This window comes from Stenotrophomonas sp. Br8 (assembly GCF_014763005.1).
GTDB classification, from domain to species: domain Bacteria; phylum Pseudomonadota; class Gammaproteobacteria; order Xanthomonadales; family Xanthomonadaceae; genus Stenotrophomonas; species Stenotrophomonas lactitubi.
This window is the reverse complement of the sequence record NZ_JACGTN010000001.1, coordinates 57,024-111,010: the sequence shown is the minus strand read 5'-3', so window position 1 is coordinate 111,010 and position 53,987 is coordinate 57,024. Positions and strand designations below refer to the sequence as shown.

At 62.5% G+C, this 53,987-nt stretch carries 62 protein-coding genes and 2 tRNA genes (2 of these 64 cut by a window edge); 22 read left to right on the top strand and 42 right to left on the bottom strand.

Annotated features, from left to right (window positions below):
• The 4 genes from H3005_RS21090 to H3005_RS00540 form a co-directional block, all read right to left on the bottom strand.
• On the bottom strand, positions 1–101 hold the start of the coding sequence (locus H3005_RS21090; RefSeq protein WP_191077390.1) for a methyl-accepting chemotaxis protein. It extends 2,434 nt beyond the left edge of the window; the window shows 101 of its 2,535 coding nt (coding positions 1–101); its start codon is at positions 99–101; the stop codon falls past the left edge of the window.
• Positions 102–318: 217 nt separating this feature from the next.
• A complete protein-coding gene (locus tag H3005_RS00550) occupies positions 319–1,212 on the bottom strand; it encodes an NAD(P)-dependent oxidoreductase (protein ID WP_191077389.1) in 894 nt (297 codons plus the stop codon).
• 142 nt (positions 1,213–1,354) lie between these two features.
• A complete protein-coding gene (locus H3005_RS00545) occupies positions 1,355–2,128 on the bottom strand; it encodes a response regulator (RefSeq protein WP_191077388.1) in 774 nt (257 codons plus the stop codon).
• On the bottom strand, positions 2,125–3,246 hold the full coding sequence (locus H3005_RS00540; protein ID WP_191077387.1) for a histidine kinase: 1,122 nt from the start codon (positions 3,244–3,246) through the stop codon (positions 2,125–2,127). Before H3005_RS00540 ends, H3005_RS00545 begins: the two co-directional genes overlap by 4 nt.
• A 177-nt stretch (positions 3,247–3,423) precedes the next feature.
• On the opposite strand from H3005_RS00540, the gene H3005_RS00535 reads away from it, so the two are divergent.
• Positions 3,424–3,756 carry a hypothetical protein gene (locus tag H3005_RS00535; RefSeq protein WP_191077386.1) on the top strand — a complete coding sequence of 111 codons (333 nt, stop codon included), beginning with the start codon at positions 3,424–3,426 and terminating at the stop codon, positions 3,754–3,756.
• Between the two features lie 129 nt (positions 3,757–3,885).
• The gene (locus H3005_RS00530) at positions 3,886–4,188 is read left to right on the top strand and encodes a KGG domain-containing protein (protein ID WP_100553644.1); all 303 of its coding nucleotides are present in this window, start codon (positions 3,886–3,888) and stop codon (positions 4,186–4,188) included.
• 9 nt (positions 4,189–4,197) lie between these two features.
• Here the strand turns inward: H3005_RS00530 and H3005_RS00525 are convergent, their stop codons facing one another.
• A complete protein-coding gene (locus H3005_RS00525) occupies positions 4,198–5,670 on the bottom strand; it encodes an MFS transporter (RefSeq protein WP_191077385.1) in 1,473 nt (490 codons plus the stop codon).
• 198 nt (positions 5,671–5,868) lie between these two features.
• On the opposite strand from H3005_RS00525, the gene H3005_RS00520 reads away from it, so the two are divergent.
• A complete protein-coding gene (locus tag H3005_RS00520) occupies positions 5,869–6,429 on the top strand; it encodes a TetR/AcrR family transcriptional regulator (protein ID WP_223879985.1) in 561 nt (186 codons plus the stop codon).
• A gap of 16 nt (positions 6,430–6,445) precedes the next feature.
• Here the strand turns inward: H3005_RS00520 and H3005_RS00515 are convergent, their stop codons facing one another.
• The 3 genes from H3005_RS00515 to H3005_RS00510 form a co-directional block, all read right to left on the bottom strand.
• On the bottom strand, positions 6,446–6,796 hold the full coding sequence (locus H3005_RS00515; protein ID WP_191077383.1) for a VOC family protein: 351 nt from the start codon (positions 6,794–6,796) through the stop codon (positions 6,446–6,448).
• Between the two features lie 98 nt (positions 6,797–6,894).
• Positions 6,895–7,095 (bottom strand): hypothetical protein, encoded by a 201-nt coding sequence (locus H3005_RS21105; protein ID WP_331273719.1) that lies wholly within the window; start codon positions 7,093–7,095, stop codon positions 6,895–6,897.
• Positions 7,096–7,182: 87 nt separating this feature from the next.
• On the bottom strand, positions 7,183–8,091 hold the full coding sequence (locus H3005_RS00510; RefSeq protein WP_191077382.1) for a LysR substrate-binding domain-containing protein: 909 nt from the start codon (positions 8,089–8,091) through the stop codon (positions 7,183–7,185).
• A 76-nt stretch (positions 8,092–8,167) separates the two neighbouring features.
• Here H3005_RS00510 and H3005_RS00505 point away from each other — a divergent pair, with 76 nt between their 5' ends.
• Positions 8,168–9,667: an MFS transporter gene (locus tag H3005_RS00505; protein ID WP_223879984.1), complete on the top strand. Its 1,500-nt coding sequence runs from the start codon at positions 8,168–8,170 to the stop codon at positions 9,665–9,667.
• Positions 9,668–9,751: 84 nt separating this feature from the next.
• Here the strand turns inward: H3005_RS00505 and H3005_RS00500 are convergent, their stop codons facing one another.
• The 5 genes from H3005_RS00500 to H3005_RS00480 form a co-directional block, all read right to left on the bottom strand.
• A complete protein-coding gene (locus tag H3005_RS00500) occupies positions 9,752–10,204 on the bottom strand; it encodes a PA2169 family four-helix-bundle protein (RefSeq protein ID WP_089237109.1) in 453 nt (150 codons plus the stop codon).
• Positions 10,205–10,411: 207 nt separating this feature from the next.
• Complete coding sequence (locus H3005_RS00495) at positions 10,412–10,909, bottom strand: Ohr family peroxiredoxin (protein WP_191077381.1); 498 nt, start codon at positions 10,907–10,909, stop codon at positions 10,412–10,414.
• Positions 10,910–10,959: 50 nt separating this feature from the next.
• Positions 10,960–11,727 (bottom strand): SDR family oxidoreductase, encoded by a 768-nt coding sequence (locus tag H3005_RS00490; RefSeq protein WP_100553652.1) that lies wholly within the window; start codon positions 11,725–11,727, stop codon positions 10,960–10,962.
• Between the two features lie 115 nt (positions 11,728–11,842).
• Positions 11,843–12,871, bottom strand: a complete 1,029-nt coding sequence (locus H3005_RS00485; RefSeq protein WP_223879983.1) for a LysR family transcriptional regulator — start codon at positions 12,869–12,871, stop codon at positions 11,843–11,845.
• On the bottom strand, positions 12,868–13,146 hold the full coding sequence (locus H3005_RS00480; RefSeq protein WP_100553653.1) for a sigma factor-like helix-turn-helix DNA-binding protein: 279 nt from the start codon (positions 13,144–13,146) through the stop codon (positions 12,868–12,870). The genes H3005_RS00485 and H3005_RS00480 overlap by 4 nt, the downstream gene beginning before the upstream one ends.
• A gap of 123 nt (positions 13,147–13,269) precedes the next feature.
• Here H3005_RS00480 and H3005_RS00475 point away from each other — a divergent pair, with 123 nt between their 5' ends.
• The 3 genes from H3005_RS00475 (at position 13,270) to H3005_RS00465 (ending at position 15,156) form a co-directional block, all read left to right on the top strand.
• Positions 13,270–13,749, top strand: coding sequence for a carboxymuconolactone decarboxylase family protein (locus H3005_RS00475; protein WP_100553654.1), 480 nt, complete (start codon positions 13,270–13,272; stop codon positions 13,747–13,749).
• Between the two features lie 35 nt (positions 13,750–13,784).
• On the top strand, positions 13,785–14,192 hold the full coding sequence (locus tag H3005_RS00470) for a cupin domain-containing protein (protein WP_191077380.1): 408 nt from the start codon (positions 13,785–13,787) through the stop codon (positions 14,190–14,192).
• Positions 14,193–14,274: 82 nt separating this feature from the next.
• Positions 14,275–15,156: an RNA polymerase sigma-70 factor gene (locus H3005_RS00465; RefSeq protein WP_100553656.1), complete on the top strand. Its 882-nt coding sequence runs from the start codon at positions 14,275–14,277 to the stop codon at positions 15,154–15,156.
• A 177-nt stretch (positions 15,157–15,333) separates the two neighbouring features.
• Here H3005_RS00465 and H3005_RS00460 read toward each other — a convergent pair whose 3' ends face one another.
• From H3005_RS00460 to H3005_RS00430, 7 genes are all read right to left on the bottom strand, one after another.
• A complete protein-coding gene (locus tag H3005_RS00460; protein ID WP_191077379.1) occupies positions 15,334–16,287 on the bottom strand; it encodes an alpha/beta hydrolase in 954 nt (317 codons plus the stop codon).
• 93 nt (positions 16,288–16,380) lie between these two features.
• The gene (locus H3005_RS00455; RefSeq protein ID WP_100553658.1) at positions 16,381–17,301 is read right to left on the bottom strand and encodes an MBL fold metallo-hydrolase; all 921 of its coding nucleotides are present in this window, start codon (positions 17,299–17,301) and stop codon (positions 16,381–16,383) included.
• Between the two features lie 314 nt (positions 17,302–17,615).
• Positions 17,616–18,032 carry a hypothetical protein gene (locus H3005_RS00450; protein ID WP_100553659.1) on the bottom strand — a complete coding sequence of 139 codons (417 nt, stop codon included), beginning with the start codon at positions 18,030–18,032 and terminating at the stop codon, positions 17,616–17,618.
• A 14-nt stretch (positions 18,033–18,046) separates the two neighbouring features.
• Positions 18,047–19,111 carry an alpha/beta hydrolase-fold protein gene (locus H3005_RS00445; protein WP_191077378.1) on the bottom strand — a complete coding sequence of 355 codons (1,065 nt, stop codon included), beginning with the start codon at positions 19,109–19,111 and terminating at the stop codon, positions 18,047–18,049.
• A gap of 76 nt (positions 19,112–19,187) precedes the next feature.
• Positions 19,188–19,487: a hypothetical protein gene (locus tag H3005_RS00440; protein WP_025879032.1), complete on the bottom strand. Its 300-nt coding sequence runs from the start codon at positions 19,485–19,487 to the stop codon at positions 19,188–19,190.
• 102 nt (positions 19,488–19,589) lie between these two features.
• Entirely contained in the window at positions 19,590–19,802 is a 213-nt protein-coding gene (locus H3005_RS00435; RefSeq protein ID WP_223879982.1) for a hypothetical protein, read from the bottom strand.
• A gap of 142 nt (positions 19,803–19,944) precedes the next feature.
• The gene (locus tag H3005_RS00430; RefSeq protein ID WP_133120099.1) at positions 19,945–20,166 is read right to left on the bottom strand and encodes a hypothetical protein; all 222 of its coding nucleotides are present in this window, start codon (positions 20,164–20,166) and stop codon (positions 19,945–19,947) included.
• A 170-nt stretch (positions 20,167–20,336) separates the two neighbouring features.
• Between H3005_RS00430 and H3005_RS00425 the strand changes: the two genes are divergently transcribed.
• Positions 20,337–20,639 carry a hypothetical protein gene (locus H3005_RS00425; protein ID WP_100553663.1) on the top strand — a complete coding sequence of 101 codons (303 nt, stop codon included), beginning with the start codon at positions 20,337–20,339 and terminating at the stop codon, positions 20,637–20,639.
• Between the two features lie 17 nt (positions 20,640–20,656).
• Here the strand turns inward: H3005_RS00425 and H3005_RS00420 are convergent, their stop codons facing one another.
• Complete coding sequence (locus H3005_RS00420) at positions 20,657–20,977, bottom strand: hypothetical protein (RefSeq protein WP_191077377.1); 321 nt, start codon at positions 20,975–20,977, stop codon at positions 20,657–20,659.
• Positions 20,978–21,172: 195 nt separating this feature from the next.
• Between H3005_RS00420 and H3005_RS00415 the strand changes: the two genes are divergently transcribed.
• Positions 21,173–21,814, top strand: coding sequence for a glutathione S-transferase family protein (locus tag H3005_RS00415; RefSeq protein ID WP_191077376.1), 642 nt, complete (start codon positions 21,173–21,175; stop codon positions 21,812–21,814).
• Between the two features lie 149 nt (positions 21,815–21,963).
• Positions 21,964–22,284, top strand: a complete 321-nt coding sequence (locus H3005_RS00410) for a hypothetical protein (protein ID WP_100553664.1) — start codon at positions 21,964–21,966, stop codon at positions 22,282–22,284.
• Between the two features lie 37 nt (positions 22,285–22,321).
• Here the strand turns inward: H3005_RS00410 and H3005_RS00405 are convergent, their stop codons facing one another.
• The gene (locus tag H3005_RS00405; protein ID WP_100553665.1) at positions 22,322–22,699 is read right to left on the bottom strand and encodes a nuclear transport factor 2 family protein; all 378 of its coding nucleotides are present in this window, start codon (positions 22,697–22,699) and stop codon (positions 22,322–22,324) included.
• A 124-nt stretch (positions 22,700–22,823) separates the two neighbouring features.
• On the opposite strand from H3005_RS00405, the gene H3005_RS00400 reads away from it, so the two are divergent.
• Together H3005_RS00400 and H3005_RS00395 are read left to right on the top strand one after the other, a co-directional pair.
• Positions 22,824–23,738 (top strand): LysR family transcriptional regulator, encoded by a 915-nt coding sequence (locus H3005_RS00400; protein ID WP_100553666.1) that lies wholly within the window; start codon positions 22,824–22,826, stop codon positions 23,736–23,738.
• A gap of 171 nt (positions 23,739–23,909) precedes the next feature.
• A complete protein-coding gene (locus tag H3005_RS00395) occupies positions 23,910–24,980 on the top strand; it encodes an acyltransferase (protein ID WP_100553667.1) in 1,071 nt (356 codons plus the stop codon).
• Positions 24,981–25,044: 64 nt separating this feature from the next.
• Here the strand turns inward: H3005_RS00395 and H3005_RS00390 are convergent, their stop codons facing one another.
• The 4 genes from H3005_RS00390 to H3005_RS00375 all read right to left on the bottom strand — a co-directional run bounded on the left by H3005_RS00390 (position 25,045) and on the right by H3005_RS00375 (position 29,099).
• Entirely contained in the window at positions 25,045–25,290 is a 246-nt protein-coding gene (locus H3005_RS00390; protein WP_165781004.1) for a hypothetical protein, read from the bottom strand.
• Positions 25,291–25,708: 418 nt separating this feature from the next.
• The gene (locus tag H3005_RS00385; RefSeq protein ID WP_191077375.1) at positions 25,709–26,248 is read right to left on the bottom strand and encodes a fimbrial protein; all 540 of its coding nucleotides are present in this window, start codon (positions 26,246–26,248) and stop codon (positions 25,709–25,711) included.
• A gap of 806 nt (positions 26,249–27,054) precedes the next feature.
• On the bottom strand, positions 27,055–28,362 hold the full coding sequence (locus H3005_RS00380) for a HAMP domain-containing sensor histidine kinase (RefSeq protein WP_191077374.1): 1,308 nt from the start codon (positions 28,360–28,362) through the stop codon (positions 27,055–27,057).
• Positions 28,363–28,394: 32 nt separating this feature from the next.
• Positions 28,395–29,099, bottom strand: coding sequence for a response regulator transcription factor (locus tag H3005_RS00375; RefSeq protein ID WP_191077373.1), 705 nt, complete (start codon positions 29,097–29,099; stop codon positions 28,395–28,397).
• A gap of 108 nt (positions 29,100–29,207) precedes the next feature.
• Here H3005_RS00375 and H3005_RS00370 point away from each other — a divergent pair, with 108 nt between their 5' ends.
• From H3005_RS00370 to H3005_RS00350, 5 genes are all read left to right on the top strand, one after another.
• Positions 29,208–30,149, top strand: a complete 942-nt coding sequence (locus H3005_RS00370; protein ID WP_191077372.1) for a retropepsin-like aspartic protease — start codon at positions 29,208–29,210, stop codon at positions 30,147–30,149.
• A gap of 344 nt (positions 30,150–30,493) precedes the next feature.
• A complete protein-coding gene (locus tag H3005_RS00365; RefSeq protein WP_191077371.1) occupies positions 30,494–33,865 on the top strand; it encodes an autotransporter serine protease in 3,372 nt (1,123 codons plus the stop codon).
• 167 nt (positions 33,866–34,032) lie between these two features.
• Complete coding sequence (locus H3005_RS00360) at positions 34,033–34,938, top strand: hypothetical protein (RefSeq protein WP_191077370.1); 906 nt, start codon at positions 34,033–34,035, stop codon at positions 34,936–34,938.
• A gap of 22 nt (positions 34,939–34,960) precedes the next feature.
• A complete protein-coding gene (locus H3005_RS00355) occupies positions 34,961–35,440 on the top strand; it encodes a hypothetical protein (protein WP_191077369.1) in 480 nt (159 codons plus the stop codon).
• 166 nt (positions 35,441–35,606) lie between these two features.
• The gene (locus tag H3005_RS00350) at positions 35,607–35,879 is read left to right on the top strand and encodes a hypothetical protein (RefSeq protein ID WP_191077368.1); all 273 of its coding nucleotides are present in this window, start codon (positions 35,607–35,609) and stop codon (positions 35,877–35,879) included.
• An 810-nt stretch (positions 35,880–36,689) separates the two neighbouring features.
• Here H3005_RS00350 and H3005_RS00345 read toward each other — a convergent pair.
• Together H3005_RS00345 and H3005_RS00340 are read right to left on the bottom strand one after the other, a co-directional pair.
• The gene (locus H3005_RS00345; RefSeq protein ID WP_191077367.1) at positions 36,690–37,634 is read right to left on the bottom strand and encodes an inovirus-type Gp2 protein; all 945 of its coding nucleotides are present in this window, start codon (positions 37,632–37,634) and stop codon (positions 36,690–36,692) included.
• Positions 37,635–37,901: 267 nt separating this feature from the next.
• On the bottom strand, positions 37,902–38,138 hold the full coding sequence (locus tag H3005_RS00340) for an AlpA family phage regulatory protein (RefSeq protein WP_191077366.1): 237 nt from the start codon (positions 38,136–38,138) through the stop codon (positions 37,902–37,904).
• Positions 38,139–38,601: 463 nt separating this feature from the next.
• On the opposite strand from H3005_RS00340, the gene H3005_RS00335 reads away from it, so the two are divergent.
• Both H3005_RS00335 and H3005_RS00330 read left to right on the top strand, forming a co-directional pair.
• Positions 38,602–38,970 (top strand): hypothetical protein, encoded by a 369-nt coding sequence (locus H3005_RS00335; protein ID WP_191077365.1) that lies wholly within the window; start codon positions 38,602–38,604, stop codon positions 38,968–38,970.
• On the top strand, positions 38,970–39,299 hold the full coding sequence (locus H3005_RS00330) for a helix-turn-helix domain-containing protein (RefSeq protein ID WP_223879981.1): 330 nt from the start codon (positions 38,970–38,972) through the stop codon (positions 39,297–39,299). Before H3005_RS00335 ends, H3005_RS00330 begins: the two co-directional genes overlap by 1 nt.
• 103 nt (positions 39,300–39,402) lie before the next feature.
• Here H3005_RS00330 and H3005_RS20870 read toward each other — a convergent pair whose 3' ends face one another.
• Together H3005_RS20870 and H3005_RS00325 are read right to left on the bottom strand one after the other, a co-directional pair.
• Complete coding sequence (locus tag H3005_RS20870; RefSeq protein ID WP_223879980.1) at positions 39,403–39,954, bottom strand: hypothetical protein; 552 nt, start codon at positions 39,952–39,954, stop codon at positions 39,403–39,405.
• A 461-nt stretch (positions 39,955–40,415) separates the two neighbouring features.
• On the bottom strand, positions 40,416–41,030 hold the full coding sequence (locus H3005_RS00325; protein WP_191077364.1) for a hypothetical protein: 615 nt from the start codon (positions 41,028–41,030) through the stop codon (positions 40,416–40,418).
• A gap of 63 nt (positions 41,031–41,093) precedes the next feature.
• On the opposite strand from H3005_RS00325, the gene H3005_RS00320 reads away from it, so the two are divergent.
• Positions 41,094–41,360 carry a hypothetical protein gene (locus tag H3005_RS00320; protein WP_191077363.1) on the top strand — a complete coding sequence of 89 codons (267 nt, stop codon included), beginning with the start codon at positions 41,094–41,096 and terminating at the stop codon, positions 41,358–41,360.
• Positions 41,361–42,298: 938 nt separating this feature from the next.
• Here the strand turns inward: H3005_RS00320 and H3005_RS00315 are convergent.
• The 12 genes from H3005_RS00315 to dtd form a co-directional block, all read right to left on the bottom strand.
• Positions 42,299–42,859: a hypothetical protein gene (locus H3005_RS00315; RefSeq protein ID WP_141134220.1), complete on the bottom strand. Its 561-nt coding sequence runs from the start codon at positions 42,857–42,859 to the stop codon at positions 42,299–42,301.
• Entirely contained in the window at positions 42,831–43,400 is a 570-nt protein-coding gene (locus H3005_RS00310; RefSeq protein ID WP_141134221.1) for a hypothetical protein, read from the bottom strand. The genes H3005_RS00315 and H3005_RS00310 overlap by 29 nt, the downstream gene beginning before the upstream one ends.
• A gap of 193 nt (positions 43,401–43,593) precedes the next feature.
• The gene (locus H3005_RS00305) at positions 43,594–44,355 is read right to left on the bottom strand and encodes a hypothetical protein (RefSeq protein ID WP_191077362.1); all 762 of its coding nucleotides are present in this window, start codon (positions 44,353–44,355) and stop codon (positions 43,594–43,596) included.
• Between the two features lie 153 nt (positions 44,356–44,508).
• A tRNA-Arg gene (locus H3005_RS00300) sits at positions 44,509–44,586 on the bottom strand.
• A 1,219-nt stretch (positions 44,587–45,805) separates the two neighbouring features.
• Entirely contained in the window at positions 45,806–46,015 is a 210-nt protein-coding gene (locus H3005_RS00295; protein ID WP_191077361.1) for a hypothetical protein, read from the bottom strand.
• Positions 46,016–46,107: 92 nt separating this feature from the next.
• The gene (locus H3005_RS00290; RefSeq protein WP_191077360.1) at positions 46,108–46,359 is read right to left on the bottom strand and encodes a hypothetical protein; all 252 of its coding nucleotides are present in this window, start codon (positions 46,357–46,359) and stop codon (positions 46,108–46,110) included.
• A 246-nt stretch (positions 46,360–46,605) separates the two neighbouring features.
• Entirely contained in the window at positions 46,606–47,295 is a 690-nt protein-coding gene (locus H3005_RS00285) for a phage antirepressor N-terminal domain-containing protein (protein WP_191077359.1), read from the bottom strand.
• 57 nt (positions 47,296–47,352) lie between these two features.
• Complete coding sequence (locus H3005_RS00280) at positions 47,353–48,567, bottom strand: integrase arm-type DNA-binding domain-containing protein (RefSeq protein WP_191077358.1); 1,215 nt, start codon at positions 48,565–48,567, stop codon at positions 47,353–47,355.
• Between the two features lie 176 nt (positions 48,568–48,743).
• Positions 48,744–48,819 (bottom strand) — tRNA-Ile (locus tag H3005_RS00275).
• Between the two features lie 44 nt (positions 48,820–48,863).
• Positions 48,864–49,100 (bottom strand): hypothetical protein, encoded by a 237-nt coding sequence (locus tag H3005_RS00270; RefSeq protein ID WP_223879979.1) that lies wholly within the window; start codon positions 49,098–49,100, stop codon positions 48,864–48,866.
• A 703-nt stretch (positions 49,101–49,803) separates the two neighbouring features.
• Entirely contained in the window at positions 49,804–51,654 is a 1,851-nt protein-coding gene (rpoD, locus tag H3005_RS00265) for an RNA polymerase sigma factor RpoD (protein WP_100553731.1), read from the bottom strand.
• A 90-nt stretch (positions 51,655–51,744) separates the two neighbouring features.
• On the bottom strand, positions 51,745–52,185 hold the full coding sequence (dtd, locus tag H3005_RS00260; RefSeq protein ID WP_089237155.1) for a D-aminoacyl-tRNA deacylase: 441 nt from the start codon (positions 52,183–52,185) through the stop codon (positions 51,745–51,747).
• A gap of 60 nt (positions 52,186–52,245) precedes the next feature.
• Here dtd and H3005_RS00255 point away from each other — a divergent pair, with 60 nt between their 5' ends.
• Together H3005_RS00255 and ribA are read left to right on the top strand one after the other, a co-directional pair.
• Positions 52,246–53,166 carry a lauroyl acyltransferase gene (locus H3005_RS00255; RefSeq protein ID WP_100553732.1) on the top strand — a complete coding sequence of 307 codons (921 nt, stop codon included), beginning with the start codon at positions 52,246–52,248 and terminating at the stop codon, positions 53,164–53,166.
• Positions 53,167–53,241: 75 nt separating this feature from the next.
• Positions 53,242–53,987, top strand: partial view of a GTP cyclohydrolase II RibA gene (gene ribA, locus H3005_RS00250; RefSeq protein ID WP_191077357.1) — the 5' portion only. It continues 388 nt past the right edge of the window; only the first 746 of its 1,134 coding nucleotides appear in the window; the start codon lies at positions 53,242–53,244; its stop codon lies off the right edge, out of view.

The following is a 53,987-nucleotide window of genomic DNA, read 5'->3' as shown; positions in this document are numbered from 1 at the left end:
GTCGCGCCGAAGCACAGCAACGCGATCACCGCGGTGCCCAGCATCAGCTTGTGGGCGATGCTGCCGGGGCGACGGGCAGCGACGGAACGGGAAGAAGACATGGGAGGATCCGCAGGCAGTTCAGGTCGACCGGTGCCACCAGGGCACCGCGCAGATGCGCGATCCATCGCGCGGGCCGCCTGCCCTGCCGGATCGGAACCCGGCGCAGGAAAGCGCGCACCGGGTTAGCGGCCATGGCCGGGCGAGGTTGAGGCCCACCGCACGCACAAACCTGAACCTGCTCAGCTGCGGCCGTCGACAGCGGGCCGTGCTACTCGGCTACTCGGCCACGCGGTCGCGGATCCACTCCGCACGGGGCAGGACCTCGATGCTGCCCGCGGCGTACTGCTGCAGAACGTCCTCGGGACCGAAACGCGGCTGCCAGCCCAGCGCTGCGCGCATCCGGCTGCTGTCATAGACCCGGTCGATGCTGAGCGGCAACGGCCAGCCACGGCGCTCGAACTCGGCCAGCAGCTGCGGTGCGCGGCGCGCCAGCACCTGGCGCGGATCGGCCGCCAGCTGCAGGCAGTCCTCGCGCCGGAAAGGCGTCGGCGCACAGGCGAGGTAGCGCTGGAAGGCCGCGCCTTCATCGTGAAGCAGCGCGGCATGCGCGCTGGCCACGTCGCGCGCGTCGATACCGCGGTGCAGGCGGAACATCGCCATGCGATCAGGCGGCTCGGGGAAGCAGCGTGCCATCCGCAGCACGCGCACGGTGAATGTTGCACTGGCCGCCGCTTCGGCAGCGGCCTCGGCCTGCAGCTTGGTGCGGTGGTAGATCGTGCGTGGCAGCGGCTCGGTGTCCTCGTCGATCCAACGGCAGCCGCCGGATACCACGGCATGGCCGTACAACGCCGTGGTGCTGGTCAGCACAAAGCGTTGCACGCCAGCCTCGCGCGCCAGCTGCAGCAGGTTCGCGGTGGCCTCCACGTTGATCTGCTGGAACACCGCGTCGGGTACCAGGCCCACGTGGGGTGCGTGCAGTGCCGCGGTGTGGATCACGGCATCGACCCCCTGCACGGCGCGTTCCAGCGCTCGGCGATCGGTGACATCGGCAATCACGCGCGTGGTGGCGAAGGGACTGCGATCCAGCCCCACCACTTCATTGGTACCCGCCAGCGCACCGAAGATCGCGCGCCCTATCCGCCCGGAACTTCCGGTCAACAGAATCTTCATTGAATCCATTCACTCGACAGCGCCCGGGACCTACCGGGATATCCCGATTCTAGGCAAGCCCGATGGCATCGGCGATAGGAACCGATGACATTCTGCATGCCATCGTCGGCGGGTCGGCGGCGCTTGACCCGGCAACAGGCACTCACGCCTCCGAGCGGGCCGACACCAGCCGCAGGAAGGCTTCGTTCTGGTAGCGGCTCATGCGCAGCTGCTGGCCGTTCTCCAGGGTGAGTACGTGATGGCCGTTGAACCAGGGGTGGATCGTCCTGACCCGCGCTATGTTGACGATGGCCGAGCGATGCACCCGGGCGAAATGCCGGGGATCAAGCCGTTCAGCCAGGCTGTTCATGGTTTCGCGAAGCTCATGCACGCGATCGGCCAGATGCAGCTGCACCGTATTGCGATTGGCGCGGATCCAGAGGATGTCCTGCACCGCCACCAGCAGCACTGCCTCGCCATCACGTACGGCGATACGCTGCAGATGATCCTCGCGCCTGCGCAGCACATCCAGCGCCTGCAGCAGGCGCGTGTTGTCGGCCGCATTGGCGGCCTGGGCCAGCCGGGATTTCGCGCGCAGCAGCGTGGCCGCGAAACGCTCGCGACTGAAGGGTTTGACGAGGTAATCCAGCGCGTTGGCTTCGAATGCACGAACCGCATACTGCTCGTAGGCAGTGACAAATACCGTGGCCGGCATCCGCGCGGCGCCGATGGTGGCCAGCACGTCCAGGCCGGTGATGCCAGGCATCTGCACATCCAGGAACACCAGGTCCGGCGACTGCGCGCGGATGGCTGCCACAGCAGACACTCCGTCACCGCACTCGGCCACGCTGTCGATGTCTGCATCGCCGTGCAGCAGGCGCGTCACCGCGCGCCGGGCGATCGGCTCATCGTCCACCACCAGCACGCTCAAGCTCATGCGGCGCTGCCGTGCACGACAAACTCGGGAGCGTCATCGGCATCGTCCAGTATGCGCAGTGGCAACCGGACCCGGCAGGCCACACCCTGCGGCCAGAGCAGGTCCAGGCGCACCTCGGCCGCATCGCCATACAGCTCGCGCAGGCGCAGCCGCGTGTTGGACAGGCCGATACCATGGCCACCTGGCGCCCCGGGCTGCTGCAGCGTGCTGTTCTGGTTGCGCACCTCGATGCACAGCATGTCACCGTCGCGGCGGCCCTCGATCTCGATGGTGTCTTCGCCAAGGTTGCGGCCGATGCCATGGCGCAGCGCATTTTCCACCAGCGGCTGCAGGATCAGGCTTGGAACCGCGCCATCCAGCAGTTCCGGTGCGACGTAGATGCGGCTGTGCAGGCGATCCTTGAAGCGCGTGCGCTGGATGCCCAGGTACAGCTCGATCAACTCCAGTTCCTGGCGCAGGCTGATTTCCTGGCCGTCGTAGTCTTCCAGAAAGGCACGCAGCAGCTCGCTCAGGCGCAGCAGCATGTCTTCGGCACTGGCCTTGTCTTCATCCAGCAGGGTGATGATGGCGTGCAGCGTATTGAACAGGAAATGCGGCTGCAGCTGCGACTTCAACGCCAGCAACCGCGACTGCGCCAGCTCGGTCGCCAACCTGCTTGCCTCGACCTCGCGGCGCACCTTTTCCTGCTGGAAATGCAGCGCCTGCTGGATCGCGAACAGGGCCCAGTAGGTCAGCAGGCCCATCGCGAAATGCTGGGCAATGAAGTACCACAGCTGCTCGCCAAAGCTGCTGGGCTCGAACCAGGTGGACACCAGGGCTCCCACCACCATCGCCAGCCCGGTTACTCCCGCGCTGGCCAGCAGCTGCATGCCCATACCGGCCAGCCTTCGCTCGGGCCGCAGCGGATAGCGTTCGCCCAGGGCGAACACCAGCGGCGCCAGCGCCGCCCAGGTGAACCACTGGATCATCGACCAGCGCAGGTAGACCTCGAACGGAAATGACTGGCCCTGCAGGCTGTGGCTCAACACCCTCTGCAGGGTGAAGGCGAACGCAACCGCCAGCCACAGCAGCAGGTAACGCAGCACGTCGATCTGGGTATGGCCAAGGCGGATCTTCATTGCATGCGTCCCGGTGCCCGGAGCGGGCCAGCGCCATCTTAGGCACAGCATGGCCGGCAATGAAGCGCGGCGATGACCGATTGCGATTGGTCCTGCTGTCGCGACGATTCGTCCCGGATCGATTGCAGGCGCGTGGCCTCCACCGCCAGATGGCGATGTCCCCAACGGAGATCCCTCATGCACCTGCCCCGCACCCTGCTCGCTGCCAGCCTGTTGTGCATTGCCGCCAGCGCGCCTGCTGCGCCACTGCACTACCTGACCCTGATCAACCGCGCCCATGCAGCTGCCACGTCGGTGGAAGTCGCGGCGAGTGAAACCAACGCATTCCATGCCCTGGCATTGGCCGGGCCCATCGCGGGAGGTGGCGGCCAGGCGACCGTGGCACTGCGCGGAACCGGTTGCCGCGTCGATCTGCGCATCTCCTTCAACGATGGGCGCCGCATCCTGTACAGCAACACCGATGTCTGCCGCGGTGACCGGCTGCTGATCTCGGCGCTCCCTGCGCGATAACCGGTTGTCAAACGCATGCGCAGGACATGTGAGTCCAATGGGGCCGACGTCCACCTGCCGTTAGCCCGCGATGTGGAGCATGAAGCCGTCGCTGATGGCGGCATCCCATTCCACATCCGGAGACTGGCAATGGCCAACTCACATACTGGCAGCAGCAATCGTGGCTTCGCCTCGATGGACGAGGACAAACAGCGCGCGATCGCATCGAAAGGCGGACGCGCCGCACACGCATCCGGCAATGCGCACCAATTCAGCCCGGATGAGGCCCGCGTGGCGGGCCGCAAGGGAGGCGAAGTGATCAGCCAGGATCGCCAGCACATGGCCGCGATCGGGCGCGAAGGTGGGCATGCACGGCATGCCAGTGCCCGCCAGCAACAGCAGCTGCAACGGCAGGACATGCCCGGCAAGCCTGGCAGCGGTCAACAAGGCTGAGTTGTTGGGTCACTGCGCCACATACCGGCGATGCAGGGCAAAGGCTGTCAGCACCGCCAGCGCACCGGCCAGGGCCATTGCCCAGCCGAACCCACTGGCCATCGCCGCGCGGTAATAGCCCAGCAGGTGCGGTGAACTGGACGCCACCGCAGGTTCGAAGATGAGCAGCCGCGCTTGCAGCGCCACCTGCGGTTGGCCAGCGGCATGGGCAGCTGCAGCGAGGTGCTGCACGGCGCGCTGGCTCATCACGCTGCCGAGCAGCGCGATGCCTACGCTCATTCCCGCCTGGCGCAGTGCATTCATCGTTGCCGAAGCGATACCCGCGCGCTCCTGCGGCACGTGGCCCATCACGGCCATGCCCGTCGCGGGCACCGCCAGCCCCATGCCGGCCCCCAGCAGCAACAGCAGGAGCGTTGCATGTGCGCGCGTGCTGCTGGCATCGAGGCCTGGCATCGCACACAGGGCAATGCCGGCCAGTGCGTAGCCGGTCACCAGCGCTGCCGGCAAGCCAATCCGCCCGACAATGCGGCCAAACAGCAGCGAGACTCCACCCATCATCAGGAACTGTGGCGCCAGTTGCAGCCCCGCGTCGGCGGCGCTGCCGCCCTGCACCTGCTGGAAGAACAGCGACAGGAAGAACAGGCTGGCGTAAGCGCTGAAGCCCAGCACGAAGGACGCAACGTTGAGCAGGCGAAAGCGATGATCGGCCAACAGGTCCAGAGGCAACAGCGGGCGCGCGACCCGTCGTTCCACACAGCCGAAGGCCACCAGGCCGGTGAGGGCAAGGGCCAGCGCCAGTACGGTTCGAGGCGCCGCCACTCCATGCTCGCCGATGCCGATCAGTCCATAGCTCAGCGCCGCCAACGCCACGATGCTCAGCAGTTGTCCCGCCGGATCCAGCGCGGCATGCTGCGGGTGCCGTCGCTCGGGAATGCCCCAGGCGCCGAGCGCGATCGCCAGCAACCCCAGTGGCAGGTTGATCAGGAAGATGCTCGGCCATCCTGCACGCTCCACCAGCACACCGCCCAGCAGCGGCCCCAGCACCAGCGCCAAGGCACTGAAGGCCGACCAGCCGCCGATCACCTTTGCCCGCTGCCGGGGATCGGGAAAGGCATGGCTGAGGATCGGCATTGCGCTGGGAATCAGCAGTGCACCCGCTACTCCCTGGATCGCACGTCCCATCACCAGCACCTGCAGACTGCCGGCACAGGCACATACCAGCGAGCCGGCGATGAAGGTGGCGACACTGACCAGCCACACCCGCCGCTGGCCATGTCGATCGCCCAGCGGACCGGCCGACAGCATGAACGCCGACAGTGCGATCGCGTAGGCGTTGATGACCCATTGCAGCCCGGCGATGTCGGTCCGCAGTGCGGTCTGCAGTGTCGGCAGTGCGACGTTGACGATGCTGATGTCCAACGACGCCAGGAAGGTACCGAGATAGGCCGCCAGCACCAGGGCTGGGCGTCGAAAGCGTTGCATGCCGGAAAACCCAGAAGGAACATCGACGCATACATTAATCATTGACTGACCGTCGGTCAATGACTGGCGGTCAGTCAATGCTGTCCGCGCCTTAGAATGGCGCCCACCCTCTTCCAGTCCGGATTGCCGCCGATGATTCCTCCGCACGCGTCAGCCAAGTCCCGCACCAAACCCGCAGAGATCCGCCTGGAGGAGCTGATGGACGCTGCCGAGGCGCTGTTCCTGTCGCGCGGCGTGGAAGCGACCACCATCAGCGACATCGTGGCTGCAGCCGACGTCGCCAAGGGAACGTTCTATACGTACTTCGCGTCCAAGGGCGAAATCCTGCAGGCGCTGGCAAAGCGCTATACCGAACGCTTCCTGGCTGAAGTGGAACTGGCAGTCGAGCAGCATCCGGCCACCGCCGGCGAGGCCCGCCTGCGCGCCTGGATCGAGGCCAATATCCGTATCTATGCGCGCACGCATGCGCTGCATGACGTGGTCTACGCCAATCACCATCACCACGAACGCGGCAACGCCGACCGCAACGCCATCCAGCAGCAGTTGTCGGCAATCCTCGACAGCGGTATCGAGGCAGGGCTGTGGTCGTTGCCCGCGCCACGGGTCACCGCCTCGCTGATCTACGCCGGCGTGCATGGCGCCACGGACGATCTGATCGCCGCACCCGAACAGTCACCCGAGGCGTTCATCGCTGCGGTGGTCGCCGATTGCCTGCGCATGGTCGGCGTGGCGGCGGTACCTGCGAAAAAGCGCCGCTGAGTCGGGTACGCGCTGGCTAGACGTGGGCGAGGATGTTCAACAGGCGACCGAACGGGTCGCGCACGTAGAAGCGACGCACGCCCCATGGTTCTTCGGCCGGGCCATATTCAAGAGCGATGTTGGCGTGTCGCAGGCGTTCGAGTACATCATCCAGGTCGTCCACCTCGATCGAAAGATCCGGCACCGGCGTACCCGATCCGCCTTCGCTGGCGACGCTGAGCTGTGCCAGTGCGGTGCCCTGCCCGCCGTAGGTGACGATCCAGCCGTGGTCCATCAGGATGTCCATGCCAAGGATGTCGCCGTAGAACGCGGCTGCCTGCGCAGGATCGGCACTGGCGATGTTGGCGACGACGCGTTTTACAGCCATGTGGTGGCTCCAGGCGATCACGACCGCGGTCCACGTGCTGCGGCCGGGTGGAAAGGGGCCCATGGATCGGGCCCCCCAATGCGAACGGTATGCAGGCCTCAGATGGCGCCGCACCTGTCCATGACACAGCGATCGTATTCGAACTGGCACTCCATGGCATCAGCACCGCCGGCCACGCAGGCCTGGTAGGCCTTCCAGCACGGCAGGTCACACGGCTGGACCGGACCGGCCACCGCCACCGAACCGGTACACGCAAGTGCAAACACTGCAGCAGCGATCACTTTCCTGATGGCTCGCATCGATATCACTCCTTGATAGGCCTGGTGACTCCAGGCCGCATCACCCTACCCGCGTGTACGGGAGAGGAAGTGAAAGCGTGGGCGTAGCTACTGTCGCAAGGGCAGCATGTCGATGCGTCTGGAGGGCGTGCACCGCACCTGCTCGATGAGCCGGCGGACCACCGGCGCTGTTTCCTGTTCACGGTACAGCGCAGCGATGGTCGAGGCGATGACCGGCCCGGCGATCGGCAGATACACCACGCCCGGCAGCAACAGTGTCCGCTGCAGTACCGACGGCACGATCGCCACCGCCCCATCACCCACCGAGACCTGGGCAAGTACGGCGGCAAGATGGCCGGGACGGGAGCGGATGTCCGGCACGAATCCGCCACGGCGGGCGACTTCCAGCGTGCCTGCGGGCTGCTCCGGCATGATGAACGCCTCCTTTGCCAGCAGCTCCGGCTGCACCGGCAACGCCGCGCGGGCCAGCGCGTGCGATGCCGGCAACGCTACGCAGAACTGGTCTTCGATCAGGATGTGCGAACCGAGCGCATCTGGAACCTCCATCGGAAGGCGGCAGAACACCATATCGATACGACCGTCCAGCAGCAGGTCCGGCAGGTCGGCCATCGGCCATTCACCCACCTGCAGGGCGACATCGGGCGAGGCGCTGCGGAACCGCTGCAACTGCTCCTGCAGCGCGCCCGCATGGACCGCCGAACCCACGTAACCGATCTCGATCCTGCCGATCTCGCCGCGACCCGCACGGCGGCCCACGGCCTCTGCCTGCTCGAACTGGCGCAGCACGTTGCGCGCTTCGGCCAGGAAGATCGCGCCGGCCGAGGTCAGCGTGACCTCGCGTCGACTGCGATCAAACAAGGGCGTACCCAGGCGACGCTCAATCTCCTGGATCTGCACGCTCAGCGTCGGCGTAGCGATACCCAGGCGCAGCGCCGCGCGTCCGAAATGCAGCTCCTCGGCCAGTGCGACGTAGTACTGCAGATGTCGACGTTCCATTCGCGCCCGGTCGTTAGCTTTGACCTAACGTACTTCAAGAACACGGGCAATGAAACAAACGATCGAAGCTGCTTGAATGGGCATTCTTCTCCCACCCGAGTACCTGGTGCCCCTCTCCCCTCCCCGCCGCAGGCCGCCCAACTGGATCCTGATCATCGCCTCGCTCGGCTGCACGATGACAGTGCTGGAAACCAACGCCGTGGCCGTCGCGCTACCGACCATCGCGCGGGATCTGCAGGCGGACTTCGCCGACATCGAATGGGTGATCAGCTGCTACATCCTGTCCTTCACCTCACTGCTTCTCCCCGCCGGTGCCATCGCCGATCGCCATGGTCGCAGGCGGGTGCTGCTGATCGGCATCGCACTGTTCGCCATCTCATCGCTCACCTGTGCGTTGGCACCCACGGCCAGCGCGCTGTATCTGGCCCGCGCGTTCCAGGGCGTGGGTGCAGCCTTCCTGCTGGCGCCGTCACTGTCGGTGATCGGCCACGAGTTCCATGAGGGCAAGCAACGCGACGATGCCTGGGCCTTCTGGGGCACGGCAATGGGCATGATGATGGTGCTCTCGCCGTTGATCGGCGGACTGTTGTCCTCGCTGTGGGGATGGCGATCGGTGTTCATCGCGATCCTGCCCTTCCTCGCCTTCCTGGCCTACGGTGCGGTCCGCTGGGTACCCGACTCCGCCGACACGGTGGTACGCCCACTCGATCCACCCGGCATCATCACCTTCAGCCTGGCGATCTTCGGCATCGTGTTCTTCCTCGTGGAAGGGCTCGCGCAGGGATGGACATCGGTGGTGGCGCTGGCCGGCCTGGGCCTGGGCATCGCGATGGGTACGTTGTTTGCCTGCATCGAACTCAAGCGTCGGCATCCGATGGTCGACCTGCGGCTGCTTGCAAGCCCGCGTTTCGTCGGTGCACTCATCGCCATGATCGGCTACGCGGTCAGCGCGCAGGTGATGGCCTCGATGCTGCCGCAGTACCTGCAGAATGGCGTCGGCCTGAGTGCGCTGGCCACGGGCGCAGGCATGCTGCCGTTCGCCGCGGCAATGCTGTTGTTCCCAAGCGTTGGCAGGCGCCTCGGCCGACGGTTCTCGAGTGAGATGGTGCTGGCCATCGGCCTGTCGGTCACTGCCGCTGGCAACGCGCTGGCCGGTATCGGCGCGTGGCACCACATGCCGGCGCTGGCCCTGCTGGCGATGATCATCATCGGGGCGGGCGGTGGCATCCTCAACGGCGAAACCTCCAAGGCCATCATCGGCTCGGCACCTCGTGACCGCGCAGGCATGGCCTCGGGCATCAGCGCCACGACGCGCTTCGTCGGCATCCTGCTCGGCTTCACGGTGCTCTCCAGCGCCTTGACCGTCGGCATCCGCGCCGGACTGTCAGCCCGTGTTCCCGCAGACGACGTCATGCGCCTGGCCGACAGCATCGCCACGGGTGCGCTGACCAAGGGAGCCCCGGTCGATCTCGCACGGGCGATGTACAGCCAAGGCTTTGCCGCGTCCCTGTGGACCGCCGCGGCTGCGGCGACGCTGGCCAGCCTGGCCGTTGCCCTGCTCAGGAAACGCGCCTGAGCGCAGATGACAGGTGCAGAAACGGCCAGGGCAGCACGAAGCTGCCCTGGCCGTGGCGATGTGGGGGGCGATCGCCAGATGCGATCAGGCGGCCTTCATCGCATGTTTGCGAGCGCGCATCACCGAATGACATTCCTGCACTTCCGGCAGCCACTGGGTCACTTCCTGGCGCACTGCCGGCGGCAGGTCGTTGTCCTTCAGCACGTCGTTGAACGCGCCCAGGAGGCGATCCTCGGACTCTTCAAGTTCAGCCACGTAGCCGTAATTGGTGTCACCGAAGGCAGCGCGCACCTTGCCGTAGAACTGCTGCATGGAACCGACCATGGTGCCGTGCTCGGCCGGCTTGCCACCGGTGGCGGCCACCGAGCTGCTCAGGGAGGACACGATGCGGCCCTTCACCCCGGCGATGCGGACGAACAATGCCGACAGCTCGGCGTCCTTCACCTTGGTTGCGGCTTCCTCGTAGAAGGACTTGCCATCACGTGCGATCTCGATCAGGTCGTTGAGGCGATGCTCGATGGTGGACTGGGTGCTCATGTGTAGTCTCCTCGTTGGGGAAAGGACAACAGTGGTATCCGTTGCCTGCCGAACCAGATTGGCCGAACGCGCGTGGTTCGCGGGTGAGTACCGATTGATGCGGTAATCATGCTGCCGAACCGCACCCCACCGGCTCACGCGGGCGACGCAGCGTCTTCACTGGATCTGAATCCCAAGAGCGGTCACACGATCTTGCAGACAGGACGTCTAGTCCACCGCAACCCTCACCACATGGCTGATGCCACGATGGAACATCTTCGCGTAGGGACACACCCGCTCGGTGTTGCGCACCAGTTCGGCTGCACGTATCGGGTCCATGCCAGGCAGGAACACCACGATCTCGGCCGACAGCAGGTACAGACCGTCCACGGGATCGCGTGCCAACGTCACCGCTACTTCGATGCTGGGGTCGATCAGTTCCAGCCCCGCACGTGCAGCCACGAGCACCATCGCACCGTGGAAGCAGCCGGCGTAGCCCGCCGCCAGAAGCTGCTCGGGATTGGTACCGCCGCCGGGCCCACCCAGCTCAGCGGGCAATCGCAGATCCACCGACAGTGCGCCATCATCCGACCGCACCACGCCTGACGCGCGGCCGTGGCGGGCTGCGCCACCGCTGACCCGTACCCGTCCGGTATACAGCGGGCGCGCCGCATCACCATGGTACTTGTCGAGCACGCTGGTCGAAGGAGGCTTCAGCTCTGTCATTGCAGGCTCCTGCAGCGGAAGACACGCATGAAGCGCGCATCCACCGCGGATCAGGCCGGCTGGCCCTGCGCCAGCCCGGACTGCTGCAACCAACGCTCGAAGCCGATGGTGCCGAGCCATGCCTGTCCCACCGGCACCAGGGTGTCCTGCTGCAGCTGCGCACCGAAGTAGCGCGCCTTGGCATCGCCGATCACCTCGCGCGCATCACCGGTTGCCTGCAGGAAGCGATGGGCCAGCGCCGCCATCGATTCGCGCTCCGGCCCGGCGATCTCCACCATGCCATTGACCGGCGCCTGCTGCGCGATGCGCGCAACGGCATCGGCCACATCCTCGGCGGCGATCGGCTGCACTGCGGCTGTCGGCAGATGCAGGGTCCGGCCGTCACCGGCTGACTGGATGATGCCCGGCAGGAACTCGAAGAACTGCGTCGAGTGGATGATCGTGTACGCCAGGCCCGAATCACGGATCAGGCGTTCCTGGGCGATCTTGCCGCGGAAATAGCCGCTGGCGGCCAGCTTGTCGGTACCCACCACCGACAACGCAACATGGTGGCGCACGCCGGCCTGCACTGCGGCCGCCAGGATGTTGTGGCCGGCAGTCACGAAGAACGACAACACCGCGGCATCTTCGAACGAGGGCGAGTTGGCAAGGTCGACCACGACCTCGGTGCCTTCCATCGCAGCAGCCAGGCCCTCGCCGCTCAGCACATCGATGCCGGTGGAAGGTGCAGCGACGACGATCTGATGGCCGGCCGCATGCAGGCGATCAACCACCTTGCTGCCGATACGGCCGGTGCCACCGATGACGACAATCTTCATGACAGGTCTCCTGGAACGTGGACGGTGCGGATGTGGCTGCATGCTAGGAACGCGTTGGCCTGCGCAGTAGATCCGCAGCGGGCCACGCACTGTTGCCACATCGGCACCAATACGCTCATGCCCATGCCGCCGCATCGCGCTGTACCGCCGCCTGCTGCCGCACCTCCCAGTGCGAGAACACATCCAGATCCAGCGCACGTATGCGTTGGGTGCTGAAGTCGATGAATGCGCGGATCCGCTTGGGCAGCTGGCGTCGGCTGAGATAGCACAGGTAGTGGCCACGATCGTGGGGCGCGTAGCGGTCCAGGCAGGTCAATACAGCACCTGTGCGCAGCGCATCGCTTACCTGGTAGCTGGGCAGCTGGGCGATCCCCAGCCCGTCGATCACTGCCTGCAGGACAAGATCGGCATCATTGAACACCACCTCCGCCGGCGGTTGCAGATTCACGTCCTGGCCGTCCACGCGGAAATCCCAGCGTTGCAGGCGCCCGGCGGGCAGGCGTCGGCCGATGCACGCGTGGGCTGACACCGCCTCGACCTCCTCCGGCAGGCCGTGCGCCTGTGCATAGGCAGGCGACGCACAGACCACCAGCTGCATGGGCACCAGCTGTTTGGCGATGACCTGGCTGTCTTCCAGCACTCCATCGCGGAAGGCCACATCGATGCGGTCTGCAACCAGGTCCGGCACCTGCTCGTCCAGCAGCAGCTCCACCGAGACCTGCGGATGCTCTGCGCGGAAAGCAGACAGCAGCGGCGCGATCACCCGGCGTCCGAAGCCATGTGTCGCACTGATCCGCAGATGCCCGCGCGGCGGCCCCTCGCGCAGATCGCGCATTTCGTCCAGCGCCTGCAGGATGCTCGCAACGCCCGGGCTGCAGCCTTCCAAAAACAGCTCGCCTTCGCGGGTCAATGTTGTCGAGCGCGTGGTACGCAGGAACAGGCGCACGCCCAGCTGCCCCTCCAGCTTCTGCACGCTGCGGCTGACCGCCGAACGACCGATGCCAAGGCGATCACCGGCGCGCGCGAAGCTGCCTTCAGCGGCTACCGCGATGAACGCCAGTACGCCGGCATAACTGGCGGAAAAGGACGCATTGAGGGAATCACGGCCGTCACTGGCCGTACAGGACTGCGGCATGACATTCATGGTGTTCCAGGCTCCAGGGAGTCGCGTCGGGCGAGCAGGTGGGCGCGTGCATGGTCCAGGCGCTGGCGGCATGTCGTCAGGTCCAGCCCCAGCAGCGGCACGATGTCTTCGACGCCCGCACCCAGCACGTCATGCAGCAACAGCACGGCCCGCATGTCCGGTGGCAGTTCGTGCAATGCGGCAAGGAAGGCCTGCCAGACCCGCTCGCTGGCGGGGCAGGCTGCTGCACGGTTCGGGGCAGATGGGGTGTCCATGCCCGGCAGACGGGTGAGCATCCGCCCCTGTGACAGTCCATTGGTGATTTCTGCACAACACCGCGCAGCCCTGCCCCCGCCTATCGGGCCTCCGGCAGCGGACGTAGCCTCGCTGCGTCCCTCAATTCCCTCCGGAACATCGCCATGAACCAACGCTTGGACTACGCCGCGCAGTCGCCCGAACTTTTCAGGAAGCTCGGTACCTTCTCCCATGCCGTGCACAACAGTTCGATCGAAGCGGCCATCATCGATCTGGTCAACATCCGCGCCTCGCAGCTCAACGGCTGCGGGTTCTGCCTGGACATGCACGTGAAGGAAGCAACGATCCGTGGCGAACGCCCACTGCGCCTGCACCATGTCGCGGCGTGGCGCGAATCGAACCTGTTCAGCGCGCGCGAACGTGCCTGCCTGGCGTGGACTGACGTGCTCACCCACCTGCCTGCGCAGGGCGTTCCCGACGACATGTACGAGCGCGTGCGCAGCCAGCTGTCCGAACAGGAAATCGTCGATCTGACCTACGCGGTGATGGCAATCAACGCCTGGAACCGCGCCAACGTAGCCTTCCGTACGAAGCCCGGCTCGCTGGACCAGACCTTTGGCCTGGACAGGGCCGGTCTGGCCTGAGCTTCGACTGCACACTTTCCTGCTGGAGACCTGCCATGCGTTCACTCCGTTCCCTCGCCCTGCTGGCCCTGATGCCGCTGACCAGCAATGCCGCCACACCCTCGCCGAGCGCCCCCGAGCCCATCGTGCGCGAGGTCATGACCCGTCCATTGCCGGAACAGCCGGGCAAGGAAGCACTGATCCTGACGGTGCAGTACCCACCCGGCGGCGCCGATCCCGTGCACCGGCACGATGCCCACGGCTTCGTCTATGTGCTGCAGGGCCGCATCGTGATGGGCGTGGCCGGCGGACGCGAGGTTACCCTCGGCCCCGGCGAAGCCTTCCATGAAGGTCCCGCCGATCTGCACACCGTGGGCCGCAATGCCAGCCAGACCGAACCTGCCACGTTCGTCGTGTTCCTGATCAAGGACATCGGCAAGCCGGCGGTGCTGCCGCCACACTGACCGCCTCCGGTCGGCGCAGTACCAGCCACCTTCACAGGTCCGCCGATGTCACAATCGGCGGACCTGTCCCGTCTCTGCTGGCATGGACGACCCCACTGCACTGTTCACCCGCCTACGCCCGCGCCTGTTCGGCGTGGCCTACCGCATGCTCGGCTCCTCGCATGAGGCCGAGGATGTGGTGCAGGACGTGTGGCTGCGCTGGCATGGCGCCAACCAGCAGGACATCGAGAACGCCGAAGCCTGGCTGGTGGCTACCACCACCCGCCGCGCCATCGATGGCCTGCGCCTGGCCCGGCGCACCCGCGAGCACTATGTCGGCATGTGGCTGCCCGAGCCGTTGCTCACTGAAGACACCGGCACACCCGAGTACATGCTGGAAACGGCCAGCGACCTGTCGGTGGCCTTCCTCAATGTGCTGGAGCGGCTGGCGCCGGATGCACGTGCCGCGTTCCTGCTGCACGATGTGTTCGACCAGGATTACGACGTGGTGGCACGCACGCTGGACAAGACCGAAGCCGCCTGCCGGCAGATCGTGCACCGCGCACGCCTGCAGCTGCGGCAGGACCGCCCGCGTTACAACGTGCCGCAGGACGTGCACCAGAAACTGATGCGGCGTTTCGCCGAGGCCATCGCCAATGGCGACTTCAGGACGATGAAAGCCCTGATGGCCGAATCGGCAGTGCTGATCGGCGATGGCGGCGGCATCGTCACCAGCTTCCCGAAACCAATGGTCGGCGGCGCACGCATCGCGCAGCTGCTGTATGCCCCGCACCTGCGTCGCAAGGACCAACTGCGGATGGTCCCGAGCGTGATCAATGGACGACTCGGGCTGCTGCGTTACTTCGATGGCGTGCTGGAATCGGCAATGGCCTTCGATACCAACGGCGAGCAGATCGTGCAGATCCTGGTGCAGCGCAACCCGAACAAGCTGCAGAGCCTGAAACAGCCAGCCTCGATCCAGTAGATCCACGCCATGCGTGGATGCTGTTGGCTTCACGCAAAGCACAGCCACGCATGGCGTGGCTCTACTGGCGGGCTCTCTGCCCTGCATGGATGCGGTTGGCTTCACGCACAGCACAGCCACGCATGACGTGGCCGTACCGCCCTTCTCGCGCCGCCTGCCTGAGGGCTGCGCCTGCTGTTACTTCTGCTGCAGGAACGCCAGCAGGTCCTGGTTGACCTTGTCCTTGTGGGTCTCGGTCAGGCCATGCGGCGCACCCGGGTAGACGATCAGCCTGGCACCTTTGATCAGCTTGGCCGACATCCGACCAGCCACGTCGATCGGCACGATCTGATCGTCGTCGCCGTGGATGACCAGGGTCGGCACATCGAACTTTTCCAGGTCACCGCGGAAGTCGGTCGCCGAGAACGCCGCGATCGAGTCGTAGGTGTTCTTCTGGCCACCAAGCATGCCCTGCGCCCACCACGCATCGACCATCGCCTGGTTGACCTTTGCACCCGGCCGGTTGAATCCATAGAACGGACCAGATGGAATGTCCCTGTACAGCTGCGAACGGTTCTCCCGCTGTGCCTTGCGGATACCGTCGAACACTTCGATCGGAACGCCACCGGGGTTGTCTGCGGTCTTCAGCATGAACGGCGGCACCGAACTGATCAGCACGGCCTTCTTCACCCGGCCTGTGCCATGGCGGCCGATGTAACGCGCCACTTCGCCACCGCCGGTGGAGAAACCCACCAGCGTGACGTCCTTCAGATCCAGCGTGTTGATCACCATGGCCAGATCATCGGCATAGTGATCCATGTCATTGCCGTCCCACGGCTGGCTGGAACGACCGTGGCCGCGGCGGTCGTGGGCGACCACGCGGTAACCGTGGTCGGCCAGGAACATCATCTGCGATTCCCAGCTGTCCGAATCCAGCGGCCAGCCGTGGCTGAAGGTCACCACCGGCCCGTTCTTCGGCCCCCAGTCCTTGTAGTACAGCTGCACGCCATCGGCGGTGGTGATGATGCTGGCGGTGCGCGTGACGCCGCTGGTTGCGGACGGGTAAGCCGGCTCTGCAGCCTGGGCGGACAGGCCCACCTGCATCGACAGGGCCAGGGCAGTTGCGGTGAGCGTGCGGGAAACGGTGTTCATGGTGGACCTCCTGCGGATATGGATGGGTTTCGACAGGGGCTACTGTGCGCCCCTGACCGGGACCATTAGTGACATTAAGTCCAGAAAACTTGATCAAAAATCCCAGAACACCGGCACCCAGCGGAACGCCTGACCCTCGCGCGACACGCGACCCACCGACGGGAACGGCAGGTGCGTGGCCACCAGCATCTCGCCGGTACCGGCCAGCGCGTCGAGCAGTTCGATGCGCACGCGCGCCGCTTCTTCCGGGTCGTGCTCGAAGCCGTTGTGCCAGTTCGGTTGATCGAAACCGACCGCGAACACCGCATCACCCGCAAAGGTCAGCGCTTGGCCACCCGACGCAACGCGTACCACGCAGTGGCCCGGCGTGTGGCCACCAGTGCGGCGCGCGACTACACCCGGTGCGATCTCCTGCTCATCCTCGAAGGTATGCACGAAGCTGCCGTACTCGGCCCAGAAATGCGTGGCGGTCGCCCGCAGCGCGTCCGGGAACCCGTGCGGCATGTTGGTGCGGGTGAAGTCGGGCGATTTCCAGAACGCCACTTCCGATGCCGCGACGTGGATCTTCAGGTCCGGCCGCAGCTGCGCTTTCACACCGTCCACCAGCAGGCCGCCGATGTGATCCATGTGCATGTGGGTGATCACCACATCGGTGATCTCGCCCAGGTCGATGCCGGCGGCGCCGAGGCGACGGATCAACTGGCCAGCGCGCGGCAGCTGCAGGTCCGGGTCCATGCCCAGGCCGGCATCGATCAGGATGGTGCGCTCACCGCTGTGCACCACCATCACGTTCAACGCCCAGTCGAAAGCATCCTGTGGCAGGTACATCTCGTCGAACCATTCGGCACGCTCGGATGCCTGCACGTTATGGCCGAGCATCTGCGTCGGCAACGGCAGCACGCCGTCGCTGACCACGAGCACGTCGATGTCACCGACTTTCAGTGCATAGCGCGAGGGAACAAGCTCGTCGAGTGCGGGTGCGGCGTGGGTAGTGGTGTTTTCCAGGCTGAACATGAGGCGGTCTCCACGAAGGTTGGCTGGCAGGCAAACAGGCAGGCAGGGCTGGCTGGCATTTCCGGGCCAAGCCTTCGCGCGGCGCAGGGCAAGGCACTGCCGGGGCAGCAATGCCCCGCAGCACAGCACCGCGTGGTTCGATTGAAGGCGACGTCCACGAACTGTCGTGGGCCCGGAGCACGGCAAGGGCCGTGTGGGATCAGCGTAGGCAACGCAGGGAGTGCGCAGTAGACCCCCAGGCGGGCTCGCGATGTTGCCTTCCGGGAAGCAGTGGGCACGTTGCCCGCTTCGGCAGGCGGCGGCCGCTCACTCAGTCAGGGCGCAAGCAGCGCCACGATGGCCTTTGGCAGAAACAATGCTGCGGCAACAGCCACCGACAGGATCAGCACAACCTTGACTGTCAGCGGGCGACGACGCGGGTTGCTGAAGTGCAGGCGTAGATCGCGCAACTCCGCTTCCAGAGCGCGACGTTCACTCGCCCCGCGCTGCTGTGGGGCGGACAACTGCCGCTCCACCTCGCGCAGGCGCTTCATCAGCTCCCGCGCAGGTGTTGTCCGCAGTATCTGCTGGTCAATTGCCTGCAAGCGCAGCGACAGCGGCATCAGCGCCTCCGCGAACTGCTCCGCAGGCAGCTGCCTGGCAGCAAGTCGGGCCGCTTCGAGATTGATCTCGGCTTGCAGCGCAGCACGCTGGGCATGCAGCCGTTCAAGCCGGTTTCCACGCAGACCCATTGTTGCTCCTTGACTCAGCCGTCCTTGCCCATCATCCAACGAATTGCCTGCGGAAACGAGGTCTTCCAGTCGTCCGGATAGAAATGGCCACCGCCATGCGTACGCGAACGTAGTTCGTTGCCATCGCTGAACAGCGCGCGGAAGTCCGCACTCATCTTCTGGTTGGCCGGCCCTTCCTGTTCGCCGTTGATGACGAACACCCGCTTGCCGCGTGCACTGCTCTGCGTAGGCACCGCCTGGCGCCAACCGCCCGGCGACACCAGCAATGCACCGGAGTAGTCATCCGGGTGCTGCGCCAGCAGCGCACCCGCATGCTGTGAACCCTGCGAGAAACCCATCAGATAAACCTGCTTGCGGTCGATGCACTGGCGTGCGGCCAGTTCATCCAGCCCCTTCTGCACCACCTTGTGCGTGCCTTCATAGGGGCCGGTCCAACTGAAGCTGTCGAACGACTCGCGCATCTCCGTACCGTTGATGCCCAGCAGCACCACACCAGCGTCCGCCAGCGGCTGCTTGCTGCTGTCCAGGCGGCCGTTGATGCCGTAGCCGTGCAGCCACACCAGTACCGGCGCACAGGCCGTCATCGCAACACTCTTGGAAGGTTGCAGTACCGAGATGGCGCCCACCTTGCCTGCAGATACCTGCGCATAGCGCGCCTGCGTGTTGCCCAGCACCCGCTTGAAGAATGACGTTGCGCGCAGGTGCTCGAAGTCATCGTTGTCGGCCAGCGCGGGCGCGAACCACATGCCACGCTCGTCGGCTTCACGAAGATAGCGCTCGGCAAGCGCATCGTCACCGCGGCGAGCGAACAATGCCGCTGCACGGTACGGCGCCAATGCCAACGTTGCGTCTTCGCGGCTTGCCGCCAGATAGAGCGCCAGTGACTGCAGCAGCGTGGCGTCTTCCTCTTCAGCCTTTTCCATCAATTCCTGCGCATCATCGGCATTGATCAAGGCATTCAGCACAGGGCTGATCGACTTGAACGCGATGGTCGACGCGCTGCCCTGTTCGTTGGCAAGTGCGGTTGGTGCACACGCAGCGAGCGCCATGAAAACAGCGAGAGCAGACAGCTTTGGCATGGACATCTTCCGTGATTGCGGCGACGCGCGGGGCGCGCAGTCTAGCAACCTCGGGGCCGATCAGATCAACGTGCGCTCAACCGTAGGCAGGATGGCTGCCGGTAAGCACGCCCATCGAGAACGCGTAGCCCGCTTCTTCCAGCAACAGCCGCATGCGCAGCTCAGCGCGGCGCGGAACGCAGAGCCCGCTGGGTGCGTACAACGCATAGACGAAGCCGGCACCCTCCACATGCTCGCGCCGGACCGAACAGTTGTTGGTCTCTGCGGCATCGGACCACACGGCCCGCAGCTTCTCCGGGCCGATGGACTGGCCGTTGCGCAGGCGGAATGTCAGCCAGCGCACGCCCAGCGGCGGATGATAGGTCAGGTTAGCCATTGCGCACCTTCAATACGGCAGCGGAGCTGGTTCAGGACGCAAGGTCGCTGAAAAGACATGACGCTCGCTTCCATTGGGATTCGAGCATACGCCTGCGCAATGTCACTCCAGACTGCGACCCGCCAGTGCGGTCTCCTCGATCCGTTTCGCGCAGACGAAGACAAACGCCTCGTCCTGCTGCACCTTCAGGAACGAATCCAGCCAGCGCGCAGCGGCGCCGCGGTTGCCGATCACACCGCCCAGTTCCTCAGTGAGGCAACGGGCACACTCCATGCCACCCGGACTGGGTGCCTGGCAGGCGCGGCATCGCGCCATCGTCGTCGTCCTTGCCGGTCGGCACTGGTACATGATCTTCGTCATCAGGCTTACCGCGCGGGCATGGGATGGCATCAGCGCTCTTCCAGAACGTTGGACAGAGGAAAGCCGCGCAACGCGCGGCCTTTTCTTTGCTTACTGCTCAGCGACGGGCGTCGCGGCCCGGCTCGCTCTTCTGTTCCTGTCCGGACTTCTGCGGGCCACCTGGCTGGTCGTCCTGCTGCTGTTCCTGCTGGCCCGTTTTGCCATCCTGCTTCTGCTCGCCACCCAGTTCGTTGCCATCGGTCTGCCCCTGCTGGGCGGCCTGCCGGGTATCGGTCGAGGCGTTGTTGCGGTCGGTCTGGCCTTGCGTGTTGTTGTTCATGTCTTGCTCCACCGCAGCCATCTGCTGCAACGCCACTGTGTGCTTCGGCCGGTTACGCAGCTGCATCGGATCGTGCGAATAATGAACAGCCGCCATGAACGGACCGGCAGCACCAACACAGGGTGCTGACACGCGGAGGTATACGTTGGCGTTCCAACAGGAGAAGTCTCATGGAACGCACCACCAACAAGGACTTCGTTGACGTCGAACGCGAGCTGCAGCACTGGCAGGCCGCATTCCAGACGGGCGATCTGCCCGCCATCAACTTCCGCCACGAGGTTGCACCGGTCATCCGCCTGGCGTGCGATATCTACGTCCGCAACCCACACGGCACGCGCACGGCGTGGCTCACCGACCTGCAGTCACGGCTCGCACTGCGCACCAGCCTGCGTGGCCACCCGGGGTCGGCGGAAATGGCGATGGGCTGCTGGGCCCGCCTGTCCGGGCCGGCGCTGCTTCCGCAAGCGGGCTGACAGACTCTGCGGGCAGATCACTCCTGTCCGGCAAGCAGGTTGCCTTCCTGCATCAGTTGATCGTTCAGGTTGTTCACCAGCGCAATGACAGCATCGGCCAGGGCACGCGCATCGGCGATGGAGCCATGGAAGGCGATGCGGGTGCCCTCCACCTTCACTTCCGCCAATGAAAGCTGCGACGCCAGCGTCGCGCATTGCTGCAGGAAACGGTCAGTCCACTGCTCATCCGGCGCCTGGTCCAGCAGCGCAGTGATCGCTTCATCGGCAGCCGAATCCACCTGCTGGTGAAGCCGAGGCACGTCGAACCCAACGATCCGCGGCAGTCTGGACGTGCTCACGTACTTCCCCAAGGGTGTGCAGAAGACCAGTATCGCGTCACCACGCACCCCGTGCGAACCGCCCGACGTGAACCGTTCATCCTGGCGGCCTTGGCTTGCCTGCTCGGAAAGTACCTGTGTCGATTTCAGGGCTCCTCGTACGTCAATGAAAGGAAGGCCGGCCAAGCAGGTCGGCTATCGCCGATGGACAACCCGATGACCCCGATCCTGACCGCATTCAAGCACTCCCCGGACCGTGGCCAGGGCCTGGCCCGCGACATGCGCGTGCGCTGGGCGCTGGAGGAGCTGGGCGTGGCGTACGACGTCCATCTGCTCTCCTTCGAGGAGATGAAGCAGCCGGCACACCTGGCGCGGCATCCCTTCGGCCAGATTCCCACTTACGAGGATGGCGAGATTGTGCTGTTTGAATCAGGCGCGATTGTCCTGCACCTGGCCGAACAGCACCCTGGGCTGCTGCCCGACGATGCGAGCGCACGCATGCGTGCGATCACCTGGATGTTCGCCGCACTGAATACCGTGGAGCCGCCGATCGTCGAACGCTCGATGGCGTGGGTGCTGGAACGCGAGCAGCCCTGGTATGCGCAGCGGCTGCTGATGCTCGACGAACGCGTGCGCAGGCGCCTGGGCGAGTTGTCCGCGCGACTCGGCGATGCGCAGTGGCTGGACGGAGACTTCAGCGCCGGCGACCTGTTGATGGTGTCGGTACTGCTGCGGCTGCAGAGCAGCGGCATCGTCGATGCGTATCCCGTGTTGGCCGCCTACATCGTCCGCGCGACGGAGCGGCCGGCGTACCAGCGCGCGTTCGCAGCGCAGCTGGCCGTGTTCCAGAACCAGTAGCTCCACGCCATGCGTGGAGAACGCCATCTGCACACTGCAACCATTCCCCAGCGAATGGTGAACACCCAGTAAAACGTGCATCCCGCGGCATATCCATCGTCATGCGCCATCGCCTACGCTCCGGTTTCGCCACTGCCCGGAACCGGATCATGCCCCTGATTGCCGTCGCACTTGCCTCCGCACTCTCCGCCCTGCCCGACATTGCCTGGGAACGCGAGCGATCCGAAGATGCGCACCAGCTCACGCTGTGCCAGATCCACCGCGATCAACTGATGGATCGTGCAGAGAACATGGACACGCACCAGCAGGCCAAAGCGGTCTGCGATCTGCTGGCACGCGAATACAGGCAGAAGTGGGACTTCGACGCGCACGATGCGCTCGCAGCACAGGCGGTGGATATCGACGAGCTGGTGCGGCGCGGAGATGCGGTCGAAGTGCCCCCGGGCAAAGCGGATTACGTTTTTGATTGATGCCGACGGCACCACCAGCACCAACACCGGCCAATGCTTATTCCCTGAAGAGGCCTGCAAAGGTCTGGATCACGATCTTGCCATCGCGGACGATGAGCGTATCGGTCGCCATGATTGCGTTCTTCGCGCGCCAGCGGATGTAGGCGGTCTCACCATGGACTGCCAGCTCATCGATGGTGATGTTGCGCGTGCCGTCCGGGAAGTAGTCGCGGTAGACCTGCACGAAGGTCTCGTGGATTTCTGCATGCCCTTTGATCACAGACCCCGTCCCATTGATGATGATGGCGTCCGTCGCGTAGTCCGCCAGGGTCCGGTCCACATCGCCCAGACGGAAGGCCTCCAGATGCCGGTCCAGCACCATGCGGGTTTGTGACGACTGCTCGGTGAGATTCTGCGGAAGCGTTTGCGTGGTCATGGCATATCCAGAATGGGGAGAGGCGCCGCCTGTCTGGCGGCACGGCTAGGATCGGGGCGCCTGCCGTTTCCCGGTAGTCATCAATCGGTTGAATCACTTGTGATGATTGATTGAGAATGCCCCCATGGAGACCTTGTCCAACCTTGAGTGTTTTGCCCGCGCGGCGGCCACGGGAAGCTTCTCCTCGGCCGCAAAGCAGCTGGGGCTGACACCTTCAGCGGTCAGCCGCAATGTCGCGATGCTTGAGCGGAATCTTGCGGTCCGGCTCTTTCACCGGACCACCCGCAAGCTGACACTGACCGAAGCCGGGGAGCGCTTGGCGGACTCGATCCGGTCCAACCTCGAGGGCCTGCAGGATGCGATTGCCGAAGCCTCGGACCAGCAGCAGGAGCCCTCGGGTGTCCTCAAGGTCAGCATGGCGAGCGTGTTCGGCATGGATTACGTCCTGCCCCTCCTGCCTGGCTTCCTCGCGGCGTACCCGAAGATCAGGATCGACTGGCAGCTGGACAACCGGCATGTCGACCTGGTTGCTGAAGGTTACGACGCGGCGATAGGGCGAGGCTCTGAGCTCACTCCGGGCACCATCTCCAGGACGCTCGCCCGCGTGCGCATCGTGGCAGTCGCATCGCCCGCCTACATGAAGGCACGGCGCCCTCCAGCGTCGCCACAGGACCTCGCCGGACTCGACCTGATCGACATGCGCTCGACGCGCACGGGGCGACTCGTGCAATGGATGCTGCGGGACGAACACGGCAACGAAGCCGTGTCCCCTGTTGGTGAGCGGATCATCTTCGACGACCCCGGCGGCCTGTGCAAAGCAGCCGCGCTCGGCCTTGGCGCCGCCTTCGTGGCGACCTCGCATGCCCTGCCCTACCTGCAGCGCGGCGAGCTGATTCAACTGCTGCCGAACTGGTCAGCCGACGGCGGACCGATCTCCATCTACTACGCCAATCGCCGCTACCTGCCGCCGAAGACGCGGGTCTTTATCGACTACGTTGCCGGCGCATTCCGGGATCAGGATCTGGCGGGGAGATTCTGAGGGATTTCGCCTGGGAGTATTCTTGAATCTGCCGCGGTCGCTGAAGTGCACAGGCGCGGGCGCGGCGGGGCGCTTCAAGCACGGCTCGGCGCCGCTCGTCCCTGTCCTGGCGATCCAGTGCAGTGCGGCGCGGTCAGGTGGTAGCATGCGGCCCCACATGGAGCGCGAAGAATGGGCACGCAGCAACGAATGGACTCGCTACAGTGCCTGCGCGGCGTGGCAGCGCTTGCCGTAGTTCTGTTCCATCTCCGCGGTGTCGAAATCAAATACCTGCAAGGCCCGGCGATGCTCGACGCGGTGGCAAGGTATGCCGATGCCGGGGTCGATCTGTTCTTCGTGGTGTCTGGCTTCGTGATGACCACCATCGCCGCCGGTCGTTATACGAAGGCGGGCGCGAGTGCGCAGTTCCTGGTCAAGCGTGCCTGGCGTGTGCTGCCGATGTACTGGATCTTCACCACCCTCGTCGTGGCGCTGATGGCAGTGGTTCCCTCAATGGTGAACAGTTCGTATGCCGGCCAGAGCGTGCTGGCCTCCTATCTGCTGATTCCTCACGCCCAGTTGCCCGTACTGACGGTGGGCTGGACGCTGGTGCATGAGGCCTACTTCTATCTGGTGTTCGCCGGTGTCATCGCGTTTGTACCGGAGCGCTTCGTGCCGGCCTTTCTGTTGCTCTGGGCAGCAGCCATCGGCGTTGCGCCATGGTTGCCGCCAGGTCCGACTACGCCGGCCCACGTTCTTGTCACCAACCCGCTGACCTATGAATTCATCGCCGGTGCCCTGCTCGGGCTTTACTGGCGTCATATCCCGGCACGGCTGGGATTGCCGTTGGTCGTCGCTGGCGTCGCAGTCGCCGTGTCTGCAGCGGTGGCGCTACCTGAGGCAGGACCAGCGACAATGGCCGTCGGCACTCGGGTCGCATGCTTTGGCAGTGCTGCTGTGCTTCTGCTGGCTGGCGCTGTTGTCTGGGAAGCCAGGGGCGGGTTGCAGGCGCCGCGCTGGCTGACTCTGCTGGGCGATTCGTCCTATTCGCTGTACTTGACCCACATCTTTGTCATATCAGCCATGGGGCGCGCCTGGGCAATGCTCTCGCCGGCGCCTGGCTGGGCCGGGCACTTGATGTTCGTGGTGGTAAGCGCGTTCGCTTGCTGCGTCGCAGGCTACATCGTGCACGCTCTGCTTGAGCGTCCTCTGCTTGCGCTACCCAAGCGCTGGGGCGCGGCGCGGAGACAGCAGGCAAGCTAGCCGCCTGGGCGATCAGGCCAAAGATGAGCCGCCCGCAGGCGGCTTGTCGGAGGCGCGGAGTTCGTTACAGGCTGGGCAGTCCAGATCGGGCTACGTCGAAGTAGTCACCGGTCATCTCGATGTCGGCATGTCCAGCGCTTGGCAACGCTTCAGTCGCATGGCGATGAGCGAGAGAGTAATCGCCGAGGATGAGCGGTTCTCGATGCACGGTCGAAAGCACCGGGAAATTACCGACACCGAGGGCAACCGTGGCGACAAGCAGGATGCGGCCGGGCACAAATCGCCAACCACTACGGGTCGCTACGATCACGACGTGCCAGTCGTGAAACCACCGCGCGAGCGCCGATTCTTCCCGGCAATTTTCCCTGCGGCACAAAAAAAGGCACCTGGGCAGAAGCCTAAGTGCCTTTTTTGGTGGCCCACCAGGATTCGAATAAGATAGGCAACTATTTGTTTTATATGAAAATCGAGCGCACAGCAAAAGAATCGGACTCGCTATTTGCCTCACATTAGGATTGCCTGCGACACGCCTCGGATCACGAACGAACCCCATATTTCCAATCCAAGGTGGGCTCAGTGATTGCCCGCAACCTCACACAGAAGGATCGCCACTACAGCTGCTCCACAAGCAGCGCCCCCGCCATCGCTGCGGTCCGTAACGCAAGGTACGCGGAGTACATCAAAGCACTGGCCGACGCGTACGTCAGCCAATGAGCGCGCAGCAACGATCAGTTGTAGATGATCGTGTACTTGACGCTGCTTTTTACTTCACCTGGAGTGACGTTCGGAAACCCGTAGTACTGAACGTAGTAGTTCAAGTTCGCGGTCCCGTCGGCGGCCACGGTCACCCACTGGGAGTTTTCCTGTGCTTGATTGGAGCCCGAGGCAAAGATCCGCAGAACTTCATTGTTCGAGCCCAGCAGTTGCAATTGCACCATTTGGGCATGGTTGCTGCTCGAAGCCTGATTTATCAGGAAACCGGTTTTGGAGTCGACGGTCGGACCTGGCTCAAAGTAGGTAGCAACGTTGCCGGGACTGCAATTGGTCAGGTTGATCGAGAACGGTGTACGACCAGCCGTCTTCCAAAAATTCAAGCTGCTTACGGAAACCGTGGGCAAGCTGACAGAGAAATCCTTCCCACCCGGGGTAGCGATGGTGCAAGTCTTGTCGGTCACCTTGCCGTTGAAGGTGACGTTGCCGTCGGCGGCGTTCGCCGAGAGCGGCGCCAAGGTGATCATTAAAGCAGCCAAGCATTTGATCTTGTTCAATTCAATCAACCTGAGACAAAGTGGAATTCAGGAGGCAGCCCGACCCAACTCACAAGACGACCCTTGGACGATCAGCACGCGAGTACGTGCCGAGACGCCAAGATTGGCAAAGCCAGAATTGTGACACAAGTACCACTTTACGCACTCCTAGCGCGAAGTTCACAATTCATTCACAATTTACCGGTGGGCGATGGCCGCTTGCGCTGTCGCCGTCCTTGCGATGGCACCGCGTACCTCACCCATTCTTGAGGCCTACTGCGTCGGCGGGGCAGTGAACAAGCTGCGAAACAGCCACGCGGATCTGCTGCAGCCGCTGGTTTAAAAGAAGAGACTCGAACCGCTGGCCACCCTTATCGAATCTGCACCGGCGCGGCGCTACCTAGGCGCCTTCAAGTCGAGCGGCCTGCGGCCCCGGATGATGATGGCCTGATGATGGCCTGATCATGGCCGGTCGCGGTAAGCTCTTCAAACTACAGCAGATCTGGCTCCTGCCGGTCGGGTCCACCCAATGCGCCCATAGGAAAGCCACTATGCTCGCGTGTGCGCGGGTGAACTGCACCATCTGGATCTTGCCGTCTGGTCCTTCTACGTACTCGTAGAAGGGGTCGGCCACCATCGTGTCGCGGGTATGGCCAAAGGCCGGCGCCCAGAACTTCTCCAAGCTGTCCCGCCGAGCGCTATAGGTGCAAGGCAATCGCTGGGAGCAGCGCGCCGGCTCTTAGGACATACCCGTTTCCGCACACGAAGCTACAGCTCCGCTCAAAAGTCTTTGCATCGACAGGTTCACCAGGTAATTTCGGACGTACTCATCGGTCGCGACATTGCATTCTCCGAAGAACCATCCGCGCGACCAAACCACCACCTTCTCGATCAAGCAGCAGTAGTTCTCCTCCATGGCGACGTGCAGCATTTGCTACAATCGCTAAGCCCAAGCCTGCCCCCCCGGTAGTGCAACTGCGCGACTCCTCCCCGCGTTGGAACGGCTGTAGCAGTCGCACGCGATCTTCAGCTGGGATACCGGGCCCGCGATCAGCAACTTCCAGCAGCAGCACGTCGTCTAAGCGATGGATCCGGAGTTCCACCGACCCTGCATACCGGCCCGCGTTGTCGATTAAGTTATCCAGCGCACGACGCAGCAACAGCGTATCGGCTTCCCACGGCAGGCTATCGGGCAGATTGGCCTGTACTTTCACTCCGCGCAGGCCGGCCGCGTGAGCGCAGTCATCCACGAGACTCACTATGTCCAAGTGCTGTATCGATGGTGGATCCAGTTGACCTCGCGAATAATCCAACACTTGCTGAATCATCGCATTCATCCTCTCGATATCTGCCACCATTCGCTTTGCCGGCTCAGGTGGCGCAAGAACCGCACGGATCCGCAGGCCGGTTAGTGGCGTGCGTAGATCATGTGCAGCTGCGGCCAGCAAGCGTGTCAGGTCCTCGGCTTGTTCGCGCAGGCGGGCGCGGCTCGTATTAATCGCCTCCGCCAGCATCCTCACCTCGCGTGGACCATCAATGGGAAGCGGCTTCATTGATCGGAGGTCAAATTCGGCACTAGCGTCAGCAAGTCGCCGTAGTGGTCTTCCAAGGCGGTAAGCGGCCCACGCCGCCAGCGGCGCCAGCAGCATCGTTCCTGCAAGGAATGCCAGCAGCGCTTGACGCCTCCAGATCGCCAAGTCGGAGTGGTCGATGCCAACGACCTGCCAGCGACTGTCACCGCGATGTACGCCCAATTCGAAGGGGGGTAAGTGCAATGCTGCCAACTGGTCCTCAACTACCGGAGGCTTGCCCACCTTTCCCGCCCCTGGCAGTACGTAGTTGGCGACGATGTGCACATCCGGCACCTGCGCGGAGCTGCTCCAGACCAGTCTCACCCGCGATATCGGTAGACCAAGCTGTTGCGCCGCTACCAAAGACAACCAGTGGTTACCATTGCCTGCAGGCGGAACAGATTGCTCCTGCAACCGCAGGCCCGCAGGTGCTGCTGCGATCTCGCCTCTTAGCACTTGAGCAGCCTGGTCAATCCGCATCTGAGGGGCCGCAGGACGCGGCAGCCATCCCACGACTGCCACGCTAACGAGTGTGGCCAGCAACTGACTCGCTAGCGCCAGCAAGGCGATCCAACCGCTGGTGGGCCAAGGCTGTCTCACAATCGCTCCACTGTGGGACCGAACCGGTAGCCATCACCGCGCAACGTCAGAATCAACGACTCCCCTCCCCTTGCTGCCTGCTCCAATTTGCGACGCAGGCGGCTGATCGCGAGATCGATGGCACGGTCTACGCTGTCACTATTATCCCCATTAACGAGCTGCATCAGCTGCTCCCGACCAAGGACGCGCCCTGTCCGCTCGGCCAGGGCCTGAAGTAAAGTGAACTCGCCACGGCTCAGAATGACGTCACTGCCATCGGGCGCTAGCAATCGGCGCTGTTCTGGGAGTAGCCGCCATCCTGCGAAGCGAAGTTCGAGCACCGCTTGCACCTGCACTTTCTCCTGCCGTCGCAAGAGCGCGCGCACGCGAGCCAGCAGTTCTCGAGGATCGAACGGCTTGGCCAAGTAATCGTCGGCGCCAACTTCCAGCCCAATCACGCGGTCTGACACACTCCCCATTGCCGACAACATCAGGATCGGAATCGCCCGTGCCTGCAGCCGCCGGCAGACTGATAGTCCGTCCTCTCCCGGCATCATCCAATCCAGAATGATCAGAGCGGGTCGTCCAGTTTGCAGTAACGAATTCAATGCCCTTGCATCAGCCGCCCTACGGGTCGCATAGCCATGCAGCTCCAAGCACTCGGCGATTGCATCGCGAACGCTTGGGTCATCATCAACCACTACGATCTCAGGATTCTTCATGAGCAAAGTATCAAGTTGATTTGTATCACTACGGTATCAACCTAGACATCAGGACGATACGTCGGCGAGCACAAATGGTGTCCGCGCCCACTCCGCCGGAAATGCCACATGTACTTCGCCCCGCTTCCCATGCTCGCTCTTGCTTTGTCGATTCCGGCTACCAATGCCCCGGTAGCGACCCCGGCGGAGATCCTACCGATGGAGATGGATGACAACAACCATCCCGTGATAAACCTGAGCCTTAGCGGGCGGGCCGACCCACTGCGCTTCATCACGGATAGTGCGGCGGGTGCGACGTTGCTCGACTCGTGCATCGCTCGGCGCCATGGGTTGGAGGATGACAAGGCCGGCGCGACCCTTGTGCAGGGGGCCACTAACAACAGAGCAGAAATCCGTCGGCTGCGCAGCACGACCTGGAAGCTGGGCAACCTGCAACTGGAGGCCGCAGTCATGCAGGCTGATCTCGGCGGGTCGTCGTGCAAAGACGCTTCCGGAATGGCCGGCATCCTTGGCAATGACATTACCCGGCGCTGGGATACCCGCTGGGATTTCGCAGCCAAGCAGCTGCAATTGTGGCCGCCCGGAAGTCTGCCCAATGGCGCACATTGTCAGGCCAATGCACTGCCTGCACGCAAATCAGGTTTACAGGGCTTCGGCTTCATCAAGGTCTTCCTGGGCAAGGAGGGCGTGGAGGCGATTGCATTGGTCGATACGGGCGCCGCAGCGACTGTCCTTAACATCGCTGCGGCGCAGACTCTGGGAGTTCGTACCGACGGAAGCGATGCACGGGTGAAAGTGTCAAAAAGCAAATTTGCCGGCTTAGGTGGCAGGGCGCAGTCCAGCTGGGCCTATGAACTACCCGCCATGGCCAGTGGCAGTTGGCAGCGACCGGCGATGGAGGTGTTCATCAGCGAAATGCAGGTGTTCAACACTCTCGGCTTGGCAGAGCGCCCCGCACTGATCTTGGGTAACGACGCAATGGCGGGCGCCCAAATCGACATCACCGCAGGCGCAGGGCGCATCTGTCTGCAAGCGCCCCCTGCCAGCTAATCACTCACATTTCCCTGGCACGACTTGACCACGAAGTTGGCCGGGTCCGGCTTTGGACGCACATGAACAATCTTAATTTGTTATGAAATAACATTGCAAGTGCGTTACGTCTATTGCGGTTGATCGCCGTCACATATTTGAATGGGGTGGCCCAGCCATGAATTTCTGCCGTTTATTAATGGGCATGAATAAATGCGCGGATGGACCAGGGTCTCGAACTCGCAGTTCCGTTTTTTGGACGGCGCGGGAGCCAGCGTCTTGGGGCCAGTTGCCACGAGCCCGAGTGCTTGGCACCGAAGTGTCGTTCACATTCCCGATGTTCTCTTACTCAAGGAAGCTGCCTGATGACTCGTCCGCTGCATGACCGTGCACATCGTTCTCCGATGCCCAGCCTTCTGGCGACTGCTATCGCCGGCTCACTACTGCTGGCAGCAGCACTACCGTCCAAAGCAAGCGTGTCTCTTGAAATCTGGAAACAGCAGCGCCAGCTCCATGCTGCCTGGACGCAAACTCCGGACGCTCACCTACAAACCGCTGCAATCGCAAGCGCCACTTCCCCACCAGTAACCACCAGTACGTCGATCTCTGGCAATCCGGGCGATCCGAGCAGCTGGCACAGCCAGGAATTCAAGGAAGACTGGGGTCTGGCTGCTATGCGTGCCGACTATGCCTATGCACGCGGCCTAACGGGGAAGGGCGTGCGCTTGGCCGTGTTCGATACCGGCTCGGCACTGGCCCACCCAGAGTTCGCTGGTCGCAACACCTCCAGCGTCACCATCGGTCCAGACTGCGCCTCGCCAGGTACTGTCCGAGGGACCGGAGTCTGCAGCCAGACCCGAGGCGACCAGCCGGGATACAACTATTACGGGCTCGGATCCGGCGCACCCGCAACGTTACAAGCAAGAATCATAGCTGCAAAGGCGGCTTGGGGCTTCCGATACGCCGACCACGGAACACACGTAACGGGCACTGTTGGCGCCAGTCGCAACGGAACCGGTATGCATGGGGTGGCATTTGATGCCGACCTAGTCGTCGCACGCGTATTCGGTGACAGCTACTATGAATGGGACAAGAAAACACCTACCAGCTCTAATTACACTGCGAACATTGTGAGTCGCTCCGACCCCAGTAGTTCCTCCATACTGGACATGTACACGCAGATCGAGAAGCAAGGCGTGCGTGCAATCAACCACAGCTGGGGCCTTCCCACCAGCAGTAAAACGGCTGCGGAGCTCGATGCTCAGTACAAGCCTATTGAAGCCGATTACGCTGTCTACGCCAGCATCCATAACAGCACAGCTGCCAAGCCTGGCTCGCAACTGATTCAGGTCTGGTCGGCTGGCAATGGCAGTGGTGCATTTGCTGGCGTAACCGCTTCGCTGCCACGCTGGAATCCAGAGATCGAACCCTACTGGTTGGCTGTTGCCAACGTGAGACAGCCGGATGCGGCCAAAAGCGAAACCGACTTTACGATCTCCAGCGGATCCAGCATCTGTGGCGCCGCAGCCAATTGGTGCATCTCCGCACCTGGCACTGATATCTATAGCACTATCGTCTCTGGTGATATCCAAGGAAGCTTGGACAAGACCTCAACTTACACCCGCCTGATCATCACCAAGGAAGACCCCAAGTACGACTACGAAAAGAAGAGTGGCACCTCGATGGCCGCTCCACACATCACGGGCGCATTGGGGCTGTTGTTCGAGCGCTTCCCCTATCTGGACAACACGCAGGTGCGCGACGTCCTGCTGACAACGGCGCGTGACCTCGGCACGCCGGGAGTGGACGATGTCTATGGCTGGGGCATGGTCGATCTGCGCAAGGCCATCGAGGGCTATGGTTCGCTGCGCGTGGACACCGACGTGGTGATGAACCAGAAGGCCGGCGGCCTGAAAGTCTGGGAAGGTGACGCCTGGGACGACTGGACCAACGACATCACAGGCCCCGGCAAGCTGACCAAGTCCGGCATCGGTTGGCTGCGCCTGAGCGGCGACAACAGTTTCAATGGTGCGGTGCTGCGCGAGGGCACGCTGGAGTTGAACGGCAGCAACGCCCTCACCTCGGCGGTCGAGGTGCAGAATGGCCAGTTCCTGCTCAACGGCACTATGGTTTCCACCGCACTGAACACCACCGGCGGCGTCAGCACGATCAGCGCCAGCGGCGTACTGAAGGACAGCAACCTGGTGGTCAACGGCGGCGTGGTCTCCTTCAACGGCACGCAGAGCGGCGGCACCACCACGGTCGGCGCCAACGGCCTGCTGAAGGGCATCGGCACGCTCGGCAACACCAGCGTGGACGGCATCATCGCGCCAGGCAATTCCATCGGCACGCTGACCATCAATGGCAACTACGTGCAGGGTGCGACCGGCGTCTATGCAGCGGAATTGGTCCCGGGCGGAGGAAGCGATCAGCTTCATGTAACAGGGACCGCCGTTCTCGATGGCACTTTGGCCGCGCTGCCAGCACCTGGCGTGTACTACCTCGGCGAGCAGTTCAACATCCTGCGCGCTGAAGGCGGTATTGGCGGCCAGTTCGCCAAGACCGATTTCAGCTCCTTCTCTCCCTTCCTGCAGTTCAGTATTGCCTACGAGAGCAATGCTGCGCGGATCGATGTCGCCCGTGGCGCTTCGCTGACCACCGCCGCCCATACGCCCAACCAACGTGCAGTGGCGGCGGCGGCCGACCTGCTGCCGATCGCCCAGGGCCTGCCAAAGCCGCTGACCCAGCTGTTCCCCCAGCAGGTCGGTGGCGTGCTCGATGGCCTCAGCGGCGAGCTGCACCCGGCCACCGCACTGGCCCTGGTCGAGAGCAGTCGCTATGTGCGAGATGCCGCGCTGTCACGCCGTGCCGGTGCAGCCGCGCCCGGTGCCCAGGCAGGCGATGCCACCGGGGTCTGGGTACAGGCGATCGGTGGCAACGGCAAGCTGGATGGCAATGCCGAAACGGCACGTACCGAAGCCAACAGCAACGGCCTGCTGGTCGGCATCGACCGCGAGTTCGATGGATGGCAGGTCGGCCTGCTGGCCGGCACCGGCCGCACCGACGTGAAGCAGCAGGATGGCCGGCGTGCCAAGTCGAAGATCGACAACACCCACTTCGGCGCCTACGCCAGCCACAACTGGGGCGGCTTCGGCCTGCGCGGCGGCGTGGCCTGGAGCAAGCACGAAGTGGACAGCACCCGCGAAGTGGCATTCGCGGGCTTCAGCGACACCCTGAGCGCGCGCTATGACGGTCGCACGCGTCAAGCTTTCCTTGAAGCCGGTTATCGTTTCGGCGGACCGGAGGGCGGGTTGGAGCCGTATCTGCAGGTTGCGCGTGTGGAGGTGGATCTGAAGCGCGTCAACGAACGCGGAGGTGCAGCGGCGCTGCAAGGCGAGGTCGACGACACCGGCACCACCGTAGCCACCGCCGGTCTGCGTTTCGACAAGGGACTGAAGGCCTCGTTCCAGCAGGAAAGCTGGCTGCACCTACGCGGTGCGGTGGGCTACCGCCAAGCATCTGGCGACCGCAGCCAGGTGGCCAACCTCGCCTTCGTCAACGGTGGCACCTCGTTTGCAGTCAGCGGCGCTCCCATTGCTGACAACGCGGTGGTGGCTGAAGTGGGCTTGTCGGCGTGGCTGAGCCCGCGTCAGCAGCTGGAACTGGGCTACAGCGGCCAGTTCGGCAGTGAAAGCCGCGACCACGGCGCGAACGCACGGTGGTCCGTCCGTTTCTGAGCGCCACTGGGCTGATGACGACGCAGGGGCGGCCCTTCTGCCGCCCCGACTTCTTCGCACCAATAGCCCAAGTCCTAGACGTCAACGCTACAGCACGCAGCATGTGCCATGCGGCATTAGAGATGCTCTGCAGCTAGATCAACATCCAGTTCATGGAAGGAGAACAAATGCCTCAGAAGCTGAGAATCGCAACCTGGTCATTCCTGCTCGTGCTCGCCGGTGGGCTAGCTTGGTATGTAGTATCGCAACAGACAGCGCACCCACTCAGCCCTGAACCGATCGTAGAACGGTCCCACCCGGAGCGTTCGGTAGTTCCGAGTACGCAACGCTCATACCCCCAAAGCAGCGCCCACTCATACCTCTGGAGTCTTGCCGACTCCAAATCGGCGCGCACCAAGTTCAGCGAACTTCGATCGCGGGCAGAAGCTGGCGACGCAGTCGCGCAACGAGACTTGGCGGAGCTCTATCAACGCTGTTCAAGCTTCAGCATTTCCCCGTCGAACATGTACGCGATGCTGGACGCATACGCGCGCATTCGTGGCGTTGCAGAGAGCTCCTACGACGATATAAAGAAGCGATTCTCGACCACCTGTTCGGCTTTGGATGGCGGAGAAGTCATACCAGAAGAAGCATACACAGGCTGGTTCCAGCGAGCCGCACACCAGGGTGACGCCTACTCCAAGGTCGCTTTGGCTTCCAAAAGCTGGAGTGACCTCAAGGATGAAGAATATAAAGACCTCGCGCGTGACGTAGTCAATTCTGCTGACCCGGAAGCGATCTTTGCACTTGGCGACCTGCTTGCACTTGCGCCGGAATCGAGCGACCTGTCCGAATTCAAATCAATCTCCACTGGGCCATACGCGAACTATGCGTGGGGTATAGCCGCATGTCGAATGGGCGCTGATTGCGGCCCCGCCTCTTACCGGACGGATTCGCTCTGTGTAAATACGGGAATGTGTGGAAACGGAAATTTTGAAGAGACCATCAGGACCCACGCTGTACCAGCCGGTCAACAGGATTCGCTGGATAAAGCAATAAGAGAAGTGTTGAAAGTTGTAGATAAAAAACCCTAGAAAATCTACAAAAGGAATTCTGATGACCCGAGTTTCCAGAAGGAAGAAGTGGAGCTTTTTCGGCTTGATCTTCACCACTTTTGCCGTCGCCGCCGCGACGGTCACGATCAACGCCGCCGCATATCCTTACAACCAAGTGCCCGCAGCACAGTCACTATCCGCCTTCGAGATGGCAGAACTGCGTATTGCCGGCCTTACAGGCTTGGCTGGCATGTACCGAATTACACATGGACTGGGATCCCTGCCTATCGGCAGCAAGATCAAAGTCACTTGGGGTGATGGGTCCGTTGAAGAAGGTGCCGTCGTTTGCCTGGCCGGCTCTGTCTGTGTCAAGCCAGTCCCCGGGACTCAAAAGGCAGCCAGCGGTGGCGGTGGCGGTGGCGGCTATTCCGGGCCAATTTCGAGTGGGAGCTATGGCGGCGGCGGTGGCGGCCGGACTGGCAGCGTCAGCGTCGGCGGGCCTTCGCCCATTAAACCCGGTCGCCCCACTCACGAAAACTGATCACCAAAGATCGCTGCATGCGGCGGCTGCACCGGCCGCCGCGACAGGGGCCCGCCTCTGCGCTTCGCGCCCCCGCTCCAGATCGTCCGTCACGCCACAGCCTCCTACGCGGGGGCCGGAAACGGGCGAGAGATAGGAACCATCAACCCTCTAGGAGTTGCAGCCGATGGAACTTGCAGCTTTTTTTGTGGCTTTCATGACTGCAGTGGCCTTTGCTTCGGGTCTTCTTGGCTCCACGGCATGGAGAGCCGCGCTTATGGGAGCAAGCGTCAGCTTTGTGGCAAGCGCTTTTGTGCCCGTCATCCAGGGCGGCATCGTAGGTTGGGAGGGTATCTACTTGATCGCGATCAGCTCACTCCCGGCTCCCTTGGCAGTGGCTGTTATGGCCTTCACGGTAGCCAAGCTCAAGCGACAGGTATGCACCACACCATGCACATGACAGAACGCCCACTCATGTAGCAACAGCGTCCAACTAGCCATGCAGGCCAACTCTTCGCAGGCAAAGCAGACTGCACGAGAACTAGAGATTTCTAAAGGGCGAGATTCATGAATCAGGCTATCGACAATAGAGCTCTTCGAATAGATCGCAGAAAAGCCATTCTAATTCTTGTCCTTGCGGCAGGAATAGCGTTTGCATTCAAATCACTAGAGTTTGTACGTGGCCCATACGTATGCGACACCGACTGTGGCGTAGCCTCCCCTCTCCCAGATATCGCAACTGTGCAACACATCAAGAACTCTCGTGGATTGATCGACCGGCTCCCAATTTTCGCATGGGCATCGGGAACAACCTATCTGATCTGCAACGCTACCCATTGCGCCACTTATCGCCAAACATTTTCAGGTAGGTACGTCACTGACCGGCGGACACCTATCACTCCCAGCCCTGAAGCTGATGAGATTCAGTGGATTCGGCTTGGCCCGAGTGGCATGTAGCCACACTCTTACCTTCCTGGCCTAAGCAACACCAGCAACCGCAATGTAATTGCAAATCACTGATTCTATTTGCCTTTATTTCAACTCCCCGCAGGCCCGACTCGCGAAACGACTCACTATACGTACGGCTGCCCTTAGGGCTTGACCCGAGCACATGCCGGTCAAGCCAAGCGGCAGCACGACGGGGGCCGACCTTAAATCAGCGTACGCAGGGGCCGCCTGCGTGCAACAAGAAGGGCCGTCAGGGCATTGTCCTGCCGGCCCAGTAAGGTGCTTGGGGCCCACGCCACCGTTGGCTTGTTTGTGCCCGCCGCTAAATCGCAGGGCGGAGCTGCATGCCAATGGTAGGAACGGGCGCCTGAGGCGGCGCTTTGGTCCGCCCAGTGGACGCGCTGCTGGTGGCAAACGTCCTGGTTCGCTTGCCAGCTTGGAAGCGCAGGTACAGGTCGACCTTGGTCAGGTAACGCATTGCTTCTTCCACATATGACCATTTCACGTCATCCATGCGGTTGACCATGCCGATGCCGCAACGCTCGTAGTCCTCCTTGCTCTTGTTGCAATTGAAGTACATACCCTTGCCTTCGGTGACCTCGTTCTGCCAGTGCCTACCGAGGACGTCTGCCAGCACGATATCTTTGGCTACGCGCTGGCCGTCGAAGAAGATAGCCATGTGGAAGTGATAGCCCTTCTCGAAGCCATACTCCATCTTCCACATGTAGCCCGCGAGGTGCTTCCCGTACGGCCCCTTGCGCAGATACTTGAGGAGCTTGTCTCGATGAGCCTTCGCCTCATCCAGGGTCATTGCTTGTCCCCGGAATCCCACGCCCGGGCAGTAGGTCGAGAAGTACTCGAAGTCCACCCTTAGCACCAGCAGCTTTGAGTAGCGCCGTCGCAACCCTTCAAGCAGAGTCTCACAGGCCGTTGAATTCGAACGCTCGCTGCGTTTCATGTGCTTCAGGTGCGTCTGCAGCTCCTTTCCTTTGCCATGCGCACGAGCCTCTGCAATAGCCGCGTCCAGGACCGCGATATCCTCAGGCCAAAGCCGCTGCCCCATTGGATAGATGTGACCAAAGAACCGCTTGAAAAGCATAAAAAGCGGGCTGTGGCGATGCTGCGGAAACTGCTCGTCGATCACGCGCAGATCCGACTTCAGGCAAAGGACAAGCGCATCACCAATGCGCGTACGCTCTACAAAATCACAGCCAGCGTGCTTGTAGCAGCGGAAGAGCGGGCCTTTGCTGCCGATGAGCTTACCCATCATGTCAACGATTCGCTTTACTTCGAATACGGCATCCAACTGGTGGGTGATGTACCTCGTTCCATCCTCTCCCCAGACGTACGCCCGCTGGTGCATTAGACCACTAGCAGTTTTCATAGTGATACCCGTTTTGCCCAACTAGTGCGACTCACATATAACAACATTCATTCCTACTATTCTGCGCCAGCCGCGTGGCAATTTCTCCCTGGAAATGCGGCACTATTGGGGGTGAAGAGGACGGAAGAGCCAATGCTCGTCCGTGGAAAGTTAGCGCTCTTCCGGCGCCCCCTCCCTTGCCTGCATCAGGCCGACAACGAAGCTCTCGATCTCGTGCTCAATGAACCCTACGGTTGAGCCGAGACGAATGGGTTTGGGAAACGCCGGCAAGTAGCTCGGTGAGCGCTTGTTGAGGTAGGCGTAGAGAGTCGACCTTGCGATGCCCAGCCGCGCTTGGACCTCGGCGCGACGGAGCATCCGGATGTGTGAAGGAGAGTCCTTGTCCATTGCCTTCTTGCTCTGTGGAAGTGAGGCGAGCGTACGTAGCCGTTGGCGGCGCATACCAGCCCCTCCGAACAGTCACCCAATTTCACGCCGATAAGCTGTTGAAATTAAAGGAATGCAGGCAGAGGGGGATATAACTGTTTTTTTGGGGGGGATCCAACTTTCCAAGTCGCGGGGCCCAGGATGGCGCCCCGCAGGTCACTCAGTCGGCGCTGTTCCGTGCCAACAGAGCAGTCAGAAAGACAACCGCGAAGGCGGCCAGGTACTCGAGAGGGGAATGGGGTCGTTCGATGAACACGATAAGCTCCTAGTCAGTAGGGAGCCGGCATTGCGCCGGCATAGAGGAGAGGCTGCGGCCTCTCCCTATCGTGTTATGGGTTTGAAATCCCGTTGATTGATCTGCGGGGTTCCGGCGTAGCTCGTGCTGTGGCAGGGTGTTCGGGGACACGTGTAGGCGGAGATCTAGATGGACACCTCTGAACCCGAAATTTCCCTGCAGGACGAGATCAAAGCTCTCCGCCAGCAGTTGGCGGTCCTTCGTTTCGATATTTCGGGCAAGGAGTGGCTCACCGTTGACGAGGCGGCCCACTATTGCGGCGTGTCGTCCGGCCAGTTCCGGAAGAACGCTCCCGATCTCGGCCTTGTCCCTAGGAACTTCATGGGCAAGCAGCTTTATGAGAAGAGTGAACTCTATCGGGCTATTCACAACGCCAGCGACTGGACCACGCGTGGGCGTGTTGGCTCCAACACTCCATCTATTCCCCCAAGGTCTGCGCAGGTGGAAGAGGCTCTTGCCCGCCTGAGGCGCTATGACCAACGAAGGGGAAAGGGCTGATGGATCTGGCTGACAAGCTGATGACGCTCGCTCAGGCAGCTGAGCTTTGTGCATGCCACCCTCGAACCCTTCGCAGCGCGATCAATGATGGCCAGCTCACCGCGATGCGTCTGGGGCAGGGCGCGAAATCGGATCGAATTCATGCCGCCGATCTAGAGGCATGGTGGCAGCGGTCTCGGTACGTGCCCCCGCCCATGCCGGTCGTCCCGAAAGCATCTTTCACCAAGCCACTCACATCATCTGCTGAGGAGCGGATTGCAGAACTACTGGCGACGAAGCGAACCAAGTCAGCTGCCAAGACTGCGACTGTGCGTCGAAAAAAGAAGTAGTCCGTGTGGCGGAGATGTCCGGGAGCCGGAGTAGTCCGTCTGCAGATCTTCCGTGCCTATGGCCCGCTCGTCCGACGCCGGAGATTGTTCCCGGCCCCTCCAATCAGGTGGAAAGGCCTCGCGGCACCACCTGCAAGCCTGCTTGCCACCTCGTCGGCTGCGTCCCATCCGCCCTAAGCCAAGCCTTCATCGGGTCTTTCATCCTGGGCTTGGTCACCGCTGGCGGCCGACATGGCTCCAGGGCTTCCTTGACCCGCTCTAGCTCCTTCAATCCGGCCTCGGCCAAGCGGCGAGCCTGCTGCAGCTGCTCGGGTGTCGGCGGGAGGCCGGGCGGCGGAGGTAGAGGTAGAGGTTCCCTCGGGCTGTCGTCCACCATCCTAGCCACAGCGGCTCGCAGGCGCATCTCAGGGTAGAGCCTGGCCGCGCACCACCGCTCGGCGTAGCGCTTGCCCTGGTCGATGCTCGCCGCCCATACATCCTTGGTCTGCCACATCTTCCGGGCATCGAGGTGCACACGCACCCCGCGCTCCTTCGCTGGCGAAACCTGGGCGATCTGCCGGCCGCTCCACCACAGCACCCAGGTATCCCTCAGCTGGACCCAGCCAGAGGGTGGCAGCGCTGAGCGGAAGCCTTGGTAGCCGTGAGAAGGAAGCATGGCCGAAGGATACGGAGACCCGTCGCAGGTGCTGCGAACCACTCGTGCGAACCACTCGACTGTCTCGCAAGCTCCATACCTAAGCCCCACCTCTACATTGCGCACCCTGTCAAGAGAACCATTCTTAACAATTTATATGTAGGATCAAGGCACCAGACGCCTTGTGATCTACACGCATGACGAATACACAAGTCTTCCGGATCCTGCGGATCAGGCCCACTCTCCAACTCAACGGAACGATGGAAGGGATCGCCTCGCTTCAGTCCAAATGCACGGCATGCGGGGACGAATCGAGAATGTCCAAAGGCTGCGGCCTTGAAGACACAGAGGGCGGCGTGAAGCTCACCTGCCTAGTGTGCAAGGCAAGCGACGTGCTGACGTTTGAGGATGCCCGAATCCACTGGCAAGAACAGATGCGGCGCGATCGTGCGCTGGCACTTGCAGGCATCGTGCCCGACGACCTAAAGCGTTCCTAGGTCTTGGACAACCGCTTGGTGTTCACCTAGCGAGGCAACCAGAAGCCTACCGCCTGCCACTTGGCGGCCGACAGCCTGATTAAGCCACTCCGCTTGGAGGCGCCCCGCCTGCAGCACGTCTACGAGCTCAAAACTGTCGGGCCGCCCTTCCAGCGGCTCGCCTGGAGATGCGAGCCCGCCGTCCAGAGGTTGGACTATCGCCGAGGCAGCGCTGTCGTGTTTGGCATAGGCGGTTGCCACCATCCGCCCGCTCTTCGACGACCAACCACCGAGAACAAGCTCGGTGCCAAGCGCGGATCGAGGTAGGCCGGCATCGATCGCTGCCCTTTCGTAGACGGGCCAAAGCTTGTCGATCACCAGGCCCAGCTCCCTCATCAGCTGCTCCATGGTGAAGTCGGCCCGGAAGCTGGCCTGTAGGGACAACTCGTACATCCTGAGGAAGAACTGTGTGGAGCCGCGAGCTGCCAAGAGCAGATTGTGTTGCGGAATCAAGAGCAGCTTCGCCCCTGAAGATGGAGCCCCCGTGAGTGCGTCCTCGGCCAAGGTATCGACCGCGACGAGAAGCTGGTCAGGTCGCAAAAGAACGTTGAGGATGCTCATAGCGCGGATCCGTAGGCTTCTGCCGACTATCTCCGCTATTCAGCCACCTGTCTAGAGACGCCGATGTCAGAAGCGACCACCGAAATGCTGCAGCGACTTGAGGCCTGCGAGACGTCCTTGGAGGCCCATCGCGGCTACTTGAAGGCGTTCGAGTACGGACTTCGTGCAGCGGTAATCACCCATCCCAGACCGGAGGAGCTTTGCCGCGTGTGGGCGCAGTTGCTTCCTGGGATTGCAGAGAAGCACTCCGGGGATGGTGGCGCCATCTACACGGCGGCCCTGCAGCAAGCGCTCGCGCTGCTCACAGATCAGATTCGAGCGCGGACCTAATCCGCCGCCGCCCCTTCTGCCCGACGTGTGTCGCTACCTCGCCACCCTACAGAACCCCGTCGGCCATTTGGCATGGGGAGTAGCCAATGCGAGCGCATCCGAAATCGATGCGAACGCATTGCGAACGCATCGGTCAAGCATGGCGAACGCATTGGATGTCAGTCGAGCAATTGCTCGAGGCGGCTTCCACACATAGAACGCGTTCGCCGTTACGTCACGGGTGACGTCACTGTGACGTAACGGTCTAGCAGGGTTCGACAACCGTTCCCCAGCGTTTCCAGCCGCACAACGTGGCTTAAGGCTTGCGACGCCGACGACCTCGCAGACCGGCTCGGTTAGTGTCTCGCCATTTGAGGACTTCACCGGCAACCCATGTTGCCGGTCGCATCGACACTCTGATAGGGAAGTCTGGACGACACGCGACCGTTTCCAGAACGGTTCTAGGCGTCACCCCAAGGAGTTCCCCCACGGCACTCGCATTTATCGCCCTGAGTTCAAATGGTACTAGGCTGTCGTTCTCGTTCATGACCGCGCCCTTGGATGAGGTGGCGCCTCTCAGCCTAGCTCAGGATTTTGCCCCTGTCGCCCGCCAAAAAAATAGGACTCGAACCCCCTTGTGCTGCATCGATCTTGGAGCCCCTGGCGTAAAGGCAAGCCCAGATTCTTCTACGCCCGGCGCACGATGCGCAATGCTGTGAAGGACGGAATCCTAGGCCAGGACGAGCGGTTTGGCCCTCACAGTTTGAAGCACCGCGGCGTAACGGATACTCAAGGTGGTAGAAAGCTGGCAAGTGGCCACAAGACAAATGCAATGATGCACATCTATGACCATTCATTACCAGTAGTTAACGAATCACAACACAGGCAGGAGCGCGAGCTGGAAGAGAATTCGCGGCCAACCGAACGTAAAGGCAATCAAGAGTGAGAGGTGCAGGACGTTAGCCCGCCCCTCTCATTGCGACTTTGTAAGGATTAGATTTCCGAGCCTCAGAAAGTGCCCTTGCAAACTTCGGGTCAAACTTTGTTTGATCCAGCTCGTTGCTCTTAAGCGCCTGATCTACTTCGAAAGCAACTCTTCCCCTTGCTACCACTGTCGGATCTTTAACGCCGACGCGGCGAGCGCACTCCAAGGTCATGCCAACAAGTCGTCGCAGCGTGACTTGCTTCACGCTGACATGATTCTTGTCGACATTGGCGATTTTTGTAGTGCCCCCACCGTCGAGATTCACCTCAAGCCCGAGAGCTTGAAGCTGACCATCATCCACGACACAGTAGGCGACGTCATCGAGCTTTTGGGTGCCAACCGTGACCGCCATCGCAATGCGCTCCAACCCGAGGGGCTGATCGCCTGACCCCATCGAATAAAAGGAGATAGCACCATACTTCTGATGAACTTCAAAATTTCGAACAGCAGATCCACAAAGTGAATCCTCGTTGAGCTCACCCTCTATAACCTGCCGAAAGCAAATCTCACGGCGCAGTATTCTTAGCAACTCCATGTGCGCTCTCAATTGTTTGCACAGCACGCTCAATTTCTGCTCGGAGGCGATCCGATTTCATTCTTGACTTAGACGCCTCAAGAGAAGAAACGACCCCGTAATCACCAACTTCCTCTAACGATCGAATTGCTGCCAATCGCTGCTCGTCGTTGTCGCTATCCAGCAGAGAAACGAAAAGATTGTTTCTGGACGACAACGAAACGGGCACGTTGGGTAACGCCAAGTAGCGCACAACGGCCGCCCGGACCTCATCTGTCAAAGACTCCGTCGACGTGTGCAATGCGCGCGCCACTGCCCCCCCCAAGGAAAGTCCATCGTTCAAATGATGATCGATGACTTCCGCGACAACATCTAAGCGATATCCACTATCAAGGTCGTCATCCTTCAGCGCACTCATCGCGACAAAAATCTCACGTGTCGCTTGAACGACAGCATCAGCCTCGGAATACTGGCAAGCCGTATAGGAAGAATTGTACAGAATGCTTACGGGACGATGATTCCCCGTCGCTTCCCATGGCGAACGAAGAGCAGCTCGAAGCATGCGAGCAGCCATAGAATAAGCTTTTGATCCGGCCGCGCTTGGCTTCGCTGAACTGGCGCCCGTGGAGACTGCCGGATCTTGAATGATGAATGACCAAGTAGCAGGGTCGTTCCGCCCGTCTCGGGTAACGACCGGCAGGGCCTCCTTTTGAGCGGAACTCGTAGACAAACGCTTTGTGGGCGCGCTTAAGCTGCTACTGAGAGATCTTTCCATTGACAAGCGTCTCCGTCGCTTCTTTCGCAAGATTCCGGATCAATTCGACTGCATCGGCAGATTTAAGGGGAACAGTTCGCTCAGCAGACGAGTTGAAATCCAACTGAGAGGTAACCGAAAAGCTCTCTGCAATCTTGGGGCCCGGATGAGGGATGCCACCAACTACATTCAATTGGTTCACGAAGTTGTGGATGGTTGCCCAGCGAGAGATACGGTTACATCTAATATTCTCGCCATCAACCTCAAGGGTGAACCACCGATTTATTTGGAAAATCACCTCTCCAGATGACTTCGGATCTAGATTAACTTCAGGCAACAATTCATTCATTTGAGCGTATGCAGAGTCTCTGTCGCTGGCAGGTAGCAGCGCATGTACGCCAACGGCTACACGAGTCACATCGCTCTGCTGAGACAACCAGCCGCATACAGGATCCAAGAAGATCGCCAGGGCGCTCTTGAGATCGCCTAAGCTCTGGCTTTGCAGCGGCGCCTCCTCTTCTTCGACCTTCCAGACGAAATCCGCCCGACCTGGGGCCGTCGCGACAGTGATCTTGCCGACACCCAGCGACCCTAGCTGCTGAGTCTCGCCAAGAGGCTTTCGGATTTCCTTCGACTCCACTTCTACGTCGGGATAGACCTCGTCCAACTCAGGTTCTGCTCGCCCCTCCCCCGCCGCACTCGGCGCGAAGAACGCGGTGGCGCGAATCACTTGGGGGAGCCACTGGCTCAGTTCCACGGGCATAAACGAAGTCCTAATATTCAGATCAAAGGCAGACCCTGCCTACTGTATCGTAGCCTAAAGATGAATGCCCTTGCGAGTGGGGCCTCAGAATTTGCCATTTCAGGAAGGATTTCGGGAGCCCGTCCACAAAATGCCTCAAACCATTGATTCCAATGGCGCGCCCGACAGGAATCGAACCTGTAACCGCCGGCTTAGAAGGCCGGTGCCTAATCCAGCCATCGGGAAGCCCGCTCAGTAGCTGCGCTACGGTTGCTGCAACTTGCTCACCTGCAGTGCAACCTACCTAAGCCCTGCATTCGTCAGACGTGGCCAATGCCGAGTTGCGGGTGCTGGTAGGCTACCCCTAAACGCCAAGGATCCGGCCATGCGTAGACTGCGGCTCATCTTCCTGCCCTGCCTTGTCTTGCTTGGGGGATGCTCCAGGCAGTCCGAAACATGGACCGCCTTCGTCTACCCGCCAGGGAGGTCCTTGGCGGCCGAAGACGCCTCCAAGGCGATCTTCGGCCGCTACGAGTCCTTCGAGCAGTGCCAAGCCGCCTCTATTGGCGCTCTGCGGCAATTGGCCTCCCAGCATCAAACCGAGGACTTCGGGAGCTACGAATGTGGCGTCGGCTGCCGGTACGAAAAGGAGTGGGATATGTACGTCTGCAAGGAGACCCGGAAGTAGCTTAGTTCAGCGAGTGCTGGTTTATGACTGAGTGAAACATGTCCACCTCAGCCACCCACCGGCCGTTGCTGAAACAGCTAACCAGGCCACATTGGCAGTGCCCACCCGCCCAGCCCGTAGTGCAGGTCGTAGGCCTTCCAGGGTTCGCCGGTTGCTTCTTTTGCCACCTCTGCCCTTCCCTCGAAGTCCTCCGGCAGGCACTGCCGCTCAGCGGACTAACTAACGGGCTGACTACGGCGCACGCACCGCCCTTGGAACTCTCGGCCTTTCCCCATACGCATGGCCAAGGCGCCGCTCAGGTCCGAAAAGTGCCCAGAGAGCCCCGTGTAAGTGGAAATGGACGTAAGACTGCCGGCAGGGCGAAGCTGGCCAGCGTCATAGAAGTCATTGGGGATCTCCATCCTTACTGTTCCCGCATCCTTGTTCCAAAGCCGAATGATCTGCCCAAACTCGCGTATCTCTGCGTACATGGTTGCTGGCACTACACCACCACCATCAGCGGAGACTGTCCCTTCGCAGACCAGCACGTATTCGTCAGAGCCATACCGAACCAGAAGAAAGCCGGCAAGGCCGAGAGCCGCCGATAAGGCGACAACAGAGCCAACGGACCACGCCAGCGCAGCTAGCAGTGCACGCCACACCGGTCGAAGCGGAGGCTTCCCACCATAGAGCCGGCTGTTCTTCTCGTGCTCGGCCTGGGCGGCTAGCCAATCGGAATCACCCATTCCGTCTCCTTGATGGTTCGATGGCAGCACCGGCCTACGGGGCGGCCGGTGCCAATCATCACTTCATGCCGGGCAGGGAACCAAGCCAGTTGTTGAACTGCTTGCTGTCTCGCCCCGCCATCTCCTGCGCGAAGACCCTTGCAGCCTGAATAGACTGAGCCAGGATCTCCTCGAAAGAAGGTCCCTCCTGCCGGGAAATCGCTTGCGCGGCCGCCGCCGCATAGATGTGGGCGACCAGGCCATGGTCGGGTTGCCTCGCATTGCTCATCACCATCTCCTTGGCTGCCCCGGCCAGTCCAGAGCCTCAAGCCATCCTATCAGGATCAGCCTCATCCTCCGGCCTTTAGGGCCTGACAAAACTCAGTTGATCGGATCGGTCCGGTAGGCGTAGTGACTGTCCACCATGACCATCGCGGAGGACCCTACGAAGGCCACGACAAGGCCGCAGGTGCACTCCTCACCGACCTCCCCAGGGCACCCGTCCTCATGGAGGAGGTAGTGCAAGTTGATCTTGCCGATCAGGTCCTTGGCCAGACCGGCCCGGGTGATCAGGTCTACGTAGTCCAGCGCCCTCTCTGCGGAAAGGACTTGGGGGGCCTCACAAAGCAACATGGAGCTACTCCTTTTGGGGACTCCAAAAACTGGACGTCGGGCAGACCTAGGCCGTTCCGCTCGCATCTCGTGCGCGTGCGGGTACTGGTCTCGAAACTCGGGGGTGGTGGTGGTGGGCTCGCGCGCGTAGAGGCGTCCAGAAACTCCAGCGCCCTAGCCAAAGAGCTGCTGCCTTAGCCCCTGACTTCCCGGAGGACAGCGGCCAGCTGACGAAGCGCCTTCCGCTCCCCGCCCTTCCAGGCGTTCCTAGCCGCCTTGGCCTTTCCTTCGACGCTGCGCGGGCCGGTCGCCTCCTCCCAAGGTCGCCAGTTCTGGATTGCCTGCGCCTGTCGCCGGCGCCGCTCTGGGGTCCAGCCATTGCGCATCTGAGATCTCCTCCAATAGTTCGTTCGGCCGTCTTTTGGTTTCCGCGCGCCCGGCCTCTTCCGGGACCGGCCCGAGAATTTCCGGGGCAAGGTTGTTCACCTGCTGGTGGCCACCGGCAATGTTGGCCTGCTTCACGAACGCCACGGCCCTGGGGTTCTTGATCTCGGCCAAGGTCTCCAGAGTCGTCCGGCACTGGGACTGGGCCTTCAGGGCCAGCCGCATGTAGGTCTCCATGGCGCCCATGTGCTGCCCCATGTTTAGTGCCGCTCGGCGGCTCATCTCCAGGAAAACCGCATTCAGGGCAATGGCTTGGCTGGTCAGCAGCCCATCGGCCTGGTCGGTCCCGCCCTTGGCGGCCCGCCCTACTGCCGCCCGGGTCGACTTCACGAGTTCGTTTAGCTCGGTCCCGCCGGCTAAGGTATACAACTGACTTCGGAGAACCGGATGGGACTGCATCCTCTCCAGCTGCTTCTGCCAGACGAGCCCCATGCCCTCCACAACTGGCCGCATTGCCACAAAGGGCTGTCCTTGATACATCCGTCCAATCAGCTCGGCGCCATGGAACTCCACTTGGACAATTCCAGTATGCTTCTTTGTTCGGCCCCCTCAAAGGCCTATCTCCGGTGGTTAGGCGCGCTTGGCTTTGAAGGCCAGCACATTCGGTTCTGTAACGCGCAGCTGGTCGAGATAGTCAGACCAGGCCTGCATCATCTTCCGGCGTTCCGGCAGGTGGGTTGCCCGGTTGTAGGCCCGCCCAAGCGGATCCTTTACGGCATGCGCCAACTGATGTTCGATGTAGTCCGGGCGATAGCCAAGCACTTCGTCCAGCACGGTTCTTGCCATCGCTCGGAAGCCATGGCCCACCATCGTGTCCGAGTCGAATCCAAGGTTCCGCAGCGCTGCGTTCAGTGTGTTCTCACTCATCGGCTTTAGGGCACTGCGAACACCAGGGAAGACAAACTCGCTCCGCTTCGTATACGGGTACAGCTCCCGCAGAACCTCAACGGCCTGATGAGACAGAGGGACGATGTGGGGGGTCTTGGTCTTGCTAGTGACGTAACGCCACTCACCAGCTTCCAGATTGATATCGGCCCATTTCGCCTGCCTCAGCTCGCCAGGGCGAACGAACAGCATGGGGGCTAGCTTCAGCGCTGCCTGAGTCACCAATGCGCCGTGATACCCCCACAGCGCGCGCAACAAGTCGCCGATGACGGCAGGGTCGGTCACGCTAGCGAAGTGCTTGGTCTGAGGCTGCTCAAGCGCTCCTGTGAGGTCCTGAGCGGGATTCCGGTCAGCACGACCCGTAGCGATGGCGTAGCGGAATACTCGCCCAGCGTGGGACCGGGCACGATGCGCGGTTTCCACAACACCGCGCTGCTCCAACTTCCGCAGTGCAGCCAGTAGCACGGGGGCGGTGATGTCCCCAATTGGCAAATCTGTCAGTCCAGCCAGATCCTTCTCGATCAGCCGACGCTCACGCACAACCGATCCGGGGGAAAGGCCTTCCTTCGTCCGCTTGGCGAGCAACTCCAGGCCAATGGCGCCGAAGGTGTTTGCGGCCCGCTCTCCTTGCACCGCCTTTTCGACCCTAGCCACCTGAGCGGGATTGGCTCCGCCGCGCAGCAACGAACGCAGACGGTCGCGCTCGACGCGGGCAGCCTGCAGTGTCATTGAGGGGTACTCATCGAGCGTGACGATGCTGGCCTTGCCCAGGTAGCGATAGCGGTAACGCCAGACCTTGGCTCCCGATGGGCGCACTTCGATGCACAAGCCGTTGGCATCAGCCACACGGAAGGGACTGGCCTTCGGCTTGAGCGAGCGCAACTTGGTGTCGGTCAGCATGTGAGTCGAGCGCCTGTGAGTCGTCTAGGGGCGTCTAGCCCGCTGACACACAGCCTGACTCACTTTTTTCGTGGATGCAAGTGGATGCCACTGGACACCACTGGACGCCAGAACCGCTCTAAATCCAGCACCACCAGGCTTAGCAAGACGTCCTTGGACTCCGATGGACGTCAATGTGGTGGGCCCACCAGGATTCGAACCTGGAACCAAGGGATTATGAGTCCCCTGCTCTAACCGTTGAGCTATAGGCCCTGCGCAGCGTCACAGTGTAGTGGAGCACGGGCGGAGTCGGCTACTCAGTCCGCAGTAGCGAGCACCTGAGCAACATGCTGCAACCGCTTCTCGGCTATCCCAGCGAGCCGCTCCATCTCCTGCAGATGCGCTTGGAACAGCGCCACTGCCCTCATGGCCCCCTCCAGTCCCTTCTGATTGCCGCTACCGAAGCCTTCGATCAATCCTGCGCCAGACTGCGTCAGCAGCGCGAACGTCGCGCGCCTGGCAAACCCCAGCCGATCCTCCCGTTCGTCCTGCATCACTTCATTCCAATCCAGTAGGGGCGGGAAGTCACACGTATCTGCACGGACCCGGTCGCCAGCGCTCCTGCCGGCTGTGGCTTTCTGTCTCATCTTGGATCTCCTACGATTCGTCGAACCTCCTACGCCTCCTGTTGAGAGAGGCGGCCGGGTGCTTCAACACGGTCGTAGGGCCGCCCGCAGCTTTTCCCCTTGCGGGGTCTTGTATGACTGCGCGCCACCCGGCCAGAAACCTTTCGGCTCGCTTGGGTGGCGAGTGATGCGGCTTGACCCTCGATTGCCTGCTGTTAGGCAGACAGCCCTCCTACGACGGTGTGTTGAGCACCTGCGGGGACTGTGTGGAAGAGAAGGTAGTGGCTTCAATTGTTGATTGCGACAGGGCTTGCGGGAGCCATGGCTGCTCAAACAGCTCGACGTACTGGGGCACTTGAGGATCGACCTGGCCAACTCCTTCCCGTCGCTCGGAGTCGCGCGTTATTGCTCAACAATGCTCAAGCCGGTTGCGTCAAAAGGCGCGAATTTTGGCGATTGGAGACGACGAAGAATTGGCCAAAACGTCATCGTGGGAGAGCAGCCGAGCATGGGCTCGGCTCTACAGAAGGCACCCTCGCCATCCGGCGCCCAGCCCAAAGAAAAACCCCGCCGAAGCGGGGTTTTTCCAGACAGAAGCAGTTGCCGAGCATGGCTCGGCACTACCTGGAAATCAATCGATATCCAGGAAGCTGCGCAGCTGCTCCGAACGGCTCGGGTGACGCAGCTTGCGCAGGGCCTTCGCTTCGATCTGGCGGATACGCTCGCGGGTCACGTCGAACTGCTTGCCGACTTCCTCAAGGGTGTGGTCGGTGTTCATGTCGATGCCGAAGCGCATGCGCAGCACCTTGGCTTCCCTCGGGGTGAGGCCAGCCAGCACGTCGCGCACGGTTTCAGACAGGTTGATGTTGGTGGTGTTCTCGATCGGGGACTCCACATTGGTGTCCTCGATGAAGTCGCCCAGATGGGAATCCTCGTCGTCGCCGATCGGGGTTTCCATCGAGATCGGCTCCTTGGCGATCTTCATCACCTTGCGGATCTTGTCTTCCGGCATGTCCATTTCCTTGGCCAGCTCCTCCGGCGTAGCCTCGCGGCCGTACTGCTGGAGCATCTGGCGGGAAATGCGGTTCAACTTGTTGATCGTTTCGATCATGTGCACCGGAATACGGATGGTGCGCGCCTGGTCGGCGATCGAACGGGTGATGGCCTGGCGGATCCACCAGGTCGCATACGTGGAGAACTTGTAGCCGCGACGGTACTCGAACTTGTCCACGGCCTTCATCAGGCCGATGTTGCCTTCCTGGATCAGGTCGAGGAACTGCAGGCCGCGGTTGGTGTACTTCTTGGCGATGGAGATCACCAGGCGCAGGTTGGCCTCGACCATTTCCTTCTTGGCCTTGCGCGCCTTGGCTTCGCCGTAGGCCATGGCACGGCTGAGTTCCTTCAGCTCGTCCAGGTCCAGCAGGGTGACCTTCTCGATGTCGATGGTGGCCTGCTGCTCGGACACGATCTGGTCCTTCACTTCACGCAGCGCCGAAGACCACTTCTGCTTGCGCTTCAGTGCGTCTTCCACCCATTCCAGGTTGGTCTGGTTGCCTTCCCAGGAACGGATGAAGTCCTTGCGCGGCATGCGGGCAGTGACGGTGGCCAGGTTCAGCACGCGGCGCTCGTGGGCCTTGACGCTGCCCATGGTGTCGCGCAGCTGCTTGGTCAGCACGTCGGTCAGCGGCAGCGGCAGCTTCAGGGTGACGAACACCGCCGACATCTCCTCACGGAGCTTCAGCAGGTTCTTCTTGTCGCCCTTGGCAACGGCCTTCTTGAAGGCGTTGAGGGCATCGCTCAGCGCCTGCATGCGCGCGGCGACTTCCTCCGGATCCGGACCGGTCGGCGCGGCTTCTTCATCGGCGCCGTCGACATCATCTTCTTCCTCGTCGGCGTCGTCATCGCTGTCATCCGAGTCGTCGGCCACGGCAGCAGCCGGGGCCGGCACTTCGTCGGACAGGTCATTGAAGCCGACGATCACTTCGGCAAGGCGCTTGCGGCCTTCCTTGTGCGCTTCGTAATCGGTCAGCAGCGATTCGACCGACACCGGGAACTGGCCGAGTGCGGCCTGGACCTGGGACAGGCCTTCTTCGATGCGCTTTGCAATGGCGATTTCGCCTTCGCGGGTCAGCAGCTCGACGGTACCCATTTCGCGCATGTACATGCGCACCGGGTCGGTGGTACGGCCACCTTCGGTGTCGAGCGCGCTCAGCGCGGCGGCAGCCTCTTCGGCTGCGGTGTCGTCGACCTCACGGTTGCCCGTGTTGCCGTCGTTGAGAAGCAGGGTTTCCACATCCGGAGCAACTTCATGGACATCAATGCCCATGCCGTTGATCATGCCGATGATGTCTTCGATCTGTTCCGGGTCGACCATGTCGTCCGGCAGATGGTCATTGACTTCGGCATAGGTCAGGTAGCCCTGTTCCAGGCCCTTGCTGATCAGTTGCTTGATTTCGGATTGGGCAGGACGTTCGTTGGCCATGTAGTGCTCGCGCCACCGGCTAGGGGGAAATAGGGAACGTAGCATTATACCAGCCCGGGGCCCGGCCTGCCGGGCGGTGGTCCCGGTGGCCTAGGGCCTGAGGAGGAAGGTCACGGGACCGTCATTGACCAGGCTGACGACCATATGGGCACCAAAGCGGCCCGTTTCCACCCCTGGTGCGTGATTTTCACGACAGATCCCGACAAATCGATTGAACCCGCGTTCAGCCTCCTCCGGCGGTGCCGCGCTGGTGAAGCTCGGCCGCATGCCGGAACGGGTGTCCGCGGCCAGGGTGAACTGGCTGACCAGCAGCAGGCCGCCGCCGGTATCACGCAGCGAGCGGTTCATTTTGCCCGCCTCATCTGCAAACACACGGTAGCCGAGCACGCGTTCGGCCATCCGCTGCAGCTGGGCCTCGGTATCGCCCGGCTCCATGCCGACCAGGGCCAGCAGGCCGGGGCCGATCTGCCCTACCGCCTCACCTTCCACATGCACGGCGGCCTGGCTGACACGTTGAATCAGGACGAGCATTGGCGGGCTTCCAGGCAAGGGCCGGCCACGATAGCAGCGCCCTTGGCTAAACTGGGGGAGATGAATCCACACCGCAAAGCCCGGCTGGTCTACCGCGCCACCACCCTGTTCGCCCGCCTGCCCTGGCCACTGCTGCGCGGGTTCGCGCACGCCCTGGCCTGGATGTGGGTGCGCCTCGATGCCCGCGAAAGCCGCGTCACCCGCCGCAACCTGGAGCTGGCCTACCCCGAGCTGGACGCCCCGGCACGCGAACGCCTGCAGCGCGACCTGCTGCGCTCCACCGCCCTGCAGGCCATCGAGACCCTGCGCCTGTGGAGCCGGAAGCCCGAAGACAACCTGCGCCTGTACCTGAAGGAGCGCCACGGCCAGGCGCTGTACGACGCGGCCTTGGCCAGCGGCAAGGGCGTGATCGTGGCGGCCCCGCACTACGGCAACTGGGAGCTGCTGAACCAGTGGCTGGCCTCGCGCGGGCAGATCGCCATCGTCTACAAGCCACCGGAGGACGAGGCCAGCGATGCCTTCCTGCAGATCGTGCGCGGCGGCCACAACGTGCAGCAGGTGCGCGCCGAGGGCCCGGCCGTGCGCCAGCTGTTCAAGGTACTCAAGGACGGCGGTGCCACCGGCATCCTGCCAGACCAGCAGCCCAAGGCCGGCGACGGGGTGTTCGTGCCGTTCTTCGGCGTGCAGGCACTGACCATGACCCTGGTCAACCGCCTGGCCGAGCGCACCGGCGCGACGGTGCTGTATGGCTGGTGCGAGCGCATCGGCCCGGACATGGAATTCGCCCTGCACATCGAGCCGACCGACCCGGCCGTGGCCGACCCGGACCCGCAGGTCGCCGCCACCGCGCTCAACGCGGGTATCGAACGCATCGCCCGCCGCGACCCGGCGCAGTACCAGTGGACCTACAAGCGCTATACGCTGCGGCCACCGGGCAGCGGCGAGGAAGACCCGTACGCGACCGACGAGCATCCGCACTGAAAGCCGCTCCACCCGGCCTGCGACACACCGCCGCAGCACGTTGAATACGACGCTGGCGCCCCCATAGAGACACCGATGTCCGCCTCCCCCGGTCCTGCCATGTCTGCTTCCTCCCTGTTCGGTGATCCGGCGGCGATCCGCTGCGAGCGCGCGGTCGCCGAACTGCGCGCCGGTCGCCCGGTCCTGCTTCACGATGGCCAGGGCCAGCGCCTGGCGGTGATCGCGCTGGACAGCGCCACCGCCAGCAGCTTTGCCGCCTTCGCCAGCGCCGCGCGCGAGCGCCATTACCTGTACCTGACCGCCACCCGCGCCCGCGTGCTCGGCGTGGAGGCACCCGAGGGCGCGCGCCTGCCACTGGCCGGCGTTGCGTTCGATGCCCTGCCCTCGCTGGGTTACCTGCGCGAATCAGGGCCGATGCCCGCGGCCTGGAGCGCAGGCGATGCGTTCGATGCCGGCGCGGTGGAACTGGCCCGGTTGGGCCTGCTGCTGCCGGCGATGGTGGCCGTGCGCCTTGAGGCGGCCGACAACACCTTCGATGGCGCCGCCGACGTCGGCCTGTGCGATCTGGCCGAGGGCGCTGCGCATGCCGCACATGATTACGAACTGGTGGCGCGTTCTCCGGTGCCGCTGCGTGATGTCGGCATGACCACGTTCGCAGTGTTCCGCGGCGGCGTCGCCCAGCGCGACCAGGTGGCGATCATCGTCGGCGAACCGGACCTTTCCGCCGTGGTGCCGGTACGCGTGCATTCGTCCTGCCTCACCGGCGACCTGTTCGGTTCGCTCAAGTGCGACTGCGGCGACCAGCTGCGCCGTGGCCTGCG

What these genes read in the sequence shown, in the direction of transcription:
- H3005_RS00320 (WP_191077363.1), top strand. Translation starts at nt 41,094, where the DNA reads ATGTCAGAAGCGACCACCGAAATGCTGCAGCGACTTGAGGCCTGCGAG.
- H3005_RS00430 (WP_133120099.1), bottom strand. Translation starts at nt 20,166, where the DNA reads ATGAACAACAACACGCAAGGCCAGACCGACCGCAACAACGCCTCGACC.
- H3005_RS00535 (WP_191077386.1), top strand. Translation starts at nt 3,424, where the DNA reads ATGCACCTGCCCCGCACCCTGCTCGCTGCCAGCCTGTTGTGCATTGCC.
- H3005_RS00460 (WP_191077379.1), bottom strand. Translation starts at nt 16,287, where the DNA reads ATGAACACCGTTTCCCGCACGCTCACCGCAACTGCCCTGGCCCTGTCG.
- H3005_RS00470 (WP_191077380.1), top strand. Translation starts at nt 13,785, where the DNA reads ATGCGTTCACTCCGTTCCCTCGCCCTGCTGGCCCTGATGCCGCTGACC.
- dtd (WP_089237155.1), bottom strand. Translation starts at nt 52,185, where the DNA reads ATGCTCGTCCTGATTCAACGTGTCAGCCAGGCCGCCGTGCATGTGGAA.
- H3005_RS00330 (WP_223879981.1), top strand. Translation starts at nt 38,970, where the DNA reads ATGGATCTGGCTGACAAGCTGATGACGCTCGCTCAGGCAGCTGAGCTT.
- H3005_RS00315 (WP_141134220.1), bottom strand. Translation starts at nt 42,859, where the DNA reads ATGGAGTTGCTAAGAATACTGCGCCGTGAGATTTGCTTTCGGCAGGTT.
- H3005_RS00445 (WP_191077378.1), bottom strand. Translation starts at nt 19,111, where the DNA reads ATGCCAAAGCTGTCTGCTCTCGCTGTTTTCATGGCGCTCGCTGCGTGT.
- H3005_RS00440 (WP_025879032.1), bottom strand. Translation starts at nt 19,487, where the DNA reads ATGGCTAACCTGACCTATCATCCGCCGCTGGGCGTGCGCTGGCTGACA.
- H3005_RS00255 (WP_100553732.1), top strand. Translation starts at nt 52,246, where the DNA reads ATGAATCCACACCGCAAAGCCCGGCTGGTCTACCGCGCCACCACCCTG.
- H3005_RS00395 (WP_100553667.1), top strand. Translation starts at nt 23,910, where the DNA reads ATGGGCACGCAGCAACGAATGGACTCGCTACAGTGCCTGCGCGGCGTG.
- H3005_RS00505 (WP_223879984.1), top strand. Translation starts at nt 8,168, where the DNA reads ATGGGCATTCTTCTCCCACCCGAGTACCTGGTGCCCCTCTCCCCTCCC.
- H3005_RS00290 (WP_191077360.1), bottom strand. Translation starts at nt 46,359, where the DNA reads ATGTTGCTTTGTGAGGCCCCCCAAGTCCTTTCCGCAGAGAGGGCGCTG.
- H3005_RS00350 (WP_191077368.1), top strand. Translation starts at nt 35,607, where the DNA reads ATGGAACTTGCAGCTTTTTTTGTGGCTTTCATGACTGCAGTGGCCTTT.
- H3005_RS00415 (WP_191077376.1), top strand. Translation starts at nt 21,173, where the DNA reads ATGACCCCGATCCTGACCGCATTCAAGCACTCCCCGGACCGTGGCCAG.
- H3005_RS00345 (WP_191077367.1), bottom strand. Translation starts at nt 37,634, where the DNA reads ATGGGTAAGCTCATCGGCAGCAAAGGCCCGCTCTTCCGCTGCTACAAG.
- H3005_RS00485 (WP_223879983.1), bottom strand. Translation starts at nt 12,871, where the DNA reads ATGAATGTCATGCCGCAGTCCTGTACGGCCAGTGACGGCCGTGATTCC.
- H3005_RS00525 (WP_191077385.1), bottom strand. Translation starts at nt 5,670, where the DNA reads ATGCAACGCTTTCGACGCCCAGCCCTGGTGCTGGCGGCCTATCTCGGT.
- H3005_RS00540 (WP_191077387.1), bottom strand. Translation starts at nt 3,246, where the DNA reads ATGAAGATCCGCCTTGGCCATACCCAGATCGACGTGCTGCGTTACCTG.
- H3005_RS00435 (WP_223879982.1), bottom strand. Translation starts at nt 19,802, where the DNA reads ATGGCGCGATGCCGCGCCTGCCAGGCACCCAGTCCGGGTGGCATGGAG.
- H3005_RS21105 (WP_331273719.1), bottom strand. Translation starts at nt 7,095, where the DNA reads ATGCGAGCCATCAGGAAAGTGATCGCTGCTGCAGTGTTTGCACTTGCG.
- H3005_RS00515 (WP_191077383.1), bottom strand. Translation starts at nt 6,796, where the DNA reads ATGGCTGTAAAACGCGTCGTCGCCAACATCGCCAGTGCCGATCCTGCG.
- H3005_RS00475 (WP_100553654.1), top strand. Translation starts at nt 13,270, where the DNA reads ATGAACCAACGCTTGGACTACGCCGCGCAGTCGCCCGAACTTTTCAGG.
- H3005_RS00305 (WP_191077362.1), bottom strand. Translation starts at nt 44,355, where the DNA reads ATGCCCGTGGAACTGAGCCAGTGGCTCCCCCAAGTGATTCGCGCCACC.
- H3005_RS00480 (WP_100553653.1), bottom strand. Translation starts at nt 13,146, where the DNA reads ATGCTCACCCGTCTGCCGGGCATGGACACCCCATCTGCCCCGAACCGT.
- H3005_RS00425 (WP_100553663.1), top strand. Translation starts at nt 20,337, where the DNA reads ATGGAACGCACCACCAACAAGGACTTCGTTGACGTCGAACGCGAGCTG.
- H3005_RS00465 (WP_100553656.1), top strand. Translation starts at nt 14,275, where the DNA reads ATGGACGACCCCACTGCACTGTTCACCCGCCTACGCCCGCGCCTGTTC.
- H3005_RS00270 (WP_223879979.1), bottom strand. Translation starts at nt 49,100, where the DNA reads ATGCAGGACGAACGGGAGGATCGGCTGGGGTTTGCCAGGCGCGCGACG.
- rpoD (WP_100553731.1), bottom strand. Translation starts at nt 51,654, where the DNA reads ATGGCCAACGAACGTCCTGCCCAATCCGAAATCAAGCAACTGATCAGC.
- H3005_RS00530 (WP_100553644.1), top strand. Translation starts at nt 3,886, where the DNA reads ATGGCCAACTCACATACTGGCAGCAGCAATCGTGGCTTCGCCTCGATG.
- H3005_RS00510 (WP_191077382.1), bottom strand. Translation starts at nt 8,091, where the DNA reads ATGGAACGTCGACATCTGCAGTACTACGTCGCACTGGCCGAGGAGCTG.
- H3005_RS00365 (WP_191077371.1), top strand. Translation starts at nt 30,494, where the DNA reads ATGACTCGTCCGCTGCATGACCGTGCACATCGTTCTCCGATGCCCAGC.
- H3005_RS00495 (WP_191077381.1), bottom strand. Translation starts at nt 10,909, where the DNA reads ATGACAGAGCTGAAGCCTCCTTCGACCAGCGTGCTCGACAAGTACCAT.
- H3005_RS00520 (WP_223879985.1), top strand. Translation starts at nt 5,869, where the DNA reads ATGGACGCTGCCGAGGCGCTGTTCCTGTCGCGCGGCGTGGAAGCGACC.
- H3005_RS00400 (WP_100553666.1), top strand. Translation starts at nt 22,824, where the DNA reads ATGGAGACCTTGTCCAACCTTGAGTGTTTTGCCCGCGCGGCGGCCACG.
- H3005_RS00280 (WP_191077358.1), bottom strand. Translation starts at nt 48,567, where the DNA reads ATGCTGACCGACACCAAGTTGCGCTCGCTCAAGCCGAAGGCCAGTCCC.
- H3005_RS00375 (WP_191077373.1), bottom strand. Translation starts at nt 29,099, where the DNA reads ATGAAGAATCCTGAGATCGTAGTGGTTGATGATGACCCAAGCGTTCGC.
- H3005_RS00410 (WP_100553664.1), top strand. Translation starts at nt 21,964, where the DNA reads ATGCCCCTGATTGCCGTCGCACTTGCCTCCGCACTCTCCGCCCTGCCC.
- H3005_RS00550 (WP_191077389.1), bottom strand. Translation starts at nt 1,212, where the DNA reads ATGAAGATTCTGTTGACCGGAAGTTCCGGGCGGATAGGGCGCGCGATC.
- H3005_RS00370 (WP_191077372.1), top strand. Translation starts at nt 29,208, where the DNA reads ATGTACTTCGCCCCGCTTCCCATGCTCGCTCTTGCTTTGTCGATTCCG.
- H3005_RS00295 (WP_191077361.1), bottom strand. Translation starts at nt 46,015, where the DNA reads ATGAGCAATGCGAGGCAACCCGACCATGGCCTGGTCGCCCACATCTAT.
- H3005_RS00455 (WP_100553658.1), bottom strand. Translation starts at nt 17,301, where the DNA reads ATGTTCAGCCTGGAAAACACCACTACCCACGCCGCACCCGCACTCGAC.
- H3005_RS00545 (WP_191077388.1), bottom strand. Translation starts at nt 2,128, where the DNA reads ATGAGCTTGAGCGTGCTGGTGGTGGACGATGAGCCGATCGCCCGGCGC.
- H3005_RS00325 (WP_191077364.1), bottom strand. Translation starts at nt 41,030, where the DNA reads ATGAGCATCCTCAACGTTCTTTTGCGACCTGACCAGCTTCTCGTCGCG.
- H3005_RS00310 (WP_141134221.1), bottom strand. Translation starts at nt 43,400, where the DNA reads ATGCTTCGAGCTGCTCTTCGTTCGCCATGGGAAGCGACGGGGAATCAT.
- H3005_RS00355 (WP_191077369.1), top strand. Translation starts at nt 34,961, where the DNA reads ATGACCCGAGTTTCCAGAAGGAAGAAGTGGAGCTTTTTCGGCTTGATC.
- H3005_RS00335 (WP_191077365.1), top strand. Translation starts at nt 38,602, where the DNA reads ATGGACACCTCTGAACCCGAAATTTCCCTGCAGGACGAGATCAAAGCT.
- H3005_RS20870 (WP_223879980.1), bottom strand. Translation starts at nt 39,954, where the DNA reads ATGCTTCCTTCTCACGGCTACCAAGGCTTCCGCTCAGCGCTGCCACCC.
- H3005_RS00340 (WP_191077366.1), bottom strand. Translation starts at nt 38,138, where the DNA reads ATGGACAAGGACTCTCCTTCACACATCCGGATGCTCCGTCGCGCCGAG.
- H3005_RS00450 (WP_100553659.1), bottom strand. Translation starts at nt 18,032, where the DNA reads ATGGGTCTGCGTGGAAACCGGCTTGAACGGCTGCATGCCCAGCGTGCT.
- H3005_RS00360 (WP_191077370.1), top strand. Translation starts at nt 34,033, where the DNA reads ATGCCTCAGAAGCTGAGAATCGCAACCTGGTCATTCCTGCTCGTGCTC.
- H3005_RS00500 (WP_089237109.1), bottom strand. Translation starts at nt 10,204, where the DNA reads ATGAGCACCCAGTCCACCATCGAGCATCGCCTCAACGACCTGATCGAG.
- H3005_RS00405 (WP_100553665.1), bottom strand. Translation starts at nt 22,699, where the DNA reads ATGACCACGCAAACGCTTCCGCAGAATCTCACCGAGCAGTCGTCACAA.
- H3005_RS00490 (WP_100553652.1), bottom strand. Translation starts at nt 11,727, where the DNA reads ATGAAGATTGTCGTCATCGGTGGCACCGGCCGTATCGGCAGCAAGGTG.